The following is a 57,671-nucleotide window of genomic DNA, read 5'->3' as shown; positions in this document are numbered from 1 at the left end:
GCCCTCCGCCGGCTTATTCCCGGTCACGCTCACCGGATAGGCCGTGATGGTCACATTGGCGCTGTAGGCGTCATCCAGGCTAAAGGGCAGCACGCTGGAAAGATCGTTCGGCGTCAGCGGGCTGCTGCCGCTATCGGTAATCACAAAGCCGACGTCGGGATTATCGGATACGATGATATTGCCGGAGGTATTATCCGCCTGGACGCGCATAGTCAGACTGGCCTGAGCGTCAATACCGTTACAGGCAATGCCTATCGTCCGGCTTACCGGATTGACGCCGTCGGGTCTGGCGCCGGCCGTTTTGAACGACCCGGTGGAAATAGAGCCAAAATCGATGGCGATGACCTGCCCCGAGTTGAGCGTACAGCTTTGCGGCACCGTCATCGACCCGCTCATATATCCGACCACCAGCGGCGAGCCGGTTCCCTGCCCCGCTCCCCCCTGGTTGCCGTATAGATAGAAAACCGGCGTCAGCGGGATGGTGGTCACGCCGACGAATTTGCGCTTGATACGAAAATTCACCCGCACCCGGCTGCCCGTCGTCGCCTGTCCGCCGCATCTGCCGTTGCAATTGTTCGACAGGTCGACAAAGGGAACATTGTTATAGGTACTGCCGCCCGACGCGTTATACACATACATCTGCGAGGCGATCTGCAGGTAATCATTGCCGGTAATGTCATACCAGTTCAGACCGCTCTCCGACGAGGCCAGGCTTAGCGACGGGCCGGGCTGAGCGGTGTAATAGACCGTATCCTTGGTATTGCATCCCCCGCTAATGGTATACGAACCGCTGTCCCTTTTTTCATTCCATCCCGTGGTATAACCGACGGTGTTTTGCTGTGAAGCGAACTGAAAAGAAAAATCATAGGTCACGGGCGATCCGGCGGCGGTATTGCATTGCGTCGCGAAAACAGAGTGCGGGCAAAGAAGCAGCAATAGCGCCGGGCATAGCCACCGTGGTTTTCCACCCAACGCGCTGATTAACATTTTCATTTTATCGATCATAAACATTCCGCCTTAGCATAAGTCATCGGCTTGTTTTCACTCCCTGCCGGCAGGGTATAATTGATGGCGCACTGTTGCTGCGCAGAGGCCCCCCACGCCACTAGCAGCACGCCCTTGGGCGACAGTCCGGAGAGGAAAACCTGGCCGTTATCGCCCACAATCGCCGTGCCGTTACTGTCGGCACGACGCACTTCGGCGCCAAACGGCACGGGTTTACCGCCGCGTTGCCGTAGCGTGATCAAGGCACGAACCCCGACGCGCGCATCGAAGTTGGCGCGCACCAGCGCCCCGCGCGTCGGCACGACGTTCACTACCGCGTCGTCGACTTCCGTACGGTTGTTCAGCGTGTTGACATCCAACGCGATGCGATTGCGCCGGTAAGTGGTGGCATAGGGCACCACCGCGTATCCGCGCCAGTCGGTGCTGACGCCGGTGACGTCCTCCAGTTTTACGCCGCTGGCGCCGGGCGCGCTGACCAGCACGTTGGTATCGCTCAACGGCTGGCTCAGGGTGACGCCATTGGCATGCGCCACTACGCCGCCGCTCACGCCGTAATGTACCTGCCGGAACCCCTTGCTGTAGTTGTAGCCGACGTTGCTGTTGCCGTACTCGCCCTGATAATTGAGGCTGGCATTGCCGCTATAGCCGATCCCCTGGCTGCCGTAACCCTGCTGCACGCCGTAGCCTAAATTGTTGTCGTCCAGCAGCGTGCCGCTGACGCCGGCCTGCTGGATATTGCGTCCGTGGGTGTCGGTATTGGCGTTATAGGTCAGGTAGGATGAATTGGATGAATGGGTTATATCGGTTTTGCGGCCGCCGCCGCTAAGCCATTGGCCTAACGGCAACGAGAGATTAAACGCCACGAGGCGATCCGCCTCCACGCCCAGGTTCTTGTTATAGCTGTAGGTCAGACTATAGCTGATGCCGTCCCAGGAGCCGCTGTAGCCGGCCTGCCACAAATCGGCGGTCTTGTCCGTGTGCCAGTAATCCTGTCGGCTGCCGGTGAAAAAGAGCGTTCCGTTGTCCCCAATGTGCTGGGTGATATTCACCTGGACCTTACCCTTTTTCGTATGGTTGAGGTCGTAATAGTCCTGGTAAACCGGTCGGACACTTACCGTATCGATGCTATAGCCGCTCATCTGCTTATAGCTGGTTTCATCCAGGGTATAGAAACCCTGCGTGGAGTAGCGGTAGCCCAGTAGCTGAAAGTTGGTGCCTAAGGCGTTTAACGATCTGGCATACAAAAAGCGCAGCGACTGGCCCTGATGATCGCTGCCATCCGCCAGCGTACTGTAGGCTTGGGTGACGTCGGCCGAAAACGCGCCCCATTCCCCCAAGTTCTTACCGGCGCCAAGGGCCATGGACTGATAGTCATCCGCCAGCTGCGACCCGCCATACAGCGTGACGCCGGCGGGCAGCCCCCAGATCAACGTGCCCTGAGCAAATTCGGGTTTATCCTGCTGGCTGTAGTTGCTGCGGTACTGACCCGCGGTCAACGCATACTTAACGCGCCCCTCGCGCTGTAGCACCGGTACCGCCGAATAGGGGATGGTAAAGCTATTGGTGCTGTTATCGCTTTCGGTTACCGTCACCACCAGGTCGCCGCTTGAAGTGGTGGGGTAGAGATCGTCGATGGTAAAAGCGCCCGGCGGGACATAGGTTTGATAAATCACATAGCCGTTTTGCCGCACGGTGACGCGGGCATTACTTCTCGCCACGCCGCGGATGGTGGGGGCGAATCCCCGCAGGCTGTCCGGCAGCATATTATCGTCGGAAGCCAACCGTACGCCGCGAAAACCGAGGCTATCAAACACCTCGCTCGACGTGCTGCTGTCGCCCAGCGTCAGCTCGCTCTTTAGCGGAACAATCGTGCGTTGCAGATAGGTATTAACGTGCTGCCAATCGTGAGTACGGCGCCCCTGATAACTGTAGTAGTTCCAGGTGGAGTAGTCGCGCAGCCGCCAGCCGCCCCAGTTAAGCCCGCTGTTCAGATTGAGAAAATAGTTGTTGCTGCTGTCGTCGCCGGAGGTGTTGCTGCCGGTGAAATCGTAATTCAACAGCGCGGCGTTGATGCCGTCGTCCCACTGCTCCGGCGGAATATAGCCGCGGGCGCTGTTGTTCAGCGACGCCTGGGGAAGCGTAACATTCAAGCGCTGTAGTTCGAAATCAAAGGTCGTGTGCGCATCCGGAATGAGGCGCGTCAGCGCCACGCACTGATCCGCCGGCGCGTTGGCGATGGTCGGAAACGCCTTGGTATTGACATTGAACGTCTCCAGTTGGGAACGGGTAATGCAGGGATCGAGCCCCGAATCATCCTCCTGCGCCGCGTCGGCGGATACCGGCTGGCGCGCGTTAAATTTGATATCGCGCGTCGCCACATATTCGCCGTCAAGATAAATATCGACGTGATAGACGCCGGGCGGCTGCCCTTTCCCTTGCTCAAAGCGGGACAAATCCGCTACCGCGGCGGGATCGTTGGACAAAAACGCCGGGTTAAAAAACAGTTCGGCATAAGCGCTGGCCGCAGGTAATGCCACACATAAGGCGATAGCCCGGCATAACGGCGCCCGGCGCCATCTCGCCGTTACGCGTTGATGTCTGGGGCTGCGCTTCCAATAAAATGGCCGCATACGAAAAGCTCCTGAAGAAGTGACGGAACGTACCGCGTAACGCGGCCGACGTTTCCTTTATTCCATGCCCGGTTCGGGCCTCACCGGCGCCACCGTCCGCAACTACTGCATATTGCCGGTAGTCCGGGGGGTATTGGCGCCATAGTCGTTGACTGACTGGAAGACCACCTCGCCGCGGGCATCCGCGGGAAGTGCGACGGAGGCGTTTCCTTTTGGCGGCACCATGGTGTTGGGAAGTTTTCGTGTGCCTATATTGAAGTTAACCAGCGTGACGAAATAGGGCGTCGGGTTGATGATGGCGAGGGAATCAGCCTGGCGGTGGAAACGCAGTTGAGCCGGAGCATCGCTCGGACTCTGCGCCAGACCTGCAGGCCGGACGAACAGTTTGATGCGCGACTGAACGGCCAGTTGCAGCACGTTTTTATTCTGAATGGCGTTGCGGTCGACGGACGGAATCGCTTTTACGTTCATCCAGTATACCGACTCCCGGTCGGTCGGCAGTTCGCCCCCCACGTACATGATACGCAGCGTATTTTCGCCCAAGGGTTTGGTGACGAACAGCGGCGGCGTAACGACGAAGTCCGCGCTCTTTTTTTCGCTATTGTCCTCAACCCAGGACTGGATAAGAAAAGGGGTTTTATTATCGGTATTGATGATCGCCAGCGAGCTCTGAGCCGCCCCTGCGGGATAGATGACCCTTGTCGCGCCTAATTCCACGCCGCCGGCTTTGGCCGCCAGCGACAGCGTCGCCAGAGAAAGAAACGCCGCGCCAGCCAGAGCGAGGCGGTAAAAAGTTGTATTAAACACGCAAAACCTCATAGATGAAAAATAACTGATTGACGGCCATACGATGAATTCGTGCGGGCTATGCCAGGTTCGCAGCCGACGATGCAGCGTGCCCGATAACCATTCGCGGGGTCGGAACCACGGAAACGCTGGAAGCGGCGATTGTCTTTCCCATAACGCCGTCTCTTCTGATAATCGGAAATGACGCCGTCCCTGGCAGCCGTCCCTCGTCCCTGCATGTGTCGATAGTTATTCGTACTTCATGGTAAAAGTGACATCCGCATCCGCTTGGCCCGCGGTAACGGCATCCAGCGTGGATTTATAACGCGCGTTGAAATTCAGGGTATTACCGCTGCCGTTGGTCAGCGTTTGCGCGTTGGAGTAAACGGCGCCGTTCGGCGACAGTACGGTGCCTTTACTGTCGCTGATTTCGATACCCACGCCAGAAGCGGCGCCGGAGCTCCCGCCGCTAATGTTGCTGGTGGTCAGAACGGTGTTATCGCTGCTGTCGGACGATCCGCTAAAGGCAACGGAGGCCGTGGTGGATACTGTGGTATCGCAATCTTCAAGTTTGATCGTAAAAGGAACTTTACCGGAGTAAGCACCTGCCGCCGCAAAGTTGGAGGTACGATATTGTCCCAGGTTGACCGTCTGGTCGGCAGAATTGGTGCTAACCGCACAAGCCGCATTAACGATCTGTCCTTTGAAATGCACAGTGCCTCCGGCAACCGTAGTAGTAGCCGCCTCAGCCAGAGCAGCATAACCGGCTGACAAAACAGACACACCGATTAAAGCGCTGAGTAGAGTTTTACGCATAAGTTACGCTTCCTTATTGCCAATAAAAGGCTAGGTAAATAGTCAAAAAAATGAATGTGGCTTTCAACCACATGGGTATTTCTCACCTACCGGGATCTATCCGGCATCAATATAAAGGCACACCTGAACGGCTGACTTTATATAAAGCCAGAAGCGGTGGGATTGAGAAATTACTGCATGCATAGAATTTATCCTGCCCGCTAAGTATTTGCGAAAAAAACAAATTACGAGCGAAAATCAAAAAGCGGAACAATACGGATAAAAAACCAATCAACAACCAAGAAAACCTAAAAAACCAGATAAAAGAACCACACAGAAAGTATAAGAAGTACAAAAACCCAAACCATCAGTAGTTGAGGGGCGTAATTATCAGCATAAAAAAACAAATAAATAGTTCTCATATAAATACACATGTTTTTTTATTGTTTCGTCATATAAACATTACCACCAACCACTTAACATCTTTGAAAAATTAAAGTGAACTAATAAGGCTGCAATCAATTTAAATAATTAAAAAAACCAAAAAATCATCAATATAAAAATACTACGGCAGCCACTATTTCACGCAGCGTTACAATTAAGCAATGAATTTATTTTGGTAGGAAACCAATAGGAGGGAATAATTCGTGGGTTTACTTCGCATCAGGAAGAGAAAAACGCTGCCCGCAAGGGAGGGGGCAAGGAAAAGCCGAAAGCCGCCATTGACGACAGATTCAGCAGGCAATGGGTTGGCTAAAAGCTATTTTTTTTAACCGTCCGTGCTCTAATTCGATAAGCTTTTCCGCCTGCAACTTCTTTAACACCCTGAATATAGTGCTTTTAGAAAGCGAGGTTCTCTGGGAAATAAAGGTTAACGCGGTATAGCGCCGCCGGACATCCGGCGGCAGTTTGTTAAGCGAACGCAGCATATTTTTCACTACAGATTGCGAATCGCCGTCGTTATCAGCACAAAAATCAATCAAAAAATGAAACCAGAAATTAACGATAATCAGAACATCATCAAATCGCTGATAGGCGGTAACCACCCTTAGCGCGATATTAAATGGCAAACATCTTATTTTTCCGTAGTCGACTCTTTCAATATAGATGTCATCACTCTTCAATGCCGCCAAAGACCAGCCGACTATGGTCGGAGACAGGATCATCGAGATAACTTTGTTATCGCGGGTTCTTTTTATTAAAAATTCACCTTCATCGAGAAAATAGATAAATTGTTCACCAGAAGAATGAAGGTGATAACGTCTTTTCCCTCTTACAACTTCCGAGGGCATTGCGACATGCGCGTGCGGAGAAAGCATTTTTGTCAGACGAGAGATGGATTGCTCCGGATAAACCATGCCAGTGCCTTTGTCTAAATAAAAATAATCGTTATAAATTAAATGGGCGCAGACAAAAATAAATAACCTGCCCAGCCCTAAAGATTTTCACTTACCTTTTTATAAGACTATCCCGACTGACCAAAGTGAAATCAAGTCCCCATAAACATCTCGTGACACTTCATATTATTGGTAAGTTAATTTGCTGCCCGCTCTCTCCGGCCTCCCCCCATCATGCCGACGCGTGCACACTGGCAGATCGCATTTAAAGCGGGCAGGTCAGAAAGACAATCTCTATTCATTTTAGACAAATGAATGACATCGGCCTGACACTCGTCGCCGTGGGGAAAAATAAAATAAAAGGCTAAAAAAATAAAAACTAACGGAGTAAATAGACTTATCCACTAAATAAAACGAAAAATAAAAACAAAAAAACCACAAATAAGCGCCTAAGCGCAGCGCAAAAAAAGCAGGCCAAATAAAATTTTCATCGTCATATGAAAACCAATGTTAAAAAAATGTTATATCCAGCTAAGGGTTTAAACATTTTGTTACCCGCAGCGGCGGAAGCTCGCGTTTTAACGGGCATGATTTAACCAAGCACGGAAAGGCGCAGTTGAAGGAGGTTCAGCGGATTTCGCTGGATGCGCAACAGAGCGATTCCCCCTTTTAATCAGTAACCTATAGACTTTGATGGATGTCTATAGAAAAGAAATTGGAGCGACAAACGAGACAAGCGTTGAGTAGCTAAGCATTAGTTTATTAAAGCTAATTTGATACTTTCAGTATCAGTTAAGCCTTGAAAGCTAACGCTGTACGACTATCCGTATATTCCCGGTTGCTTTACTTATCACTCTGTCGCCGTATCTTTTGCAAAGGATCCGGCATATCGTGTTATGAGTATTAGCTCATTAATAGGAATAGAGTGATGCGTGACCTCCCCCCTACAGCCACATTGCGCGCCTTTGAAGTCGCCACTCGCCACGCCACGTTTACCTCAGCCGCAGAAGAGTTATTTATTACGCAAAGTGCGGTCAGCCATCAGCTTAAAAGTCTGGAGGAAATGTGGGGCCTGCAGCTTTTTCAGCGCGGTAAAACCTTGCGGCTAACGCCTGCTGGCGCCGCACTCGCTCCCCTGGTGCGCGAATTCTTTAGCAAATTGGAAACCACGCTTGCCGACCTGCGTGAACAAAAAGGCCGGGTGCGTTTGCGCGTCAACACCACCTATTCTTTCGCGCTAAAGTGGCTGTTACCTCGCCTGCCAGATCTGGCACGTGTACATCCGGAGATCCTGGTGACGATCGAAAGCACAGATAGCGCCATTAGATTCACGAGCGAAGATGCCGATGTGGCGATCCGTTTCGGTTACGGTAATTATCCTGCTTTGCATTCGGAGTTTATGTTCCGGGAACAGCTCTTTCCGGTTGCCAGCCCGGCCCTTTTACAACGTTTAGGCACCCCGAGTGACCCTGCCGAATTGCTGCGCTACCCGCTCCTGACGCGTGACGGTGCCGACCTGGTACCAAAATGGGACACATGGTTTAAGCAAGTCGGCGTAAATACCGATGTGCTCCACGAGAGCGTACGCTTCGCTGACACCAATATGACGATTGAAGCGGCGTTACTGGGTCAGGGCATTGCATTAGCGCGCAGCGGACACGTTGAAAAAGAAATCCGCGAAGGCAGCCTGACGCGTCTCTTTGACATAACGTTCCCCTCACCTGCCGCCTATTACTTTGTCTGCCCGGGAGGCACTGAAACGCAGCCGCACATCCTAAAATTCCGCAATTGGCTCCTCGCTCAATCACAACAGGCACAGCTTGGTTACGGTTAAAGCATGAGTCTTTGCTCATGCCATGATGGCAACATTTCACTTCAAATCCGGGCAGGGGCTGTTTAGCATCAGCACATGCCCACTCATATTATTTTACTGACGTTGTTCGCCGCCCTGCTGCATGCCAGTTGGAATGCCTTATTACGCGGCAGTGCTGACCGGTTGTGGTCGATGACTATCATGTGCGTGGCGATCGCGTTTAGCTGCGTCGTCATCGCACTGTTCCTACCGCTGCCTGCCTGGGCGAGCGTAAGGTATGCGGTGTTATCAGCGTTACTGCATGTAGGCTATAACCTGTGTCTGATACGCAGTTATCAAAGTGGGGATCTCGGGCAAACCTACCCGATTGCACGTGGTTCTTCGCCACTGATGGTGACCTGTGGGGCGGCCCTCTTTGCTGGGGAAAAGATCGCCTTACCTACGCTTGTCGGTATCGGGCTGATTTCTGGTGGAATTTTGGTGCTTGCCGTGAGAAACCTCAGGCTGTCGGTGTTAGGCCTCAAATATCCCCTCGCTACCGGGGCTTTTATCGCCGCCTATAGCGTCGTGGATGGTATGGGCGTGCGCCTCTCCGGCAATTCTTTTTCCTATACCGTGTGGATGAGCATGCTGTGGGGAGCGCTGATGCCTGCGCTCTATATCGCCTTACGCGACACGAAAAGTTTACTGTGCTGGCGGCCCGGTTTATTCAGTGCGGCGGCGGGGGGGCTGGTGTCGCTGATGGCTTACGGCATCATTATTTATGCGATGACGGCTGCACCGATGGGAGCCGTCTCAGCGCTGCGCGAAACCAGCGTGCTGTTTGCCGCTGTACTGGGTTATCTGTTTCTCGGCGAAACCTTAACGCTGAGAAAAATGCTGGCGTGTACGGTGATTGCCGCCGGCACACTGATGATGGGTTAATCAAATCAGGAGAATACAAAATGTCTGACCATCCCACGATTGCTCTTATTGGTCCGGGTGCTATCGGTACTACCATCGCCGCTGTACTGCATGAAGTTGACCGCACGCCAGTCCTTTGCGGGCGCACCGCGCATCCGCGGTTAATTCTGCGTCACGATGACGGTGAAGTTGTGGTGCCAGGTCCGGTATTGAGTAATCCGTCAACTGTCACCCATCCATTCGATCTGGTCTTTGTTGCGGTGAAAACCACCCAGGTGGCTGACAGCGCCGACTGGCTGGCCGCGTTGTGCAATGAAAACACCGTAATATGTGCCCTGCAAAACGGCGTCGAGCAGAAAACCCTGCTGGAGCCCTACGTCAACGGGGCAACTGTGCTGCCTTCAGTCGTGTGGTTTCCGGCACAGCGCGAGCCGGATGCTTCAGTCTGGCTGCGCGCCAAACCGCGTCTGACGCTGCCGGATGTGCCGCAGTCACAACAGGTCGCTGATGCGCTCAGCGGCACGCGCTGCACGGTTGAGCTGTCAGCCGATTTTCTCTCGATAGCCTGGCGCAAACTACTTCAGAATGCAGTTGCAGGTCTAATGGTGCTCGCAAATCGCCGTGCGGGGATGTTCTCACGCGAAGACATAACACAGCTGGCCCTGGCTTATCTGCGTGAATGTCTGACGGTAGCGCGTGCGCAAGGTGCGGTACTTCACGATAACGTTGCGCAGGAGATCGTTGACGGTTTTCAACATGCGCCTGCGGATTTAGGCACCTCTATTCTCGCCGACCGACAGGCCAACCGCCCACTGGAATGGGATATACGTAACGGCGTGGTACAGCGTTATGGTTGCTCACAGGGTATTCCTACGCCCATCAGTGACGTGCTGGTACCGCTGCTGGCGGCGGGAAGCGAGGGGCCGGGTTGAAGTCGTTGACTACAGGAGTGCTTGCAAGACAATGCCCCCCTGAATCGCCACAGGTTTGAGCGATATATCCAGACTATTAAGATGATTAAAATAGTGCCCGATACAAGATGCGACGACATGCCTGCTCCTCTGTAAGCACACCCGTTTTAGTTCCACGAACTTATAAGGAGGCACCTATAACATAACGCACCCGATTTTCATGTACTAATTTGTGTACTACTTCGGCGTGGTTGACGGTGGTTTTCAGCGGGTTTCGCTGGATGCTCAACAGAGCGATTACCCTGTTGAATCAGAGAGCTACAGACTTTGGTGGAAGTCTATAGAACAAGAATTGGAGCGGGAAACGAGATAAGCGCTGAGTTGCTAAGTCTGAGTTTATTAACGTTAATGTGATACCGTCAGTAACCGTTGAGCCTTGAAATTAGCCTTGTTTTGGGGTCTGGTCAAGCAAACGAATTAGCAGCGCCTTTAAACAGCAATCAAAGCTCAATCGTCCTTGCCGATTAATATTATCTCCTCGCCAAACACAATACCCCAACGTTTCATAACTATATGAAAATATGAGTTTTTATTCATATAATTTACACCTCATAGCTTATGGTCCTACGTTGTTTTTGTATTATTTTTTGCTTATATTCAATACGTGATTCATCAATGAGGTACACACCATGTCCCGAACCACGACAATGACCGTTCGCCTCAAAGGGCCGCTGAGCGACTTCGTGGCCGCCAACGTAGGCGAAAACGGCGCTTACGACAACGTCAGCGAGTATATCCGGGACCTGATCCGCCGGGACAAAGAGCGGGTAGAGGCGGAAGCATTCGCACGACTCAAGGCCGAACTGACTAATGCCTTTGCTGCACCAGAATCTTCATACGTCTCCCTGACTGCCGCAGATATCATCGCACGCAACAAGGCCTGACCCTATGGCTAATGTCCGCATACAGGAGGCCGCCTCTTATCGCCTTGACGAGATCTACCGCTACACGCGCGAGCGATGGGGTACAGAGCAAGCGGATAGCTACATTACCGGCATGTTTCAGGCATTTACCAGGATAGAAACCCACGAGGTCGTTTCACGGCCAGTGCCCGCCGAATTTGGGGTAGAAGGTTTCTTCTTTCGCTACGAGCGACATGTTGTCTACTGGCGCAGACTATCAAACGGCGACATCGGTATCGTGACGGTTCTGCACGAGCGGATGCATCAGATTGATCGGTTTCGAGAAGATTTTGGCATTTGATGACGGCTTAGGCGTGGTTATTCTTAAATGAGCTAAGTTGCGTTGATTCGTACTTAATCTGACATATTACTACTCTGGGTCTATCAGATCTGACTGTCGGCTTGGTACCCAAGCTGGGTGAAAACTTTTTTGGTCGCAGAGACTGCCCAAATAGGGCCGAAAACCGAGTCCCTACGTAAAATTTGACTCTTTGACCAGCCGATCTACTTCAGATTTTGATCAAGGTTTTCACACAACCTGTGCCAGAAGCTGACTTCAGGAGCATCACAGAAAGTTAATCAATTAAGAGCAGGTCATGTCGCCCCTCAACATAGGTAAGTACTCAGTTTGAGATACACCAAAAGATCCGCGTATGCTAAATGGCGTCTCTTTGAAGAGAGCATACTTTACGCTCTGGCATGGTTACAGAAGGACGAATATCATGTCCAAAACGTTTGGTGATGCTAATACATCTGGATGAGGAGGAAAGAATGCCCTCCGAAAGGGAATAATTTATGAGTATTGCAGGTATACGCTCCAACCGTGGCGATGGATACCAGACCCTGGTAGCGTTTGATTGGGCATTGAAGATATTGTCCGATCAGGACTTCCTATGGCTTGAAGTCGACTCGATAAGCTACCCCGTTGACGATGTCGTCGTTGGCAAAGTTGACGGCGTCTTGATCGCCTGTCAGTGCAAAAAAAATCAAACCGATTTTAAGGCCTGGACGATAGCTGACTTGGGCGATGAACTAGACAAAGCCTTCCGTCTGCTGGCTAATAATCCGAAAGTTAATGTCCGCTTCTATTCGCGAAATAACTTTGGCGATCTTGCAAAACTCAAAGAGCACAGCTCATCTCAACCAGACGAAAGCAGTTATCTACAAAGTTTAGGAAAAGCACAACGGGTGCTGAATGATACCTTGTCGCAACAACTAGCGAAAACTCCCCCCAGTATTTCAACGTTTGAATTCCTGCGTCGAACCAATTTTGTGACCAGCGATGATCTGGATCAGATGGAGCAGCAGCTACGGGGACGTTTACGATATATGGTGAGCAACCCTGACGCTGCTTTTAATGCGCTCTGGGTAAGCCTTGATAAACTTGGTGCGCGTATGGGGGATGGTGGTTTATCTACCGCTGTCCAATATCGTTTGACCAAAGATGATCTTAGGACCATTGTCCAGCAGGCTGGGTCAATACTGGTTCCACCAATGAATCTAGCAGAGATACTTCATTCTTTTTCCAGTACTTCTGCTATTGGCAGGTCATGGCGGCGAGATATTGCTGGGCAGCGTATTGCTATCCCAGTCGTGGATGAACTACTTGCAGCCATTGATGCCCGGAAGAGATCCATATTGCTTACAGGTCTTCCGGGCTCAGGAAAAACTTGTGTGATGCTTACATTGCTAGAGGCGTTGGAAGAACGGGTAAAAAACCATTCAGATATTGTGCCTCTCTTTATTCAATCACGTGAGTTCGCCGATTTGGTTACATCAGAAGATCGTCATGCTCAGGGCCTATCGCCGAAATGGGTAGAGGAAGCTGCAAGGATGGCTGAAGACGCCCATGTGATAGTAGTTATTGATTCTTTGGATGTGTTGTCCATCGCCCGTGAACATCGCATACTCAAGTATTTTCTTGCGCAGATCGACCGCCTGCTATTGCTCCCCAATATCACCGTTGTTACCGCCTGTCGCGACTTCGACAGACATTACGACAGACAGATTGCCGAACGACATTGGGATTGTGAATTAAAATGCCAGCCATGGGATTGGAAAGCTGAGATTACACCATTACTTGATACGCTGGGGATTGCGACTGCGGCTATCAATGCCGATACTCGCGAGCTGATTCGAAATCCACGTGAGTTGGCATTATTCGTTGAATTGGCCCAGAGAGACGGTAGTTTCAATGTGGTGACAAGTCAGGCACTGGCGCAACGCTATCTAAATACTGTTGTGCTTGCCGATAGCGAATTAGGGGATATTGCTATACAAGCGATTGAAGATATTGCCTCAGAAATGTTGCACTTGCGAAGTCTGGTGGTGCCACATCAGCGCTTTCCAGCCTCTCAGGACATTCAGCGGAAACTATGCAGCCTTAATGTACTACAGGAAACTCAGGATGGAAAACTGACGTTTGGTCATCAAACCTTACTGGATGTGCTTGTCATAAGCAGAGCCATGCGTAATGGCGTCACATTGAATGCGTTCATAAACAGCTTACCGGCTGTTCCATTTGTACGTCCGAGTATCCGTAGTTTTATAGCTCAGTTGGCACAAGGTGAGCGCCGAGAATTCAGAAAACAACTCAGAGCGGTGTTGGTGGGTAACGCTGCATTTCACATCAGACGTCTAGTAGCAGAATCATTTGCTGAACAAAAACCGCAGAATGAAGACTGGTCATTGGTACGCGATTTGCGCGAAAAACACCGTGATATTTTTCAGGTGATTTATGCCGTAGGCGGCTCAATTGAATGGCATCATTTCTGGGTCAACTTCCTGATTCCCTATTTAAAAATGACCCGGGATGCCGAAGGCGTGGGGATACATGTTCATCGTATTGCTCAATGGAGCAATGTTGATACTGCTGGCGTGGTGTCATTTTGGATGGAAGTGCTGGCGTTGGATTGGTTCGATGGCAATGGAATTGCAGACCAACTGGCGATGCGCCTGTCAGAAATTAAGTCAGGAAATATTGCCATTGTCGCTCCATTACTTGAACGGCTGATCACTATGCCGCGATCTGAGCACAGTTATCTTGGCAGGGCTATCGCTGGCTGTGTAACAGCAGGAGTAGTGGACGATGCTTTTCTCTGGCGTTATATAACGGACGACATCAGTGACGAAGATTTACTAGAATTTAGATTCAACTGCAAATTGCGTTGCCAAGTTAATGAATTTGGGAACAAAAATGAAAATTTTATCCGTCTGCGTATGGAACAATCCAGTGCGTTACTTGATTTAGCCTTAGGATCAATCGAGCGCTGGAGTATAGTGCAAACATCACGTTACGGTAAACCCCGTTTAGGTTACCGGCATGGGTTCCTGAGTGAGACCTCCTACAAAGCTACTCATAGCCAGCAGGATATGCACCATGTGGACTGTATGGATGTTCTGTTTGATGCAGTTGAATCTGGTATTCTTCACCATGCGAAAACACATTCATACTGGTGGAAAAAAAACTGTGAACGTCTTTGTTTTAATCACGAAGGCGCATTGCTCTACTTAGGTATACTTGCCTGTACCTCATCGCCTGAAGCCAATATTGACCTGATAGGCCGCATGCTGTGCGACCGAAATATGCTAGAGTTTGAACTTTCCTATGAATTAGGCAAATTGATACAATCAGCATTTAGGTTCCTCCCCGATCAAATACAAGATGCGGTGATGGAAAATATTTTGACTGTACGGAATGAATATCTTTCCTCCGAATCCAGCCTGTGGAAATTGAGGGCGCAAGCAGAATTTATTGTGCCGATTCCTTGTTATCGTCGTTCCGCCGAATTGCAGATGGTATTAGATGAGTATGAAAGAAGATCTGGGACATTGGTTTGTCAACCTTATATTCATTCGCGAGGTGGTTTAGTTGGAGCGCCATTTTCGTATGATGTTTTTCTAAGTATCAGCAATGGCGGAGTACTACAACTATTATTACATTATGATGGTCATACTCAGCGGGATTGGGATGAATTTCTTATCGGCGGAGAAGAAGAGGTTGGCTGGCAATTGCGTGAGGCCTCCTCTCGTCAGCCCTTACGGTTCCTAAATTTTTTGTCTAGTTATTGGATAGACATCCCCGCAAAATTTCGCGATGACATTATGAGTGGAATTGCTACTTACCTGGCGTATCGTTATGGCAATTTAAATACCAACGGAAAATGGGAACCGCTGGAGGAACCTAATGCATCACTTCTTGCAAACCAGATTTTAGATGAACTGGAAAGACATCCAATGCAGTGGCGATACAACAGCTCTTCAGCCAAAGCGCTTGAAGCCTGCGCCAATGTCATACAAGACCTACAAGCGGCAGAACGACTAATCTTTTTGGCTATAGGTTTTGCAGGGCTTGATGAGTCCGATCCAATTGAGGGGGAATCCGTCGATTTGATTACTACGGGAATCAATATGGCAAAAGGGGATGTGACCGATGCCTTGATGATTCTGGCTAATAATTTCCTAGAGCAAAGTAATAAATTACCAGCATTGTTAGTCCCCACATTGCGGCGATTTGCTAGTGATGAACATCAGGCTATTCGTGCTTTAATCTTGCAACGTTTACCATTTATGCAAAACAAGTCTTTTGATCTGGGTTGGGACTTATTCCATCTAGCCATGAAAGATGCTCATGGACTTTGGCAAATAGCCGAGAGATGTCTTTATTACGCCTATCACAATCATTTTGACACTGTGAAACCTTTATTAACAAGTATCTACAGTGAGGGAAGTGATAAAGATTTTGAAACATGGGGACGTATTTCAGCTTTATCTGCCATGACCAAACATATCGATTTTGATAAGTTTCTAAGGGACTTGAATACATTGGACAAAACAGAAGCCTGGCATGGTGCAACTACTGTTTGGGTAAATGATGAAAATATTCGACAACATAGGGAGCAGTGCCTAGAGGGAATTAAAGCGGGTTTAAATGCAGATGGCCAGCATGCCCTGGATGTTGCCAAGCAACTGGATCATATCTTTGACGATAGCGAAGATGTCATATTCATACCATTAGAAATTGTGGCTCGCTGTTTTTCGGTTTTTGAAAATGAGGGTAGCGGTGAGGGTAAACAACATCAATTCTTCAGATTTCATGAATGGCTGAACGCGATTTCACAGCTCGATCCAGAGCAAGCACTGGCAGTCACCGAAATATATCTAGCTTATGCCCGTCATAACAGACAATACCTGTATGATCACAATAACAGCCTTACTCAGTTGATGACTCGCCTTTTTGCAGAAGCAGAAGAACGCGAGGAATCAGATCAAAGTGCAATGTTACAACGTGTTGTGGCATTACAAGACATGCTACTTTCAATGGGTGTTAATGGTGTTTCAGACTGGCTGAAAGCAGCAGAGAGACCATGATTATCCAATAATATAATTATATACAGTATTATATGTTGATAACAAGGAGCAGTGGCGTGCTTTAATGATGATGGTGCGTCAGTTACGTATATCTGCATGATCGTATACATATCAAGTATTATTCAAAATAATAGAGCCCTTCGATTTGACCCGCCACGGTTAATCTAGATAGTTAGAATCATTGCTGCTTAGACATGAAGTCGGCTTTACGCTCAGGCTGTGTGAAAGCCTTGACCAAAAACTGAAGTCCTCTCATCTATGCAAAAGCTGAATTAGATCGGCTGGTCAAAGAGTCAAACTTTACGTAGGGACTCGGTTTTCGGCCCTATTATTGGCAGTCTCTGCGACCCAAAAGTTTTCACTCGGCCTATGCTCTTAGCCGACTGTCAGATTTAACCGCACCTTGCTACTGTTATGTCTGTCTGAGAAAGCATCATGCTCAAATCAAGATTCACACCAAATAATCACTGTTCTTTCTTCACCCTCGACGTTAGCAGATAACACTGTCTCCGCCCCTGCATTTAGCGTTTATTCGCTCTGCGCCAACATCAAGCCGTCACTGCCGCCGCAGTGACGGCTTGATGCAACGCTGCAACAATATGGGCTGGCGCAACACCCTATTCATTACTGCCTGCATGACGATGCTCCGGCATACTGCCCCTGCAACAACCTTCCGGTGGGTCTGAACACCGGAAACATGGCACAGCGTATATGCTGCGCTGGCCGTACCCATCCGGCCATCCCAAAGGCATTGGCTCCTGCGAGTGTCTGTCCGATCAGGATGGAGCCATCCAGACGCTTCCGGCTCATTCCCAGCGTCGCTCCTAAACAGAGTTGAGCCTTCGTTCTCTTAGGTATTACTGGCCCAATTTAATCAATGTTCCTCATCCGCAGCGGGCCACTGGCCCGCATTTTCTTTCCATCCATCTGCAACAAAGGAGGTTTTATCACGTTTTTCAGGCAATACCCTCCGCCCGGCTTTCCAGCAGGAAACAAGGCGGATGCCTCAATCTGAGGCAACAGACGTTCTGAGCGTCTGGCCCCTGCCCTTCGGGGATCTTGTCGCAGTAAATGCGGCGAGTTGGCAATTACACTAACCCGATTTCCTCTCAGAACAAGTGATTTTACTGTAGCAAAAAAGCGACAAAGAGGAGGCTGATTATGGATGACCTGACATGGACGCTGAACCAGCTTTGCCGACGCAACCGGGACGGCAGCCATACCACGCAGGCTGACAGAAAACGGTCTCTTACGCTGATGGCCCGACAGTTGCGCGAAGCCGGTTTCCGGCAAATGCGCGCTACTTCGCTTAAAGGTAAGCATATCAACACCCTGCTGACGCGCTGGCAATCAGAGGATTTATCCGCCGGCACACTAAAGAATCGGCTGGCGCATCTGCGCTGGTGGGCGGAGAAGATTGGCAAACCGGGCCTGCTGCCCGCCGACAACGACCAGTTGGGCATTCCCAAACGTCGCTATGTCACCAATCAGAATAAAGCCCAAACGCTGAACGACCGGCTCGACTGTATCCGCGACCCGCAGGTAAAAATGAGTTTGCGTTTGCAGGCTGCCTTTGGGCTACGCCGCAAAGAGTGCCTGCTGTTCCAGCCCCGCTATGCCGACCGGGGCGACCATATCGCATTGAAAGGCACATGGACCAAAGGCGGTAAAGCACGTACCGTCCCCATCACCACACCAGAACAACGGGCCGTGCTGGATGAAGCCCACGCGCTGGCGGGAGCCGGTTCGCTAATCCCGGCGCAGAAAACCTATATCCAGCAGCGGCATCTGTATGACGGCCAGTGTAAAAACGCCGGACTCAGCGGCATGCACGGTTTACGCCATCGTTACGCCCAGATGCGCTATGAAATCCTGACCGGCTGGCTGGCACCCGCCGCCGGTGGCCCCGGCTATAACCACCTGACGCAGGAACAACAAACCATCGACCGTGAAGCGCGGCAAATCATTAGTCGGGAACTGGGGCATGAAAGATTACAGATCGTGTCGCTCTATCTTGGACGATAAAAAGGGTCTTCTGGATCAAAAAGGCAGGAAATGGCCGAAGGGAATAGATATTAAGGGGCAACGGACCTGCTAGAAAAAGGGAAAAGGCACTCTGCCCTATTTCACGATATCCCAGTCGCGGCTGCCAGCAGACGACGTCATAAACAGCCATCAAGCCCCTTCAAGTTTTCAATCCTGCTCCCCTTCCCCACCCTGACCACGGCTGATGCCCTGATAGCGGGAAGGCCAGATCTCTTCCGGCCGTTTGTTCAACGCTTCGGCAATCAAGCGCTCGCCCTTCGGCCAGTGTCGCGTTAGCGCATTTGCCAATGTAGATGACGCTAATCCCGCCTCTCTGGAGATCGCCGCCAGCGTTGTGCCACGTTTTCTCAAACCAGCGATAATATCCGCCGGATGCCAGTCATTAACGTTCATTACCCTCTCCCCCATGATTTTATCCGCCATGTTCAGCATCTCTAAACAACTACGATGTTAAGTAATGCTAAACACTAAGTCAATAGCTTATCTAGGGTGTTGATCATGCTTCCCGGACGTCTTAAATCCGCACGGTTAAACGCGCATCTTACTCAGGAAAAACTGGGTACGCTGGCAGGTATTGAAGAGGAAACCGCGCGGTCACGCGTCTCGCAGTATGAAAATGGGATACATCGCCCGACATTCGAAATGATGTGCGCCTTTGCGAAGGTGCTACATGTGCCGGAGGGTTATTTCTACACCCTTGATGATAAATTTGCGGCCATGCTGCTCGACCTTTATCGCCAATATAAAGCGCATTCCCTATGACCTTTCTCTTATCTCAAGCTGACTCTGTTCAGGGACTCTAAGCAACTCGCCTGTAAAGCAATGCTAAACATGACATCAATATTGATTATTGATGGTGTCACTATGTTACCTGCTCGCCTTAAAGCTGCCCGCCTGCGTGCCCAAATGACGCAGGAAAAATTGGGGGTACTCGCTGGGATTGAAGAAGCCACCGCGCGGTCGCGTGTCTCCCAGTATGAAAGCGGCACACATCGCCCAACATTTGAAACGATGTGCGCCTTTGCCCGCGTTCTTAACGTCCCTGAAAGCTATTTTTATACCCTTGACGACGACTTTGCAGACATCATCCTGAAACTATATGACGGTGAAGTCGTTCAGTGGAAAAAGGGATAACCTGCTCATTGCAAAATAAACTCACGTAAAAACGGTATGCCATCACCGGGCAGCATCCGACCGTCTGCATGGCTTTCAGCGTGTTTTCAAGTACGCTGATTTTTGCAACGCCATAATTAACCTCACCGGCTCCGTTCGCCGCCCAGCGATCCAGCCTATCCGCCCACTCCTGCATCATGCGCCGCCGCTGTTCCACATACTGCGCATGATTGTAGGCCGCGCTGACTTTGTTGGGGTCGGCGTGGGAAAGCTGCGCCTCAATCCAGATTTTGGGATAGCCGATTTCATTAAGCGCCGTCGAGATGGTGGCGCGAATACCGTGGCCGGTAAGTTGTTCCGCATACCCCATACGGCGCAGTGCGCTATTAAGCGTATTTTCACTGATGCGTTTCTTTAAATCGCTACGGTGGGTCAGCAGATATGTTTGAGCCGGTTTCATCTGCGCCAGCAGATGATGCACAATGTCGAGCGCCTGAGCGGGTAACGGCACAACGTATGGCGGAATAGCCTGACCATTCTTGCCGTGCCTGCGCATAGCGTTCTGCAACTGCTTTATATTCTCCGGCGGGATGATCCATAGCTCACGCTTCAGATCGAACTGATCCGGCGTTGCCAGCCGCAGTTCTCCGGTGCGAACCCCGGTCAATAGCAACAACCGGATGCCAAGCTGCGTTTGCATATCGCCTGCGTAGTTGCTCAGCTTCCGGAGTAATAACGGCAGCTCGTGGATAGCGAGATAGGGATTATGCCTGACAGGTGGCTTAGGAGCCGCCACCACGTCCAAATCCGACGCCGGGTTAGTTTCCAGCCCTTCGATTTTCACCAGCGCAAAGCGAAACAGCTGGTTAAATCACGTACGCACCTTTTTCGCGATGGTCAGCGCCTTGCGCCGTTCAATACGGGCAATCACCTCCAGCAGGTCAGAGCGACGGATCTCAAAGATCGAACGCTCGCCCAGAATGGGCAGCACATCTTTAGAAAAAATACGCTGGATTTGCGACAGGGTACTTTGCCGCCCTTCTCTGAGTTCGAGTCTGCGATGGTCAAGCCAAAGGGAATAGACGGCTTTGAAGCTGTGTCCGGCGGCCAGACGCGCGGCCTGCCGCTTTTGTTTGCGAACAGTGCAGGGGTTGATGCCTTTAGCCAACAGCTCGCGAGCGTCATCTCGCAATGCGCGCGCTTTGCGTAAGCCGATTTCAGGATAACGGCCCAGAGAGAGGCGCTTCTGTTTACCCAGCCAGTAATAGCGGAAATGCCATGACTTACCTCCCACCGGCGAAACAACCAGACCGAGTCCATCACAATCAGGAAGATAACAGGTTTTACCGTTGGCTTTAGCCTGCCGGATAATCAAATCGGAAAGTGCCATGACAAGAGCTCCAAGTTGAGACTCAGGCTCTATGCTTGTCATTGCCTTTATTTGATCCCAGCAACAATCAGGAACGCGTTGCCACCCTGTTTTTTTGGCCTCAATTCTGGCCTTAAAAAGGCTGGCTGTGGGTGGTTTTCAATGGATTGCTTTGGAAACAAAAAAAGAGCTTTTCGCTCTTTTTTCATAGACCTACAGACGTTGGTGGCTGTCTATAGAACAAGAACTGGAGCGGGAAACGAGACTCGAACTCGCGACCCCGACCTTGGCAAGGTCGTGCTCTACCAACTGAGCTATTCCCGCCCGGGAAAGTGCCGAACCGGATACGAAATTCTGTACCGGTACGGGGTGCGCATTATACGAGAAATCCTTTCGACCGCAACCCCCGAAAATGAAAAAACATCTGACTGCCGATAAAAAGAGCAACACGGCGCGAATATGTTCATCCATCAGCATGGAGACCGCCGGGCTGATTCTCCTGTCGGTCATCACGCCGAGCGCCGCCTGATCATCGCCGCGCCGCGCTATAGCTGAATAAAATGCTCCCGATAATAAGCCAGCTCCGCCAGCGACTCTCGGATATCATCCATCGCCTGATGCGTGCCCTGCTTTTTAAAACCGGCCAGAATCTCTGGTTTCCAGCGGCGAGCCAGCTCTTTCAGCGTACTGACATCCAGATAGCGGTAATGGAAGTAGGCTTCCAGTTCAGGCATATAGCGGAACAGAAAACGCCGATCCTGCCCGATACTGTTACCGCAAATCGGCGATTTCCCCGCCGGCACCCAATGTTGCAGGAAAGCCAGCGTCTCTAACTCCGCCGTGCGTTCATCAACCGAGCTGGCTTTCACCCGGTCGATCAAACCGCTGGCCCCATGGGTACGCACGTTCCAGTCATCCATCAGCGCCAACTGGCTATCCGGCTGATGGACGGCCAAAACAGGGCCCTCAGCTAAGACATTGAGATTGGCGTCGGTCACCAGCGTTGCAATTTCAATGATGCGATCCCGTTCAGGATCCAACCCTGTCATTTCAAGATCGATCCAGATTAGGTTATTTTCATCTACCATCGTGGTATTCCTGTTTAGCCTTGTGCTGTTACCCGCCTGTTGACGACAACAGCACGTCAACGCTTAAGTGACCAGCATTAATCAAATAGGGTGTATTATAGTCGCTTCAATCGCCGCGGGCGATAATCAGTGCCGTGGCGATAATCATAGTATTAAGTGAGGCTCAGTGAGCAAAAAGAAACTGTCGAAAGGGCAAGAGCGTCGAGTCAGCGCCAATCATCAGCGCCGCCTTAAGCACGCGGATAGCAAGATCGAGTGGGAGGATAGCCAACTGGGCGAGGCTCAGGAAGGCATTATTATCAGCCGCTTTGGTATGCATGCCGATGTGGAAGCGGCCGATGGCGTGGTGCATCGTTGTAACATCCGCCGCACCATTAAGTCGCTGGTCACCGGCGACCGCGTCGTCTGGCGCGCCGGCAACGAGTCGCTGGCGGGCATCAGCGGGATCGTTGAAGCCGTCCATCCGCGTCACTCCGTGCTGACGCGCCCTGACTACTATGACGGTGTTAAACCGATCGCCGCCAACATTGATCAGATCGTGATCGTTTCCGCCATTCTTCCTGAACTGTCGCTCAATATTATCGATCGTTATCTGGTCGCCTGTGAAACGCTGGAGGTCGAACCGCTGATCGTGCTGAACAAGATCGATCTGCTGGATGATGAAGCCTATCAGTTCGTCAATGAGCTGATGGATATCTACCGGGCGCTCAAGTACCCGGTGATTATGGTGTCAAGCCATACGAATCAAGGGATCGAGGAACTGGAACAGGCGCTAACCGGCCGTATCAGTATTTTCGCCGGACAATCAGGGGTCGGCAAATCCAGCCTGCTCAATGCCCTGCTCGCGCTGGGCGAAGAACGTATTCTGGTTAATGAGGTTTCTGATAACTCAGGGCTGGGGCAGCACACCACCACGGCGGCGCGGCTTTATCACTTCCCGCACGGCGGAGATGTCATCGACTCGCCCGGCGTGCGCGAATTTGGTCTCTGGCATCTGGAGCCGGATCAGATTACCCGCGGTTTCATTGAGTTTCGGGACTACATCGGCAGTTGCAAATTCCGGGATTGCCGTCATGAAAACGACCCCGGCTGCGCGATTAACGCCGCGCTTGAACGTGGCGACATCGCCGCCGAGCGCTTTGATAACTATCACCGTATTCTGGAAAGCATGGCTCAGGTAAAAACACGTAAAACCTTTTCCGATACGGATAACTGACATTTATCGTATCCATCGCTACAATGCGCCGCCTTTATCCCCTATTTCATGGCGCATACTAATCCAAGAGGCTCACCGTGCTGGATAGCATAAAAATTAAATTACAGTATTGGCTTCCCAAAATCTGGCTGACCCGTTTGGCCGGCTGGGGAGCCGATAAACAGGCGGGTAAGCTTACCAAGCTGGTTATCGATCTGTTTGTCCGTTACTACAAGGTCAACATGCTGGAAGCACAGCAGGCTGATACCGCCGCCTATCGCTCTTTCAACGCGTTTTTCGTCCGTCCGTTGCGGCCGGAAGTCCGTCCGATCGATCCCCATGCCCATCGTCTGGTTCAACCCGCTGACGGCGTGCTGTCTCAGTTGGGCGCGATCACCGACGGTAAACTGATTCAGGCCAAAAATCACCACTACTCGCTGGAAGCGCTGCTGGCGGGAAATTATGTGATGGCGGAGTTGTTCCGCGGCGGGTTGTTCGCCACCACCTATCTGTCGCCGCGCGACTATCACCGCGTTCACATGCCCTGTGACGGCGTGCTGCGGGAAATGATCTATGTTCCCGGCGATTTGTTTTCCGTGAATCTTCTGACCGCGGAAAACGTCCCCAATCTGTTTGCCCGTAATGAGCGCGTGATTTGCCTGTTCGATACCGAGTTTGGCCCGCTGGCGCAGATTCTGGTTGGCGCAACCATTGTCGGTAGTATTGAAACCGTGTGGGCGGGAACGGTCACTCCGCCGCGGGAAGGCATTGTTAAACGCTGGACTTACCCATCGGCGGGAACAGAAGGCGCCATTGCGCTGACCAAAGGTGAGGAAATGGGCCGTTTTAAACTGGGGTCTACGGTGATTAATCTGTTTTCATCCCAGCGGCTGCAATTTTCCGCTCACCTCGGCAGCCTTAGTGTGACCCGCGTGGGTGAACCTTTTGCTGAAATAGCGAGTGATGAGCAGGCGTTCGATGTTTCACCCGCGGAAACGGCCGGGCAGCAGCATGTTGCTGTGAATGTTGATACCGACACGACGGCCAATCCGGGGTGAAGCCCCATGCGCCGTAAATAACCACCCGTCATTGTTGTAAGTTAAAGGTAGGCTAAGCGTGCGTCTGATCGTCACTTTTCTGCTGGGATGTTTGTTATCCACCGCCTCATTGGCCGCCACGGCGCCCAGCGAGGCACAGTTACGCCAGCAATTGCAGCAAGCGGAAGCGAACAAAGGCGCCGCCGATCAGCCTGAGATTGTCGAAGAACTTCAGTCCGCCCTGAACGCCATGCAGGAGCGCAAGGAGTCGATTGAGCGCGCGGCCCAATACCAGCGCGTCATTGATGATTTTCCCAAGCTGACACAGGAGCTGCGCCGCCTGATCGCGGCAGAGGACGATAAGCCGTCGACTGTCCCGGATAATCAGTCCGTTAACGATCTTGAGCAGCAGATCCTACAGATCAGCAGCCAACTGTTGGAACAGGCTCGCCAGCTTCAGCAGGAGCAGGATCGGTTGCGGGATATCGGCGATTCCCTCGGTCAGCTTCCCCAACAGCAAACCGAAGCCAGCCGCGCACTCAGCGATGCAGAACGGCGGATCCAGTCTCTGGGGTCGCCGGCCACCCCGCTGGGGCAGGCGCAATTAGCTGCGTTGCAAGCCGAATCCGCGCTACGTAAAAGTCGGGTTGACGAGTTAGAGCTGGCGCAGTTGTCCGCCAGCAATCGTCAGGAGTTATCCCGCTTGCGCGCCGAACTGTATAAGAAACGCCATGACCGGCTGGATATCCAGCTTCAGGCGTTACGCAGCAGCATCAATAGCCTGCGTCAGCGGGAAGCGGAACAGGCGCTGGAAAGAACAGAGTTACTGGCGGAACAAAGCGGCGAATTGCCTTCCGTCATCAGTTCGCTGCTGACCGTTAACCGCGAACTGTCCGTCGCTCTGAATCAGCAGGCGCAGCGTATGGATCTGATCGCTTCCCAGCAGCGTCAGGCCGCCACGCATACCCTTCAGGTTCGTCAGGCGCTGAGCACTATCCGCGAGCAGGCGCAGTGGCTGGGCGTTTCGCCTGTTTTAGGCGAAACCCTGCGGGCGCAGGTCGCCCGACTGCCGGAGATGCCCAAACCGCAGTTGCTGGACAGCGATATGGCGCAGTTGCGCGTACAGCGCCTGCATTTTGAAGATCTGATTAATAAACCCAGTGACGCCGAACAGGCCAAACAGGACGACGGCACGCCGCTCACCAGTACGCAGCAACGGATCCTGACCGACCAACTGCGTACCCAGCGCGATCTGCTGACGTCGCTGATATCCGGCTGTGATACGCAGATCCTGGAACTGACCAAGCTCAAAGTCGCCAACAATCAACTTGAGGACGCCCTGCGCGAAACCCGGGAAGCGGCGCACCGCTATCTCTTCTGGGTTGCGGATGTCGATCCGATTACCTTTTCCTATCCGCTGAAGCTGGTGCAGGATCTCACCCGACTGCTGTCGCTGGATACCTTGACCCAGCTCAGCAGCGCCATGGTGATGATGGTCACCAGCCGCGAAACCGTGATGCCGCTGCTGGGGGCGCTGTTGCTGGTCGGGTTCAGCATCAGTTCCCGCCGCCATTATCATGCGTTCCTCGAACGCGCCAGCGGCCGGGTGGGTAAAGTGACGCTTGACCATTTTATGCTGACGTTGCGTACCGTGTTCTGGTCAATCCTGACGGCGCTGCCGCTGCCGGTGCTCTGGGCGGCGTTGGGGTACGGGTTGCAAAACGCCTGGCCTTATCCGGTCGCCGTCGCTATCGGCGACAGCGTGACCGCTACCGTGCCGCTAATGTGGGTGGTGATGATCAGCGCATCATTCGCGCATCCTCAGGGGCTGTTTATCGTCCACTTCCGCTGGTCGCCCGATCGGGTTGCCCGGGCGATGCGCTACTATCGGTTGTCGATTGCGTTTATCGTGCCGTTAATCATGGCGCTGATCACCTTTGATAAACTCAACGATCGTGAATTCTCCAGTACGCTGGGACGTCTGTGCTTCATTTTACTGTGTATGGCGCTGGCGCTGGTCACCACAGGTCTGAAACGGGCCGGCATTCCGCTTTATCTGGATAAGGAAGGCTTAGGGGAAAACTCCGTTAACCGGGCGATGTGGAACCTGATGATCTGCGCGCCGCTGGCCGCCGCGCTGGCATCCTGTATTGGTTATCTGGCGACCGCGCAGGCTCTGCTGGCCCGGTTGGAAACCTCGGTTTCCATCTGGTTCTTCTTGTTGGTGGTGTATCATATCATCCGTCGCTGGATGCTTATTCAGCGCAGACGTATCGCCTTTGATCGGGCCAAACAGCGTCGGTCGGAGATTCTGGCCCAGCGCGCCCGCGGCGAAGATGACTCGCCACCCGGCGCCCAGCACGAAACCAGTTCGGAAGTCATTGAAGAGCCGGTGGTGGATTTGGACGCCATCAGCGCGAAATCATTGCAGTTGGTCCGTTCCATCCTGACGTTAATCGCGCTGGTTTCGGTGATTGTGCTGTGGTCTGAGATTCACTCCGCGTTTGCCTTTATGGAGAATATCAGCCTGTGGGACGTCAGCAGTACGGTCAGAGGCGTCGAAAGCGTACAGTCGATTACGCTGGGATCCGTGCTGATCGCCATACTTATTTTCATTATTACCGCTCAACTGGTGCGCAATCTCCCCGCTCTGCTTGAACTGGCTCTGTTGCAGCATTTGGATCTCTCCCCCGGCAGCGGTTACGCCATCACCACCATCAGCAAATATATTCTGATGCTGATCGGCTGCCTGATGGGATTCTCGCTTATCGGCATTGAGTGGTCGAAACTGCAATGGCTGGTCGCCGCGCTGGGTGTCGGACTGGGCTTTGGGTTGCAGGAAATTTTCGCCAACTTTATTTCCGGGCTGATTATCCTGTTTGAAAAACCGATTCGTATCGGCGATACCGTCACCATCCGCGAACTTACCGGCAACATCATGCGTATCAATACTCGCGCGACCACCATATCGGACTGGGATCGCAAAGAGATTATCGTGCCGAATAAAGCGTTTATTACCGAACAGTTTATTAACTGGTCGCTATCTGATTCGGTGACGCGTGTCGTGCTGACGATACCGGCGCCGGCCGACGCCGACAGCAAAGAAGTCACTGACTTGCTGATGGATGCGGTGAGCCGCTGTTCGCTGATATTGGACACCCCGGCGCCGGAAGCATTCCTGGTGGATCTGCAACAGGGGATCCAGATTTTCGAACTGCGTATTTTCGCGGCGGAAATGGGACACCGTATGCCGTTGCGTCATGAGCTTCACCAGTTGATTCTGGAAAATTACCGTAAACATAATATGGTGATGCCGTTTCCGCCCTTTCAGGTGCGCATGGACTCCTTATCGCGCAAGGGAAGAACCACGACGTCCGGTAACCGGACGGCCGGAAGCTTATAAAGGAAGGAATGAGGCGGGGAGCAGCCGATGCCCCGCCTTTTCACAGAGAAAGATCAGGAACGCTCGACCGGGAACGCAATCACATCACTCAGCCTGTCGGCATTCAGGGCCAGCATAATCAGGCGATCGACCCCCAGCGCCACGCCGGCGCATTCCGGCAGACCATGTTTTAACGCCGCCAGTAAATTCTCATCAATCGGTTGCTGCGGCAAACCGCGGGCGGCGCGTTTACGGTTATCCTGTTCGAAACGCTGGCGTTGCTCATCGCCGTCGGTTAACTCACGGAAGCCATTCGCCAGTTCAATGCCTTTAAAATAAACCTCAAAGCGCTCGGCAACCCGATGATCTTCAGTGCTGATTTCGGCCAACGAGGCTTGCGTCGCCGGAAAGTGATAAACAAACGCCGGCTTTTCGCGACCGATATGCGGTTCAACGCCAAAGGTGAACAGCATCTGCACCAGCGCATCCCGGTCTTCTTCGCGACAGGCGATATCGCCCAGGCCTAATTTTTCAGCCGCTTCGCGCAACTGGGTTTTATCAACGGAGAGGGGATCGATCTCCAGATGACGGAGAAAAGCCTGCTGGTACGAGAGCATCTCCGCGCTCTCGCACTCCAGCACCTGCTGCAATAAGTCGTCGACTTCATTCATCAGGCGGTACATATCGTAATGCGGACGATACCATTCCAGCATGGTGAATTCCGGGTTATGGTGCCTGCCGGACTCTTCATTGCGGAAACTGCGGCAGAGTTGAAAAATCGGACCGCTGCCTGCGGCCAGCAGGCGTTTCATGTGGTATTCCGGGCTGGTCATCAAATAGAGCGTCATGCCCTCGGCAGCGCCGGGGCCGACAAAGCGAGTCTGAAACGGGCAGAGATAGACGTCGGTTACCGTGGCCCGGCTCATGGCCGGCGTTTCAACCTCTAATACGCCGCGATCGGTGAAAAAACGCCGGATCGCGGTGACTATCGACGCGCGCTTCAACAAATTAGCGATAGGGGCGCTAGGTTGCCAACTTGTCGTTTCGCTCATGGTTACTACTCCAAAGTCAAACAGGTGGAGCAGTCTACCCGCATCATAGCGGGCAGACAAAAAAATTTATCTCCAGTGAAATCTTTTTCCATCTCGTCGCCAAAAGGGTTATTAAAGAAATAAAAGCATTATTTCTACGGAAATAAGCCTTTCGATCACGTTTTTATAAGTTATTTCAGTACACTGTGGAAAAAATACAAAATGCTGGATCACATCAAATTTCATCCGCCTTTAATTCGGTATAATCATTCCCACACAAAAAATAGAGGTTTATCTATTCTTAATATGTCCTAAAGTCATTTTTTTATGCGATTTAATGCACTAATAATTAAGCAGATATATAAAGACAGAAATGAATAGGCGTTATTTTTTTATTTTAACTTAATTAACTTAAGTAACTGGAGGAATGCAGTGCAAACCTTTAATGCCGATTTGGCCATTATCGGGGCCGGGGGCGCTGGCTTACGCGCAGCAATTGCTGCTGCCGAAGCAAATCCCCAACTGAAAATTGCGCTGATCTCAAAAGTCTACCCAATGCGTAGCCACACCGTGGCGGCAGAAGGCGGATCAGCAGCGGTCACTCAGGACCACGATAGCTTTGATTATCATTTCAACGACACCGTTTCCGGTGGTGACTGGCTGTGCGAACAAGACGTCGTCGAACACTTCGTCAAGCATTGCCCGGAAGAAATGATCCAGATGGAACAGTGGGGCTGCCCATGGAGCCGTAAACCTGATGGTTCTGTTAACGTCCGTCGTTTCGGCGGCATGAAAATAGAACGCACCTGGTTCGCCGCCGACAAAACCGGCTTCCATATGCTGCACACCCTGTTCCAGACCTCCCTTAAATATCCGCAAATCCAGCGTTTCGACGAACATTTCGTTCTGGATGTTCTGGTCGATGACGGTCAGGCCCGGGGCGTCGTCGCCATCAATATGATGGAAGGCGCACTGGTTCAGATCCGGGCGAACGCGGTGGTTATCGCCACCGGCGGGGCCGGCCGAGTCTACCGTTACAACACCAACGGCGGCATCGTGACCGGGGACGGTATGGGCATGGCGTTCCGCCACGGCGTCCCCTTGCGCGACATGGAATTCGTGCAATATCACCCGACCGGCCTGCCGGGCTCCGGCATTCTGATGACGGAGGGCTGCCGCGGCGAAGGCGGCATCATGGTCAACAAAGACGGCTACCGCTATCTACAGGATTACGGCATGGGGCCGGAAACGCCGTTGGGCGAACCGAAAAACAAATACATGGAACTGGGGCCGCGCGACAAGGTTTCCCAGGCTTTCTGGCATGAGTGGCGCGCCGGGCGCACCATTTCCACCCCGCTGGGCGACGTGGTCTATCTTGACCTGCGCCATCTCGGCGAGAAAAAGCTCAAAGAACGCCTGCCGTTCATCTGCGAACTGGCGAAAGCCTATGTCGACGTCGATCCGGTTAAAGAACCGATCCCGATTCGCCCTACCGCGCACTACACCATGGGCGGTATCGAGACCGATCAGCATTGTGAAACCCGCATCAAAGGTCTGTTTGCCGTCGGCGAATGTTCGTCTGTCGGTCTGCACGGCGCCAACCGCCTCGGTTCCAACTCGCTGGCGGAGCTGGTGGTGTTTGGGCGCATCGCCGGCGAGCAGGCCGCGCAGCGTTCTCAGGCAGCCGCTCCCGCCAACGGCAGCGCGCTCGACGCGCAAACCCGTGATGTCGAACAGCGTCTGAACGACCTGATGAACCAGGAAGGCACCGAAAGCTGGGCGAAAATCCGCGACGAAATGGGCATGTCGATGGAAGAAGGTTGTGGTATTTACCGCACCACGGAGCTGATGCAAAAAACCATTGATAAATTAGCCGAGCTGAAAGAGCGCTTCAAACGGGTAAAAATCACCGACCATTCCAGCGTATTCAATACCGATCTGCTCTATGCCATTGAGCTTGGTCACAGCCTGGATGTGGCGGAATGTATGGCGCACTCCGCCATCAACCGTAAAGAATCCCGCGGCGCCCACCAACGTCTGGATGAAGGGTGCACCGAGCGCGACGACGTGAATTTCCTGAAACATACGCTGGCTTTCTACAACCCTGAAGGGGCGCCACGTCTGGATTACAGCGACGTGAAAATCACCAAACTCCCTCCGGCCAAACGCGTTTACGGCGCCGAAGGCGATGCTCAGGATAAAAGCAAGAAGGAGCAGGCGAATGGCTGATATGCAAACCCTGAAAATGGAAGTCATGCGCTACAACCCCGAACGGGACAGCGCGCCGTATTTTGAAACGTTTGACGTCCCATTCAACAAGCAGACTTCCCTGCTGGACGCGCTGGGTTATATCAAAGATAACCTGGCGGCGGATCTCTCCTACCGCTGGTCCTGCCGGATGGCGATCTGCGGTTCATGCGGCATGATGGTGAACAACGTGCCCAAGCTGGCCTGTAAGACGTTCCTGCGCGATTATCAGGACGGCATGAAGGTTGAAGCGCTGGGCAACTTCCCCATCGAGCGCGACCTGGTGGTCGACATGACCCACTTTATTGAAAGTCTGGAAGCCATCAAGCCGTATATCATCGGCAACGATCGTAAACCGGCCGACGGCACCAATAAACAAACCCCGGCGCAGATGGCCAAATACCACCAGTTCTCCGGCTGTATCAACTGCGGTCTCTGCTACGCCGCCTGTCCGCAGTTTGGTCTCAACCCGGAGTTTATCGGGCCGGCGGCGATTACGCTGGCGCACCGTTACAACCTGGATAACCGCGATCGCGGGAAAAAACAGCGTATGGCGCAGTTGAACGGTGATAACGGCGTCTGGAGCTGTACCTTTGTGGGTTACTGCTCAGAGGTTTGTCCGAAGCATGTCGATCCTGCCGCTGCTATTCAGCAAGGCAAGGTGGAAAGTGCCAAAGACTTCATGATCGCCATGCTGAAACCACAATAAGGGAGGGGCAATAATGACATCCAAACGTAAAGCGTATGTCCGCGGCATGGCGCCGACCTGGTGGCAAAAGCTGGGGTTCTACCGTTTTTATATGTTGCGTGAAGGTACGGCCGTACCAGCCGTCTGGTTCAGCATCATATTGATGTGCGGCGTATTTTCTCTGAAGAATGGCCCGGAAGGATGGGAAAGCTTTGTCGGATTCTTACAGAATCCGCTGGTGTTGCTCATCAACATCATCGCACTGTTGGCGGCGGCGCTGCACACCAAAACCTGGTTTGAACTGGCGCCGAAAGCATCCATCATTATCGTGAAAGACGAAAAAATGGGGCCGGAGCCGATTATTAAAGGGCTTTGGGCGGTCACCATCGTCGTCACGCTGGCTGTTCTGGCTATTGCCTTACTATTCTGAGCAGGAGGAATAACGTGATTAATCAAACGCCAAAACGTTCCGATGAACCGCCATTCTGGGGATTGTTCGGCGCCGGTGGTATGTGGAGCGCCATCTTCGCCCCGGTCATCATCCTGCTGGTTGGTATTCTGCTGCCTTTGGGTTTGTTCCCGGATGCGCTGAGCTATGAACGTATCATGGCTTTCAGTCAGAGCTTTATCGGCCGCCTGTTCCTGCTGCTGATGATTATTTTGCCTCTGTGGTGTGGTTTACACCGAATGCACCACGCCATGCACGATCTGAAAATCCACGTTCCCGCCGGGAAATGGGTTTTTTACGGTCTGGCAGCCATTCTGAGCGTGGTTACCATTATTGGTGTCGTCACGCTGTAAGTCGGTTGGTTCACGCTAACGGCCCGCCTGTGAGGGCCGTTTTATTTTGTTCCTGCTTTCCGTCTCACCGATTACCCTAAAAACAAAGCAAGGCCCGCCCTAAGAAATAAATCAGAACCTGTCGGTTCTCATTACCCGATAATTTTATCCCGGAACATAAAGAATACCGCGCCCAATAGGCACAGCCCGGCCCAAATATAGTCCGTCCGAAAGGGTTCTTTTAAAATGATTATTGAAAAAGGAATAAACACGGAAAGGCTAATGACTTCCTGCAATATTTTTAGCTGCCCTGCTGAAGCCACCTGATAACCAATACGATTAGCGGGAACCTGTAATAAATACTCAAATAATGCGATCCCCCAACTGACCAATGCGGCGATTAACCAGGTTCGGCCGCTGAAATAACGCAAATGCCCATACCAGGCGAAAGTCATAAACACATTGCTGAGCGTCAGCATACACACGGTGATAACCAGCGGCGACATCATTTTTCTCCAATTCGTTCACCGCTGCATTATGTCGTCGCCGAGAGGAAAACGCCACGGTGGCGCTTTCGCCTACGAAAAACCTTTACAGCTTACTGTGCGCTACGCTGTATCGCTTCCCCACCTGCCTCAACATCCTGTCCAACACCACGCGTGGTATTGCACCCGACGACCGCAGATAGAATTAATACAGAGAAAATAGCGATAAGACTTTTCTTCAACATAGGTGATTCCTTCTAGTGATAAGAAAAAAGGTCTTTTTAAGCGTAGTCAATATTGGCCGCTTCGTGGCACTTTTCATGCTTAATGATGCGATCGGCGCTATTCAAGCGAAAAAAAACCGCCATTAAGGCGGCTTTTTAAAAAGAATGCATTATTTAACGCGAGAAACATACTCGCCAGAGCGGGTGTCGACTTTGATCACCTCGCCAATCTGCACAAACAACGGCACTTTTACAACCGCGCCAGTGGTCAGTGTCGCAGGCTTGCCGCCGGTTCCCGCGGTATCGCCTTTCAGCCCCGGGTCGGTATCGACAATTTCCAGTTCGACAAAGTTCGGCGGAGTCACCGTGATAGGTTGACCGTTCCACAGCGTTACGATGCATTCAGCCTGATCGAGCAACCATTTGGCGTTATCGCCAACCGCTTTCTCATCGGCAGCCAGTTGCTCGAACGTTTCATTATTCATGAAATGCCAGAACTCGCCATCGTTGTACAAGTAAGTCAGGTTCATATCCATAACGTCGGCGCCTTCGGCGGAGTCGGTGGATTTGAAGGTTTTTTCAATAAGCTTACCGGTTAACAGACGACGCATTTTCACACGTGCAAAAGCCTGGCCTTTACCCGGCTTAACAAACTCACTCGATTCGACAGCGTAAGGCTCGCCTTCGAACATGATTTTAAGACCGGAACGGAAATCGTTGCTAAAATAAGTCGCCATAAAGGCCCTCTACATTTGATACTGGTACTAAGCCAAAAAATGGCACACATTGTAACCCTAAATATACCTTCCAGAGAAGATTGGTTGCAGCAACTTGCGGACGTAATTACCGATCCGAACGAATTACTGCAACTTTTGGCGCTGAGCGACAACGCCAGACTCCGGCAAGGCAACGACGCGCGCAAACTATTCCCTTTGCGCGTACCGCGCGTTTTCGCCGCGCGTATGCAAAAGGGGAATGCCGGCGATCCGCTTTTGCTACAGGTTCTGACCGCGCGCGAGGAATTCATTTCCGCCCCAGGTTTCACTCATGACCCGCTTGATGAACAACACAGCGTCGTCCCGGGGTTGCTGCACAAATACCATAACCGCGCCTTGCTGCTGGTCAAAGGCGGCTGCGCGGTGAACTGCCGCTACTGCTTCCGCCGCCATTTCCCTTATCAGGACAACCAGGGAAACAAGGCGAACTGGCGTCAGGCATTGGACTATATCGGCCAGCATCCAGAACTGGATGAAATCATTTTTTCCGGCGGCGATCCGCTGATGGCCAAAGACGCGGAGCTTGACTGGCTGATAACCGAGTTGGAAAACATCCCGCACCTGAAACGCCTGCGCATTCACAGCCGCTTGCCGGTAGTGATTCCGGCGCGCGTTACCGACGCGTTATGCCAGCGGCTAGCGCAGACGTCGCTTCAGACCGTGCTGGTTACCCATATTAACCACGCGCAGGAAATCGATGGTGATCTCGTGCAAAGTATGGCGCGTTTACGTCGGGCCGGCGTCACATTGCTGAATCAAAGCGTTTTGCTGCGCGGGGTGAACGATAATGCGGATACGCTGGCAAACTTAAGTAACGCCCTGTTTGATGCCGGTATTCTTCCTTACTATCTCCATGTTCTGGATAAAGTACAGGGCGCCGCCCATTTTCTGGTCGGCGATGAGGAAGCGCGTACGCTGGTCAAGGCCCTGATGAAAAAGGTTTCTGGTTATCTGGTTCCCCGCCTTGCGCGGGAAATTGGCGGAGAAGCCAGTAAAACGCCGCTGGATCTGGGACTAAAACAAAGCCGGGAAGAGAACGCCACAGTTGATGATAAATAAACAAACCCGGCGAAACGATGCATTCGCCGAGCGGTGGCATTCATTCAACTCGCGTTTACGGGCATTTGTAAACGTTGCCGACCATCTCACTGTCCAGCGGGGCAAAACTTGACCAGAATGTTTCACTCGGGCTGGTCGCGCCATAGATCGTATTACCGCCCATGGCCGCCGCTTTATTGCGTAAATCATTAACCGCGCCGCGCATTGAGCTACTATCACTATGATTGCCGGATAGCCAGTTAGACTGTTTGCCGCTAACCTGACCGAGTAACCGGCACTCATTGCCCGGCTGCTTATCCGTAAACGTAACGGCCTGCCCTGCGGCACTGAGTTGATTGGTCGTACTGCACCCTGCCAGCAACATAACGGCAGAAATACCGAGTAAAAGGTGGATCCGCATTTTCCCCTCCATGATAGTGAAAAATAAAATACGCCTGGATGAATCATCCTGCGATGCAAAAAACCTGACGGTTACCGCTTCTCGCAGTCATGCATGCCACGACCACCTTAACATTCTATACCTTAAAAACCGGTGAGAATGATTCATCTGTCAATTAACTGATATCAAATAAAAAATTGCTAACCGGAACGGATATGCCTCTGTGTGTTAAGGCCTATCGCCTTAGGCTTTATCTGAAAAAAACCATAACTTAATTTATGTTCATTTCAATCACTGTATTTTATGTACTATCCTGATCACTGGTCATTTTTGGCTACACCCGCCTATATCTATACTCTAAATAATTCGAGTTGCAGGAAGGCGGCAAACGAACGAATCCCCAGGAGCTTACACCAGTAAGTGACTGGGGTGAGTGACAAATCTGCCTGGAGCAGATTTGAACGCTGTTTGCAGCAGCCCCAATGGGGAGAGGCCCAGGGAGGGGCCGAGTAATGCAGCCAACGCACATGCAACTTGAAGTATGACGAGTATATAATTAATAACTGCAAAATTATCGTGTTAGGGAACGCCCGGCTTCGTTTAATATTGGATAAAACGAAACATAGTCAGACAACGTAGTGTCATCAAGGAAACCAACAGTATGTTTACCAAGAAAATTTTACTGGCTGCCAGCGGCATGTTCTTATGCGTGTCGGCCAGTCAGGCGGCTGGCTTGATTGCCCCGGACAATACGCTGCGTAACGATCTCGCATGGCTTTCCGACCGTGGCGTAATTAATGTCAGTCTCTCCACCTGGCCGTTAAGTCAGGAAGAAATAGAATCCGTTCTTTCGCAGGCCAAGCCTGTTACCAACACGGAAAAAAACGTCATTAGCCGGGTTGAGCAACGCATCAGCAATCTGAAATCCAATGTTCGTATCACCGGCTATACCTCTACCGACAAACCCGGATTACCACAGGGCTTTGGCAACACCCACGCCAGCGATCATGCGCTTTCCATTGGCGCTGGAGCCAGCGATGAATTCTGGGACGTCAATCTTAAAGGCACCGTTGAAGGCGACCAGCGGATTAGCGATCAATCCCGCTGGAATATGGACGGTTCCTACGGCGCGGTTAAAATCTTTAATCAATGGCTATCATTCGGCAAAACCGCCCAATGGTGGGGCCCGGGCTATGACGGCAGCCTGATCCGTTCCGACGCGGCCCGTCCGGTAACTGGATTTAGCTTGCAGCGCGCCGATCAATCGCCGTTTGAAACGCCGTGGCTTTCCTGGATCGGCCGCTGGCAATATCAAATTTCCGCCGGTCAGCTCGAACAGTATTATGCCGTGCCTGAAACCAAACTCATCGGTGGGCGCCTGACATTCATGCCGACCAACTTCGTTGAGCTGGGCGCGTCACGTATTATGATGTGGGGAGGGGAAGGTCGTCCTCAGTCATGGGGATCGTTCTGGGACGGTGTGGCGGGAAGAGACAATACCGGAACGCAGAATGAACCCGGCAACCAGTTGGCCGGCTTTGATTTTAAACTGAAATTGCAACCGCTGACGGGTCTGCCGGTCAGCCTGTACGGTCAGTTGATCGGTGAAGATGAAGCCGGCATGCTGCCATCAAAAAACACCTACCTTGTCGGTCTTGAAGGCCATCCTGAATGGGGCACATCAACCATCAACTGGTATATTGAAGGGGCCAACACCCGCTCCAACGAATCCACAAACGGCGTCATTTACACCCACCACATCTATAGAGACGGCTACTACCAGCAAGGCTCGCCTTTGGGCCACGCCATGGGCGGCGATGGACGTATGCTATCCGGGAAAGTGGAGTTGGCGCTGGATGACGGACAGCGCTGGAGCACCCGCGTCACCTACGCCAGGGTCAATCCGAACGAGCAGAGTATTAATAAAGCCTTCCCGCGCTCTGATACGTTGAAAGGAATTGAACTGGGCTGGGGTTACGACTTCCAGTCAAAGGTGAAATTTGACACCAGCGTATGGTACACCGATAGCGATAACAGCCTCAGCGACGACTTCGGCGCCGGGTTGGGCGTGGAAATACCGATTAATCTCTAATCATTTTCATCGTTGCCAGAAACAAAAAAGGTGGGAATTCCCACCTTTTTTAATGGTTGCCAATCTCAAGCACGCCACTGCTTGAAGCGGTTGATCAGTCCGTTTGTCGAACTGTCATGGCTGGTGACGTCTTTCGCATCTTCCAGTTCGGGTAGAATGCGGTTAGCCAACTGTTTACCCAATTCCACGCCCCACTGATCAAAAGTGAAGATGTTCAGAATCGCTCCCTGGGTGAAGATTTTGTGCTCATACAGGGCGATCAGCGCCCCCAGGCTGTAAGGGGTAATTTCACGCAGCAGAATCGAGTTGGTCGGACGGTTGCCTTCAAAGACTTTGAAGGGCGCAACGTGCTCGACGTCCTTCGCCGTTTTACCCGCGGCGGCAAACTCTGCCTCAACCACGTCGCGGCTCTTGCCGAACGCCAGCGCTTCTGTCTGGGCAAAGAAGTTAGACAACAGCTTGCTGTGATGGTCGCTCAACGGGTTATGGCTCAACGCGGGCGCAATAAAGTCACACGGAACCAGCTTGGTTCCCTGATGAATCAGCTGATAAAACGCATGCTGACCGTTGGTTCCCGGTTCGCCCCAGATAATCGGCCCGGTTTGATAATCCACCGGATGACCGTTGCGATCGACGTACTTGCCGTTGGACTCCATATTCCCCTGTTGGAAATAGGCGGCGAACCGATGCATATATTGATCGTACGGCAGAATGGCTTCCGTTTCGGCGCCGAAGAAATTGTTGTACCAGATACCGATCAAGGCCAACAGCACCGGCAGGTTTTGCTCGGCCGGGGTAGACGCGAAGTGTTTGTCCATCGCATGAGCGCCGCTGAGCAGTTGCTCAAAATTGTCGAATCCCAGAGAGAGAATAATCGACAAACCAATCGCGGACCACAGAGAATAACGCCCGCCGACCCAGTCCCAGAATTCAAACATGTTATTGGTATCAATGCCAAAATCGCCGACGGCCTGGGCATTGGTAGACAGCGCGGCAAAGTGTTTCGCCACATGTTTTTCGTCTTGCGCGGTTTTCAGGAACCAGTCACGGGCGCTATGCGCGTTGGTCATGGTTTCCTGGGTTGTGAAGGTTTTGGACGCCACCAGAAACAGCGTGGTTTCGGGATTAAGCGGCTTCAGCGTTTCCGCAATGTGCGTACCGTCGACGTTGGAAACAAAATGCATATTAAGATGATTTTTATACGGCTTCAGCGCTTCCGTCACCATATACGGCCCCAGATCGGAGCCGCCGATGCCAATATTCACCACATCGGTAATCGCCTTGCCGGTGTACCCTTTCCACTCGCCGCCGATGACCCGTTCGCTGAAGTTTTTCATTTTCTCCAGTACCGCATTCACCTCAGGCATGACATCTTTGCCGTCGACGACAATCGGGGTGTTGCTGCGGTTACGCAGGGCAACGTGCAGTACTGCCCGGCCCTCGGTCCGGTTAATTTTTTCGCCGGCAAACATCGACTTAATCGCCCCGGCCAAATCAGTTTCCCGCGCCAGCGCCTGTAATTTTTCCAATGTCTCCGCTGTAATGCGGTTTTTGGAATAATCCACCAGCATCAAATCGTCAAAAGTGGCGGAAAAGCGTTCAAAACGCGAACGATCCTGAGCAAACAAGTCTTTGATCTGAATATCTTTCATCACATCAAAATGTTGTTGTAACGCTTGCCACGCGGCGGTTTGGCTTGGATTGATATTTTTCATAACAATGCTCTTCTCTCCGAGAGTGAAATCAAAAATTGCTGAATCGATTGTATCCCGTAAATCGTCAATTGAGATCCCTTTTCTTGAGAAATGCACATCGCCGCGTTTGTTTTATTGACAGTCACCGGATAACCCGTTATTTCTAACTCTGTACTTGCGCGTTCAGCGCAAGCCAGAAGAGGAGCGTCGCCCAGGTAAGGTATCGGAGGAACCGTAATCCGCTGATGATACCCCAGGGGGAGCGACGCCGAGATGGCGTGAACGACGGAATTCATGGACATCGACCACAGGGGCTGAATCCTCTGGGTTGTCACCCGGTTCGCCCTGATTAGGGCGTTCAGCAAGGTGGAGCGCTTCTGGGTGTATCGTAGTTTTTCTATTTCTACGCCTGCTCCCTGTTTACCGCTCTTCCCTTGTGCCAAGGCTGATTAATGGATCGCCGTTGTGAATAACGCAAACAATGGCTCCCCTGACACGAGGTTTTTTTAAATGTCCGCAAACACGCATCCTATCGTTATCGCCAAATTCGGCGGCACCAGCGTCGCCGATTTTGACGCCATGAATCACAGCGCCGATGTGGTTTTATCCAATCCCGATGTTCGGGTCGTAGTATTGTCGGCCTCCGCCGGCATCACCAATTTGCTGGTTTCCCTGGCCGAAGGGCAGAATCAGGAACAGCGAGCCCAACTACTGAGCAAAATCCGTCAAATCCAGTACGCCATCATCGACCGCCTGGCGACGCCGGCGGTGATCCGCGATGAAATCGACCGCATGCTTGAGAATATCACCACGCTGTCGGAAGCGGCGGCGCTGGCGACCTCCAATGCCCTGACGGATGAGCTGGTAAGCCACGGCGAGTTGATGTCCACCCTGCTGTTTGTTGAAATCCTGCGCCAGCGTGAGGTGATTGCCGAGTGGTTCGATGTTCGCAAAATCATGCGCACCGATGACCACTTCGGCCGCGCCGAACCCGATTGCCAGACATTGGGAGAATTGACCCGCAGCCAGTTGCAACCGCGTCTTGAGCAGGGATTAATCATCACGCAAGGTTTTATCGGCAGTGAGGCCCTGGGGCGCACCACAACCTTGGGACGCGGCGGCAGCGACTACACCGCCGCGCTGCTGGGCGAAGCCTTGAATGCCAGCCGCATTGATATCTGGACCGACGTGCCCGGCATCTACACTACCGATCCGCGCGTGGTGCCGGCGGCGAAACGTATTGACGAAATTATGTTTGAAGAAGCGGCGGAGATGGCCACATTCGGGGCGAAAGTGCTGCATCCGGCCACGTTATTGCCCGCCGTTCGCAGCGATATTCCGGTGTTCGTTGGTTCCAGTAAGGATCCCGCCGCAGGCGGTACGCTGGTTTGCAATAAAACCGAAAACCCGCCGTTGTTCCGTGCGCTGGCGCTGCGTCGCAAGCAAACCCTGCTGACCTTACACAGTTTGAACATGTTGCATGCGCGCGGCTTTCTGGCCGAGGTATTCAGCATTCTGGCCCGTCACAACATCTCGGTCGATTTGATCACCACCTCGGAAGTCAACGTGGCGCTGACGCTGGATACCACCGGTTCCACCTCAACCGGCGACAGCCTGCTGTCCAGCGGCTTGTTGACCGAGCTGTCCTCGCTGTGCCGGGTGGAAGTCGAAGAAAATCTGTCGCTGGTTGCGCTTATCGGCAACAAGCTGTCGCAGGCCTGCGGGGTGGGCAAAGAGGTCTTTGGCGTGCTGGACCCGTTTAATATCCGGTTGATTTGCTACGGCGCCAGCAGCAATAACCTGTGTTTCCTGGTGCCCGGCAATGATGCGGAGAAAGTGATCCAAACGCTGCACCGCAGCCTGTTTGAATAATCCGTTTTCGCCGAATTCAGCGTGGGAGAGTCGCTTCTCCCGCGCTCACAGCGTCAATGGCGACTCTTCCCGTTCTTCATCTTCATCCTGCGATACCGTCAGCACGTTATACGCCACCGCACAAAACAGCGAATTCAACCGGTTCATATCGCCCAACAACCCCAAATGCAGCGAGCTGGTTTCCAGGCTCTGCACGTTCTGCTGGTGCAACCGATCAACGTGGGCATGCGCATAACGACGATTCAGAATACGGAAACGGTGTTTGGCACGGCGTAAACGTTTAGCGCTGGTGATATCTTCCGAAAGAAATACCGACAGACCAAGACGTAAGTTCGCCAGTAACTGATCGTGCAAGGTGTTTAACTCCGTCAGCCCCTGAGCCGAAAAGGCCCGGCGAGCGGTCAGGGATGTATTGGCGACATCGTCGGCCATCCGTTCGATAATATCCCCCGCCTGCTCAAGATTCAGCGCAACCTCAATCACTTCCGCCCAACGCCGGGAGTCCCGCTCGTCGAGGCTGTCTTTTTGGATCTGCGCCAGATAGAGCTTAATCGCGGTATACAGCACATCGACATCATCATCCAGCCGGCGGATTTCCCGCCGCTGCATCGGGTCGCCTTGCAGTACCTCACGATACAGACGCAGCATCTGCTCCACCACATCGCCGATCCGCAGGGTTTCCCGCGCGGCGTTGGTCAGCGCCAGCGCGGGCGTATCCAGCGCGCTGGTGTCCAGATGCCGCGGCCTCATTTGAATATCCACTTCGGGCGAATCGGCGATCATCACGCAGGACAGGCGGGCGACCATCTCGGCGAACGGAATCAATATCAGACAACGAATAAGGTTGTAGAAAAGGTGGAAATAAATCACCAGTTCTTCCGGTTCGAGCGGTAAACGCGCCAGCCAGCGCGACAACGGCTCAACAAAGGGCAGTACGAACAGGCAGCCAATCAGTTTGAACAGCACGCTGCCCAACGCCACACGGCGACCGGCCGCATTCTGCGTCGTGGAACCGATCATGATCAGCAGCCCGCTGCCCAGATTGGCGCCAATCACCAGACACATCGCCACTTCCAGAGAAATCACTCCGCTGGCCGTCAACGTCGCGGTCAGCAGTACCGCCGCCAGACTGGAATAACTGACGACCGCAAACAACGCGCCGACCAATGCATCGAGCATGATGTCGCCGGTGAGCGAAGAGAACAGCACTTTCACACCCGCTGTTTGGGTGATCGGGGTGGCCGCCGCCACAATCATTTCCAGCGCCAGCAGAATCAGCCCCAGGCCAATAGCCACCCGGCCGATCTGCCCCACGCGCGTCTGCTTACGGCTGAGGAAGAAAATCACCCCCAGAAAAATCAATAACGGGGACAGCCAGGAAAAATCAAACGTCAGTATCCGCACCATCAGTGCGGTGCCGACATCCGCGCCGAGAATAATCACCAGCGCCGGGGCCAACGCCACCAGCCGCTGCGAAACAAAAGACGTGGTCAGCAACGCGGTGGCATTACTGCTCTGAACCAACGCCGTGACGCCGATCCCGGCCATAAAAGCCCAGGGCTTCTTCTCCACGCTTTCGCTAAGAACCCGCCGTAAACTGGCGCCATAGACCCGCATGATGCCGGTGCGAACAATATGCGTTCCCCACACCAGCAACGCAATCGCAGAAAGTAAGTGCAGCAGTGTTAACACAACGTTGATACTCCTGGCGTCTAGGTGATATTGATAATTCCCTCGTCAGTCATATTAACAGATGTTTCCTGTCTTCACTGGAAAGCGCTTTCCATATAAGAAAATTCGCCGGCATGATTCAATAACTCAATCGCCCCTTTTTAATGGCGTTGACGTCAGAGCGTGGCGGCGGCGGAAAGTGATTGGCGGGCGCTGAGGAAAAAAGCAGGCCGGGAACGTTCCCGACCCCAGACCGTTGATAAAGCCCGTTATTAGGGAGAGCGTGGCGAGGGGCCGTAGCGGCGTAAGCCGCCGACAAATTTGCCAGGAGCAAATTTGAACAGCATTTATGCTGGCCCGCAGGGTGGGACACAAGGATGTGTCCCATCATGGCCCCTCGGTACGGTAGGCCCGGGTATCTCGGGCTTACCGACGACTTTGTCAGCAACCTCAGTCCGGGAATGTTCCCGGCCTGCTTTATGTAACAACCGTATTAGAAAGAGTAAGACACGCTGCCCACGATGCTGCGCTCGGCGCCGAAATAGCAGAACTCCAGCGAGTTACAGGCCGCCACGTAACGTTTGTCCGTCAGGTTATTCACGTTCAACTGCGCGCTGAGGCCTTTCAACCCGACTTTGGATAAGTCATACCCCACCGCCATATCCACCAGCGTATAGGATGGCAGCGTATGGGTGTTGGCGCGATCGGACGTTACCCCGTTGACATAACGCACGCCGGCGCCGATGGTCAAACCATCCAGCGGGCCGCTTTTCACGTCATAGCTCGCCCAGGCGCTGGCCTGATTACGCGGCGCGTAAACAGCGCGGTTCCCCTGCTCGTCGGCGCTGCTTTTCTTATAACGGATATCCGTGTAGGTATAGGCAGCCTGCAAACGCAGGTTGTCGGTCAATTGGCTGACGGCCTCCAGTTCCACCCCTTCCGATTCGATTTCCCCCACTGAACGATAGGGGTCGGTCGGCTGTACTTTGGTCGCCACATTGCGCTGATTGATGCGGAACACCGACAGGCTGTACTGGCTCTGCGAACCTTCCGGCTGATATTTCAGCCCCGTTTCCCACTGCTTGCCTTTCATCGGCTCAAGCACGTTGCCATCCTCGCCGACAAAGCTGGTGGGCGTGAAGGCGGTGGAATAGCTGACGTAAGGGGCAAAACCGGAGTCAAACAGATAGAGCAGCGCCGCCCGGGAGCTAAGGTTATTTTCATCCAGTTCGCTGCGGGTGCCGGTGCTCTTATCGATATTGGTCACTTTCACCCGATCGTAACGCCCGCCCAGCGTGAAACGCCAGCGCTCCCAGCTCATTTGATCCTGGATATAGATCCCGGTCTGTTGCAGCTTATGTTTCTCAAGCGTTGAGCCGTACATGGCCGTCGGCGCGGCGCCATAGACCGGATTAAAGACATCAATGTCGGGAAACGCGCCTGAAGGCCAGTCCACGTCATTGTGCCGTTGCTGATAGTCCACGCCCACCAGCAGACGATGATTCACCGCGCCGGTGTCAAAGCTGCCGTCCAACTGGTTATCCAGCGTCACGGCGGAAAGTTTTTCCCGCGCGCCGGAATAGTAGCGATAAAGCGAGTCCCCGCTGCTCCAGCCATAGGCATACACCTGATCCAGATGAACTTTAGTCCGCAGATAGCGCGCTTTCTGACGTACCGACCAGCCGTTGTCGAAACCATGCTCGATGTTGTACCCGACCATATTCTGCTTACGATCGTACTTCTCGTAATTCTCTTCGCCTTCATAAAAGGTGTTCGGGATTTTCCGCCCGTTATGGGCAATCACCGTTCCTTCATAGGGTAATCCAGAATGGCTGCCGCCTTCCGGATCGCGGTGCAGGTAAGCCAGCAGATCCAGCCGGGTCTTATCGGAAATCCGCCAGGTCAGGCTGGGCGCAATGGCGTAACGCTGCTCTTTCAGCGGGCCGAACTGGGTATCCGCATAACGCGTCATGCCGCTGAGGCGAAACGCCAGACGGTCATCGTCATCCAACGGCCCGGTGACATCAAAAGCCGCGCCGCGCTGCGCGTTATTACCGGCAAACAGTTTGATCTGTCCGCTGCGATCAAACGACGGCTGACGGGAGCTCAGCGCCACAATCCCGCCCGGCGAAGCGCGGCCATACAGCACCGAGGCCGGCCCTCTGACCACTTCAATGCTATCCAGGAACCAGGGATCGACAACCAAAGAACTGTGGGAGCTGGTGTCTCCCATCATTTTCAGCCCGTCCCAATAGACGTTGTCCAGACTGCCGTCGGAAAAACCGCGCAGCACCATATAATCAAAGCGGTTGGATGCGCCGATTTGGTTGCTGAACACGCCGGGCGTATAGCTTACGGCCTGTCGTACGCTGATGGCACCTTGCTCTTGGATCTGATCGCGCGTGACGATGGAAACCGCCTGCGGGGTTTCAATATCCGGCGTCGCCAGCTTGGTTGCGCCGCTTTGCGTCTGAGAGGACACCACTATCGTATCGTTACCGGAGGAAGACGGCGATGCCGTCTCTTCCTCCGCCATTGCCGATAGGTTAAAGCCGCCCACGATACACCCAGCCACCCATGCCAGCCGCGATTTTCTGAACATGACACTCTCCACAACACGCTTTATTGTAAATAAGAATTATTACCGTTTTTACCGACGTTATAACTATGCGCAATGACAGATGCCATATGCGCAATGACAAAGGTGCTGTACGGTGGGAACTTTCAGATATTGGGTCGAACCACGCTCGGTGAAAAACCGTAGCGTCGTCGAAAGGCGGTAGAGAAATTGGTGGCGTGCTGATAACCGGACATCCAGGCCGCCTGCTGGACGCTATACCCCTGTTCCAGATAGCGACGAGCCAGTTCCAACCGGCAGTCGCGCAGGTAATCAAATACCGAATGCCCGTAGGCCTGGCGGAATTTGCTTCGCAGGCTACTGGCGCTCATGGCTGCCGTTTGCGCCAGATCATTGAGCCTGTACTCTTTTTCAGGCTGCTGCTGTAACAGTTGGCGAATAGTCTCCAGACGATGCCGTTCACCGGGAGAAGATAAATAGCTTTTTTCCTGTGGCTGAGATTCCATCGACAGGCCGTATCCCAGCAGTTGCAGCATGACGCCTTCCAGCATGAACTGGCGCGCCATACTTGGCTCGGCGTTTTCCAGCACATACTGCAACCCGGACAGCAAATAACCGGGTATCTGCCAGACAAACGCCGGGGCATCTGTGCGTTCCCATTCATGCAATAACGAGGTAATCAACGGCTGCGGCTGAAAACTGGCCGGATTGATGCCAAGCGTCAGGGTCTTGAGGTGACAATCGGCCTGATGACTGGCGTTCATTACCACATGCTCGCCCAGCCGGGTGCTGAACGCCATGCCCGGACGCACGGTAAACTCCCGGTTATTCAACCGGATCGCCACGCAGCCTTCCAGAACGATCAGGGTATAAAGAGGAGAACAGTGCAATGAAGTGGATTCATAAGGTTGCAAAACCCGCACGTTGGAGTGGGTCAGGCAGATGCCTGACGACAGCGCCAGCTCTTCGACACGGCCCTGGATGACCGCACCCTTTTCTTTGTAACGATCGCAACTCCCCGCCAGCGCAGGAAAATGGTAGCTAATCCCATAACGCTCGCCAAAATCAAAAAAATCTTCTATCGAAAAGTGGCGTTTTGCCATCGCAAGAGCGTGTGCATTCATCATGTTTTGTATCAAACATCAGGCCAGGCCGATCTGGAGAAACAAACGCCAGAGTAATAGTTATCAGCTTCACCATATCATCAGCCTCGCGGGGCATCAATAATAGTGATAACCATTCTCATAAAATCGTGTTATCAATTTCTGAAGAATGGAGCATGCTCAGCCTATCCCGCGATACATCGCCTAGTCCGCGTCGTAGCCTAAATTCGGCGCTAGCCAGCGTTCCACTTCACCGATATCCATCTGCTTACGTCTGGCGTAATCTTCGATCTGATCGCGCTGAAGCTGGGCGACGGCAAAATATTTGCTGTCAGGGTGGCTGAAGTACCAACCGGATACCGACGCGCCCGGCCACATGGCGTAAGAGTCGGTTAATTTCATCCCGACGTGCTTTTCCACATCCAGCAGTCGCCAGATTTCGGCCTTTTCGGTGTGATCCGGACATGCCGGATAGCCCGGCGCCGGACGAATGCCCTGATAGTTTTCACGAATCAATTCGTCATTGCTGAGGTTTTCATTGGCCGCATAGCCCCAGTAAACCTTGCGCACGCGCTCATGCAAATACTCGGCGAAAGCTTCAGCTAACCGATCCGACAAGGCTTTCACCATGATTTTATTGTAATCATCATGCTTCGCTTCCCATTGTTCGGCTAACGAGTCCTCCTCCAGCCCGCCGGTGACGGCAAACGCGCCAAGATAGTCCGGCTTACCGCTGGATTTAGGCGCGACGAAATCGGCCAGGCAATAGTTGGGGAAATCCGCTTTTTCCGTTTGCTGGCGTAGATGATGGCTGACCAACAGCACCTCATCCCGACGCTCATTGGTATAAACCTCCACATCGTCACCCACCCGGTTGGCGGGGAATAGCCCAACAACCCCGCGGGGATGAAGCGCGCCGCGCGCCGACAAATCATCCAGCATGGCGTTGGCATCGGCAAACAAGCGTTGCGCCTCTTCCCCCACTATCTCATCTTCCAGAATACGCGGGTATTTTCCGGCCAACGACCAGGTCATAAAGAATGGCGTCCAGTCGATGTAATTACGCAACGTTTCAATATTGGCGGTAACGTCCTGTACGCCCAGGCGATGCGCAACTGGCGGCGTATAGCTTTCCCAGTCCAGCGGCGTGGCGTTATCGCGGGCGGCTTGCAGCTTGATGGGCGGCGTTCTGGGCTTTTTGCGCCCATGTTGAATACGCACGGTTTCATATTCTTTGCGGATACGGGCGACAAAATCATCACGCTGACTGGCGGACAGCAATGCGGAAACCACCCCCACCGTGCGGGAAGCATTCTGTACATAGACGGTCGGGCCGCTATAGTTTTGCTCGATCTTCACCGCGGTATGCGCTTTTGAGGTTGTCGCGCCGCCGATCATTAACGGCAGGGTAAATCCCTGACGCTCCATCTCTTTCGCCACGTTGACCATCTCATCCAGCGACGGGGTGATCAGGCCGGACAGACCGATGATATCCACTTTCTCTTCACGCGCGGTCTTCAGAATTTTATCCATCGGCACCATCACGCCAAGATCGATGATTTCATAGTTATTGCACTGCAACACCACGCCGACAATATTCTTGCCGATATCGTGCACGTCCCCTTTTACCGTTGCCAGCAGGATCTTCCCGGCGGTGGTTCCCTTGGCTTTACTGGCTTCGATATAGGGCTCGAGGTAGGCCACCGCCTGCTTCATCACCCGGGCGGATTTCACCACCTGCGGCAAAAACATTTTCCCGGCGCCGAACAGATCGCCGACCACGTTCATACCATCCATCAGCGGCCCTTCAATCACTTCAATGGGCCGTTCCGACTGCTGACGCGCCTCCTCGGTGTCCAGCTCGATAAACTCGGTAATGCCTTTAACCAGCGAGTACTCCAGCCGCTTCTTAACCGGCCAGCCGCGCCATTCCGCCTGCGGCTTGTGGCTTTCATCGTCCGACTTGCTGCCGCGGTATTTTTCCGCCAGATCGAGCATACGCTCGGTGGCATCGTCACGACGGTTGAGGATCACATCTTCAACCGCCTCACGCAGCTCCGCCGGGAGATCGTCATAGATCGCCAACTGACCGGCGTTAACGATCCCCATATCCATCCCGTTGCGGATCGCATGGTAAAGAAACACGGCGTGGATCGCCTCGCGCACCATGTCATTGCCGCGAAAAGAGAAGGAAACGTTAGACACGCCGCCCGAGATCATCGCATGGGGTAACTGCGCTTTGATATCCGCACAGGCTTCAATAAAATCCACCGCGTAGTTGTTATGCTCTTCAATGCCTGTCGCCACCGCGAAAATATTCGGGTCGAAAATAATATCTTCCGGGGGGAACCCCACTTCTTCGGTGAGGATGCGGTAAGCGCGGCGGCAAATATCTATTTTACGGGCGCGGGTATCCGCCTGCCCCACTTCGTCAAACGCCATCACCACCACCGCAGCGCCATAGCGCCGCACCAGTTTGGCGTGATGAACAAAGGCTTCAACCCCTTCTTTCATGGAGATCGAGTTCACAATGCCTTTGCCCTGAATACATTTCAGGCCCTGCTCAATCACATCCCATTTTGAAGAGTCAATCATGATCGGCACGCGGGCAATATCCGGCTCGCCGGCAATCAGATTCAGAAAACGAACCATCGCCGCTTCCGCATCCAGCATGCCTTCATCCATGTTGATATCGATGATCTGCGCGCCGCTTTCAACCTGCTGGCGGGCCACATCCAGCGCTTCATTATATTTTTCTTCTTTGATCAGCCGCTTAAATCGCGCCGAACCGGTGACGTTAGTCCGTTCGCCGACGTTGACAAACAGCGTATTCGCGTCAATATTCAGCGGCTCCAGACCAGCCAAACGGCAGGCCACCGGGATCTCCGGCAATTTACGCGGAGCAACGCCGTCGACCGCCTTGGCAATGGCGGCAATATGTTCCGGTGTGGAACCACAGCAACCACCGACAATATTCAGAAAACCGGAGCGCGCCCATTCGCCGACGTGCCGCGCCATGTCGGCCGCATCCAGATCGTACTCGCCAAAGGCGTTCGGCAGCCCCGCATTCGGGTGCGCCGACACATAGCATTCCGCAATGCGCGCAAGCTCCGCCACATACTGGCGCAGCTCATCCGGCCCCAGCGCGCAGTTCAGACCAAATGACAGCGGCCGGGCATGACGTAACGCATTGTAGAACGCCTCCGTCGTCTGGCCGGACAGGGTGCGCCCGGAAGCGTCGGTGATGGTGCCGGAAATCATCACCGGCAGTTCGATCCCTAACGCTTCGAATTCGCTTTCAACGGCAAACACCGCCGCTTTGGCGTTCAGCGTGTCAAAGATGGTTTCGATCATAATCAGATCGACACCACCCTCGATCAACGCGCGGGTTGACTCACGGTAAGCGGTTACCAGTTGATCAAAACTGACGTTACGAAATGCCGGATCGTTAACATCAGGAGAAATCGAGGCCGTGCGGTTGGTTGGCCCGAGAACGCCGGCGACGTAGCGCGGTTTATCCGGCGTCAGCGCCGTCCACTTGTCGGCACAGGCGCGGGCAAGTCGTGCGGCGGTGGTGTTGATCTCCGCGGACAATGACTCCATCGCATAATCAGCCATCGCGATGGTGGTGGAATTGAAGGTATTGGTTTCGAGAATATCCGCTCCCGCCTGCAGATAAGCATCGTGGATCGCCGTAATAACCTGAGGCCGGGTCAGCACCAGCAGGTCGTTATTGCCTTTAACGTCGCTCGGCCAGTCGGCAAAGCGCTCCCCACGGTAATCCTCTTCCTGTAAGCGATAACTCTGGATCATGGTGCCCATACCACCATCCAACACCATAATGCGTTGCGCTAACTGACGGCGCAATTCGTCTACCCGATTAATCACAAAAACCTCATTCCAGCCAATGCCTGTCTTACCCATGCGAGGTTTTATCCTAGCATAAGTTGCGAATCAGCTAACGCCGTGTCACATGAGACTTTTTCAGGCAGCAAAGAGATTTCATCCGCCGGGAAAGAAGAGTTGCATTCTTGGGTAAAAAAACGAAAATCAATTCCATTATCTGAAAAAGGAATCAATGCCATGACGCCACCAGAACCCGCCAAAAGAGGGAAGAAACCCAGGGCCAATGCCGCGACGCCCGCCCAGCCAACCGGGCAGGTTCAATCGCTGACGCGCGGCTTGACGTTGCTGGAATACATCGCACAGGCTAACGGCAGCGTCGCGCTCACCGATCTGGCCCAGCAGGCGGGTTTGCCCAACTCCACGACCCATCGGTTACTGACCACCATGCAACAGCAGGGGTTTGTCCGTCAGGTCGGCGATCTCGGTCTGTGGACGATTGCTTCCCATGCCTTTATCGTCGGCAGCAGCTTTTTGCAAAGCCGTAATCTGCTAGCCACCGTGCACCCGATACTGCGCAAACTGATGGAAACATCCGGCGAGACGGTGAATTTAGCCGTGCTGGACCAGAGCGATTGTCAGGCGATTATTATCGATCAGGTGCAGTGCAACGCGCTGATGCGCATGTCCGCGCCGATCGGCGGCAAGCTGCCGATGCACGCGTCGGGCGCGGGGAAAGCGTTTCTGGCCGCTCTACCGGAGGAACAGGTAACGCGGTTGCTGCATAGAAAAGGGCTACATGGCTACACCCATCACACCCTCAACTCGCCGCAAAATCTTAAAGAAAATCTGTTGCAGATCCGCAAGCAAGGCTATTCCTTTGACGACGAAGAGCATGCGCTGGGACTGCGCTGCATCGCCGCCTGTATCCTTGATGAGCATCACGAAGCCTTTGCGGCGATCTCTATTTCCGGCCCGGTATCACGCATTACCGACGATCGCGTCACCGAACTGGGCGCGTTAGTGATCAAGGCGGCGAAAGAGATTACTCAGCAATACAGCGGCACGCGTTAAACGCGACGTCTAAAGCCGATAGGGATCGGTTGTTCATCCGCTTCAGCCCGACGCTGGCTGAAGCGCTGCTTATGCCGATAGGCGTAAACATCTTCAATATGGCCGTCACGAATGCGCTGCTGCAACCCTCGCCAGTAATCGGCACGGAACAAATCACCGTGCATTTCCTCAAACAGCGCCTGTAAATGGCGATCGCCGCACAGGAAATGGCGAAACTCTTCGGGAAATACATCATTCGGCGCCACGCTGTACCAGGGCTCCGCGGCCATTTCATCCTCGGGATAACGCGGCGGCGGGATCTCGCGGAAATTCACTTCCGTCATATAGCAGATCTCATCGTAGTCGTAGAAAACCACCCGGCCATGCCGGGTTACGCCAAAGTTTTTAAACAGCATATCCCCCGGAAAAATGTTGGCCGCGGCCAACTGCTTGATCGCATTGCCATACTCCTCAATCACATCATGGAGCTGTTGTTCCGTGGCCTGTTCAAGATAAAGGTTCAGCGGCGTCATGCGTCGTTCCATATACAGATGACGGATCACGATCCGATCGCCTGAATCCTCCAGCTTTTCCGGCACCTCACGCTGTAATTCCGCCATCAACGCCGGGCTGAGACGCTGCTTATCGATGACAAAATTTTCATACTCCTGCGTATCCGCCATTCTTCCGACGCGATCGTGCTCTTTGACTAACCGATAGCACGCCATAACTCGCTCGGCATTCACCTCTTTTGGCGGCGCAAAGCGATCTTTAATCACCTTAAACACCCGATCAAACGACGGCAGCGTAAATACCAGCATCACCATGCCTTTCACCCCGGGAGCAATAATAAATTGCTCCTCAGACGCGGCAATGTAATGCAGATACTCGCGGTAATACTCCGTTTTGCTGTGCTTTTGGCAGCCGATCGCCAGATACAGTTCAGCCGTGGTTTTACCCGGCAGAATATCGCGCAGCCAGGCCACCAGCGCGGAAGGCTGCGGGGCATACACCATGAAATAAGAGCGAGCGAAGCCAAACACAATGCTGGCTTCGGAATGGCTGGTCAGGCAGGTGTCGATAAACACCGCCCCCTGCTCGTTATGGTGAATAGGCAACAGGAAAGGGAAAATGCCCTCCGGCACGGACAGCTTCCCGACCAGCCAGCCCGCCTTATTGCGATAGAACACCTCATTCGCCACCTGTAGCGTCGCTTGGGATAGCTGCTCTGCGGAGAAAGTTTGCTGTAGATAAGCCACAATGTAGGAAATATCCCGCGACAGATCCTCCCATGGCAGCCGTAAAGGCAGGTCGCCCAGCAATTTTTCCAGCAGCGCGCGCCAACCGTCCGACGGGATAAACATGCGCGCAATGGGACGCGGGATCTCGCGAAAACGTCGCTCAGGCTGAGAGCTGAAGACAAAAAGTTTATCCGGCGCGAGTTCCCGGTGGTTGAACAGCCGGCAATAGACCGAGTTAAAAAAGCTTTCCGCGATCTCAAAGCGCGGGTAATCCGGCAGCAAAGCGGTATAACGCTGTTTTACCCGAGCCAGAAAGTCGGCATCGTCGCAGCGTGTCCCGGTGATACAGCGCAATTGCTCCACCACCAGACCGACATGGTGATCATACAGGTGAATGCGCTGCTTCATTGCCTGCTGCACCGCCGGCCAGTCCGCTTGCTCAAACCGCTGTTGCGCGCCGGCCGTCACCTCCAGAAAGCGACCGTATTGCGCATCGAATCCCTGCAAAATCGTCTGCGCCACCAGTTGTTCAAGATCGCGAACCATCATGCTCTCCAGATGAACACCGGCCAGCAGCACGCTGGCCGGGTAGGATCAAAATTGCTGTTCTTCTGTCGATCCCGTCAGAGCGGTGACGGAAGAAACGCCGCCCTGAATAATGTTCGTCACCTTATCAAAGTAGCCCGTGCCGACTTCCTGCTGATGGGATGAGAAAGAATAGCCGTCTTTTATCGCATCAAACTCCGGCTGCTGCACTTTCTCAACATAGTGTTTCATGCCTTCGCCGCGCGCGTAAGCGTGGGCCAGATCGAACATGTTGAACCACATACTGTGGATCCCGGCCAGCGTAATAAACTGATATTTGTAGCCCATTGACGACAGTTCATCCTGAAAGCGCGCAATGGTGCGGTCATCCAGATTCTTCTTCCAGTTGAAGGAAGGCGAACAGTTATAAGCCAATAACTTACCGGGATATCTTTCATTTATCGCCTCGGCGAAGCGGCGGGCCAGTTGCAAATCGGGCGTTGAGGTTTCGCACCATACCAGGTCGGCATAAGGCGCGTAGGCCAGCCCGCGGCTGATTGCCTGTTCGATGCCGGCACGGGTGCGATAGAAACCTTCCACCGTGCGCTCGCCGATAACGAAAGCACGATCGTACTCATCGCAGTCTGACGTCAACAAATCCGCCGCATCGGCATCGGTACGGGCAACCAGCAAGGTTGGCACCCCCAGCACATCAGCGGCCAGACGCGCGGCGACCAGTTTCTGAACCGCCTCCTGCGTCGGCACCAGCACCTTGCCGCCCATATGTCCGCATTTTTTGACAGAGGCCAACTGATCCTCAAAATGAACCGCCGCTGCCCCCGCTTCAATCATCGACTTCATCAGTTCAAAGGCGTTCAACACCCCGCCAAATCCCGCTTCCGCATCCGCGACAATCGGCAGGAAATAATCGGTATAGCCTTCATCACCCGGTTCAATCTGATTAGACCACTGGATCTGATCGGCGCGACGAAAGGTGTTGTTAATCCGCTCGACCACGGCAGGCACCGAGTTCGCCGGATATAATGACTGATCGGGATACATACTGGCCGCCAGATTCGCATCAGCGGCAACCTGCCAGCCGGACAGATAGATGGCTTCAATACCCGCTTTGGCCTGTTGTAAGGCCTGCCCGCCGGTGAGCGCGCCAAGACAGTTCACATAGCCTTTACGCGCATCGCCATGCAACAATTTCCATAATTTAGCGGCGCCCAATTGCGCCAATGTGCATTCCGGGTTCACCGAGCCACGCAGATTAACCACATCTTCGGCGCGATAAGGACGGGTGATGCCTTCCCAGCGAGCGGTTTTCCATTCTTGTTCGATTGCTTGAATCTGTTGGGTACGAGAGGTTGTCATAGCGGCGATTCCTTTTATCATCAGTCAGAATTAATCAAGTAATGCGTAACCGGGTAACGTCAGGAAGTCGATCAATTCATCCTGCGTGGTAATTTGCTCCATCAGGCGCGCAGCCTCATCAAACCGGCCGCCGCTGAACCGTGCCTCCCCCAATTCCTCCTGAATCACCCGCATCTCTTCCGCTAACATCTGGCGGAAGAGCGCTTTGGTGATAGCCTGTCCGTCGTTCAACGTCTTGCCGTGATGAATCCATTGCCAAATGGAGGTACGGGAAATTTCCGCGGTCGCCGCATCCTCCATCAGGCCGTAAATAGGCACACAGCCGTTACCCGAAATCCAGGCTTCGATGTACTGCACCGCCACGCGAATATTGGCGCGCATGCCGGCCTCCGTTCGTTCGCCTGGGCAAGGCTCCAGCAATTCCGCCGCACCGATCGGCGCATCTTCCGCGCGACTGATGTCAAGCTGATTGCTCCGACCCGTCAAGGCCCGATCGAAAACCGCCATCACCTCATCCGCCAATCCGGGATGTGCGATCCAAGTGCCGTCATGACCGTTTCTGGCTTCCAGTTCCTTATCTTTACGCACTTTATCCAGCACCCACTCGTTACGCGCGTGATCCTTGCTGGGAATAAAGGCCGCCATTCCCCCCATCGCAAACGCGCCGCGCCGATGGCAGGTTTTAATTAATAATCTTGAATAAGCGCTCAGAAAGGGTTTATCCATCGTCACCGACTGACGATCGGGCAAAACACGGTCGGGATGATTCTTCAATGTTTTGATATAGCTGAAAATATAATCCCAGCGGCCGCAGTTCAGCCCGACGATATGATCGCGCAGGTGATAGAGGATCTCATCCATCTGGAAAACAGCGGGTAATGTTTCGATCAGTACCGTCGCTTTGATGGTTCCGCGCGGGAGATCAAAACGATCCTCGGCATAACAAAACACCTCGCTCCACCAGGCCGCTTCCTGCCATGCCTGTGTTTTTGGCAGATAAAAGTACGGACCGCTGCCTTTTGCCAACAGTTGCTGATAGTTGTGGAAAAAATAGAGCGCGAAATCGAACAGGCTGCCGGGAATAGCCTCGCCTTGCCAGGTCACGTGTTTTTCAGGCAAATGCAAACCGCGAACGCGGCAGATCAATACGGCCGGATCGGGTTTTAACTGATAAATTTTTCCTGATTCATTGATATAAGAAATCGTGCCTCTTACCGCATCACGTAAATTAAGCTGACCGTCAATGACCTTGTCCCAACTCGGGGATAACGAGTCTTCAAAGTCAGCCATAAAAACTTTCACGTTGGCGTTCAGCGCGTTGATCACCATCTTGCGTTCAACAGGCCCGGTGATTTCAACACGACGATCGTTAAGATCATCAGGGACACCGCGGATTTTCCACTCTTCACGCCTAATGGAAGCGGTTTCCGAAATAAAATCGGGGAGTTGGCCATTATCGATTATGCGCTGCTGCACCTGACGCTGCGCCAATAACTGATTACGTCGCGGCGTAAAACGGCCGACTAATTCAGTTAAGAAATCAACCGCGTCTTCAGTAAGAATTTGTCTTTCAACGTCGCCAAAACGCTGACTGAATACTAACTCTCTGCTTATCGTCTGTTGCGTCATTTCATGGTTCCTTCTCAGATCCCGCTTCACTCATCAACATAGCTGGCCGGCAAACAAGGCATGAGCATTTATTAACCGACAGTTTTAAGCGTAATTCAATAAAGTTAAAAATCAAAAACTATTTCCATTTTTAAAAATAAAAGCATGTAATCATTTGATCTCTATAAGAATTAATTTTTGTTAGCAAAGGAAATGGATTTCACTTGATAAGTTTGGCAGAGATGACAAAAAGAAAGGCGCCTAAGGGCGCCCGCAGAGAAGGGAGAGATAAAGAAAAGATCGATTAGTCCAGCGTCGGATTCATGCGACGCAAATCAAACGGCGTAATCTGGTAAACGTAATAGTTAAGCCAGTTAACAAACAACAGATAGCCGTGGCTGCGCCAGGTCGCATGTGGCGATATATCAGGGTTGTTATCAGGGAAGTAATTGACAGGCATCATCGGATCCAGACCGGCTTCACAATCACGAAAATACTCACCAGCCAGCGTCAACGCATCATACTCGGGATGCCCGGTGACAAACGCCAGGCGTTTATCCTTACTGGCAAACAGATAAGCGCCCGCCTGCTCAGACTCCACCAGAATATCTAAATCCGTATGGTCACGAATAACATCAACGGGGAAATCCGCATAGCGTGAGTGAGGCGCTAAAAAGGTTTCATCAAAACCACGGGTCAATAAAGCATGGGGTTGCAGCGTATGATGCGAATAAACACCGGATAATTTCTCTGCCCGCGTCATTTTGGGAATGCCATAGAGAATATTCAAAGCGGCCTGTACCGCCCAACATACAAATAGCGTTGACGTGACATGCTCTTTCGCCCACTCAATCACTCTCGCAATCTGCGGCCAGTAAACCACATCACAAAAATCCACTAATCCTAACGGCGCGCCTGTGACGATTAAACCGTCAAAATTTTCATCCTGAATATCATCAAAATTACAGTAGAAATTATCCAGATGCTCTGCGGGCGTGTTCTTTGATTCACGGCTATCAATACGCAGCAGTTGAATATCAATCTGCAAAGGGGAGTTTGATAGCAGCCGAAGAAACTGGTTTTCCGTTTCGATCTTCTTAGGCATCAGGTTCAGTACCAGCACTTTCAACGGACGAATTTCCTGCGTTTTAGCGCGAGAAGAGGTCATCACAAAGACGTTCTCATTGCGCAGAAAACTTACGGCTGGTAACTCATCAGGAACCCGGATTGGCATAACCTTATATCCTCACTACATACGTTTATACGTTTAGACTTCTAGATGCCTGAAGATAGCGAGTTTTTATTCCAATGTCGAGCATCCACCGTCTAAGGTGAAAATGTTTCATCACGATTGAGATAAGCTTATCTGTTTTTCAGATAAAGAAGTGTAATTAGCAGAAATAGTAAAATAAGAGCGCTACAGTCAGCCTCTATATATCAGCCCTGCAACACAGATATTTCCGTTTTCTCCATGCAAAAAAGCCCCATGCTTTCGCATGAGGCTTTCCGCTTTGTTTGATGCCTGGCAGTTCCCTACTCTCACATGGGGAGACCCCACACTACCATCGGCGCTACGGCGTTTCACTGCTGAGTTCGGCATGGG

The 57,671-nt window shown here is 52.8% G+C and carries 42 protein-coding genes, 1 tRNA gene, 1 pseudogene and 1 riboswitch (1 of these 45 running past the window's edge); of the genes and pseudogenes, 20 read left to right on the top strand and 24 right to left on the bottom strand.

Annotation, left to right across the window (positions count from 1 at the left end; all coding sequences use genetic code 11):
- From HOY33_RS18220 to HOY33_RS18200, 5 genes are all read right to left on the bottom strand, one after another.
- Positions 1 to 1,005, bottom strand: the 5' portion of a protein-coding gene (locus tag HOY33_RS18220; RefSeq protein ID WP_172291555.1) for a fimbrial protein. Its footprint begins 42 nt before the window's first position; only the first 1,005 of its 1,047 coding nucleotides appear in the window; its start codon is at positions 1,003 to 1,005; the stop codon falls past the left edge of the window.
- Complete coding sequence (locus HOY33_RS18215; protein WP_172291554.1) at positions 1,002 to 3,635, bottom strand: fimbrial biogenesis usher protein; 2,634 nt, start codon at positions 3,633 to 3,635, stop codon at positions 1,002 to 1,004. The genes HOY33_RS18220 and HOY33_RS18215 overlap by 4 nt, the downstream gene beginning before the upstream one ends.
- Before the next feature lie 102 nt (positions 3,636 to 3,737).
- Entirely contained in the window at positions 3,738 to 4,454 is a 717-nt protein-coding gene (locus tag HOY33_RS18210; protein ID WP_172291553.1) for a fimbria/pilus periplasmic chaperone, read from the bottom strand.
- Positions 4,455 to 4,670: 216 nt separating this feature from the next.
- On the bottom strand, positions 4,671 to 5,237 hold the full coding sequence (fimA, locus tag HOY33_RS18205) for a type 1 fimbrial major subunit FimA (RefSeq protein ID WP_172291552.1): 567 nt from the start codon (positions 5,235 to 5,237) through the stop codon (positions 4,671 to 4,673).
- A 713-nt stretch (positions 5,238 to 5,950) separates the two neighbouring features.
- Positions 5,951 to 6,574: a helix-turn-helix domain-containing protein gene (locus HOY33_RS18200; RefSeq protein ID WP_172291551.1), complete on the bottom strand. Its 624-nt coding sequence runs from the start codon at positions 6,572 to 6,574 to the stop codon at positions 5,951 to 5,953.
- A gap of 907 nt (positions 6,575 to 7,481) precedes the next feature.
- On the opposite strand from HOY33_RS18200, the gene gcvA reads away from it, so the two are divergent.
- From gcvA to HOY33_RS18165, 7 genes are all read left to right on the top strand, one after another.
- Positions 7,482 to 8,387 carry a transcriptional regulator GcvA gene (gene gcvA, locus HOY33_RS18195; RefSeq protein ID WP_172291550.1) on the top strand — a complete coding sequence of 302 codons (906 nt, stop codon included), beginning with the start codon at positions 7,482 to 7,484 and terminating at the stop codon, positions 8,385 to 8,387.
- A 75-nt stretch (positions 8,388 to 8,462) separates the two neighbouring features.
- Positions 8,463 to 9,290: a DMT family transporter gene (locus HOY33_RS18190; RefSeq protein ID WP_172291549.1), complete on the top strand. Its 828-nt coding sequence runs from the start codon at positions 8,463 to 8,465 to the stop codon at positions 9,288 to 9,290.
- 20 nt (positions 9,291 to 9,310) lie between these two features.
- A complete protein-coding gene (locus HOY33_RS18185; protein ID WP_172291548.1) occupies positions 9,311 to 10,201 on the top strand; it encodes an oxidoreductase in 891 nt (296 codons plus the stop codon).
- 668 nt (positions 10,202 to 10,869) lie between these two features.
- Positions 10,870 to 11,124 (top strand): addiction module antitoxin, encoded by a 255-nt coding sequence (locus tag HOY33_RS18180; protein WP_048637314.1) that lies wholly within the window; start codon positions 10,870 to 10,872, stop codon positions 11,122 to 11,124.
- Positions 11,125 to 11,128: 4 nt separating this feature from the next.
- Positions 11,129 to 11,443 carry a type II toxin-antitoxin system RelE/ParE family toxin gene (locus HOY33_RS18175; protein ID WP_172291547.1) on the top strand — a complete coding sequence of 105 codons (315 nt, stop codon included), beginning with the start codon at positions 11,129 to 11,131 and terminating at the stop codon, positions 11,441 to 11,443.
- Between the two features lie 494 nt (positions 11,444 to 11,937).
- Positions 11,938 to 16,512 (top strand): NACHT domain-containing NTPase, encoded by a 4,575-nt coding sequence (locus tag HOY33_RS18170; protein ID WP_172291546.1) that lies wholly within the window; start codon positions 11,938 to 11,940, stop codon positions 16,510 to 16,512.
- Positions 16,513 to 17,673: 1,161 nt separating this feature from the next.
- A complete protein-coding gene (locus HOY33_RS18165; RefSeq protein ID WP_172291545.1) occupies positions 17,674 to 18,537 on the top strand; it encodes a phage integrase N-terminal domain-containing protein in 864 nt (287 codons plus the stop codon).
- A gap of 168 nt (positions 18,538 to 18,705) precedes the next feature.
- On the opposite strand, the gene HOY33_RS18160 is transcribed toward HOY33_RS18165, so the two are convergent.
- Positions 18,706 to 18,951, bottom strand: coding sequence for a helix-turn-helix transcriptional regulator (locus tag HOY33_RS18160; protein WP_121555905.1), 246 nt, complete (start codon positions 18,949 to 18,951; stop codon positions 18,706 to 18,708).
- Positions 18,952 to 19,056: 105 nt separating this feature from the next.
- On the opposite strand from HOY33_RS18160, the gene HOY33_RS18155 reads away from it, so the two are divergent.
- Positions 19,057 to 19,320 carry a helix-turn-helix transcriptional regulator gene (locus HOY33_RS18155; RefSeq protein WP_048637299.1) on the top strand — a complete coding sequence of 88 codons (264 nt, stop codon included), beginning with the start codon at positions 19,057 to 19,059 and terminating at the stop codon, positions 19,318 to 19,320.
- Between the two features lie 102 nt (positions 19,321 to 19,422).
- Complete coding sequence (locus HOY33_RS18150; protein ID WP_136157889.1) at positions 19,423 to 19,692, top strand: helix-turn-helix domain-containing protein; 270 nt, start codon at positions 19,423 to 19,425, stop codon at positions 19,690 to 19,692.
- 148 nt (positions 19,693 to 19,840) lie between these two features.
- Here the strand turns inward: HOY33_RS18150 and HOY33_RS18145 are convergent.
- The 3 genes and pseudogenes from HOY33_RS18145 to orn all read right to left on the bottom strand — a co-directional run.
- Positions 19,841 to 21,061: pseudogene (locus tag HOY33_RS18145) on the bottom strand (tyrosine-type recombinase/integrase); the annotation flags it as partial.
- A gap of 227 nt (positions 21,062 to 21,288) precedes the next feature.
- A tRNA-Gly gene (locus HOY33_RS18140) sits at positions 21,289 to 21,364 on the bottom strand.
- Between the two features lie 221 nt (positions 21,365 to 21,585).
- A complete protein-coding gene (orn, locus tag HOY33_RS18135; RefSeq protein ID WP_172291544.1) occupies positions 21,586 to 22,128 on the bottom strand; it encodes an oligoribonuclease in 543 nt (180 codons plus the stop codon).
- Between the two features lie 166 nt (positions 22,129 to 22,294).
- Here orn and rsgA point away from each other — a divergent pair, with 166 nt between their 5' ends.
- From rsgA to mscM, 3 genes are all read left to right on the top strand, one after another.
- Positions 22,295 to 23,344: a small ribosomal subunit biogenesis GTPase RsgA gene (gene rsgA / locus HOY33_RS18130; protein WP_172291543.1), complete on the top strand. Its 1,050-nt coding sequence runs from the start codon at positions 22,295 to 22,297 to the stop codon at positions 23,342 to 23,344.
- A 77-nt stretch (positions 23,345 to 23,421) separates the two neighbouring features.
- Positions 23,422 to 24,381 carry an archaetidylserine decarboxylase gene (gene asd, locus HOY33_RS18125; protein WP_172291542.1) on the top strand — a complete coding sequence of 320 codons (960 nt, stop codon included), beginning with the start codon at positions 23,422 to 23,424 and terminating at the stop codon, positions 24,379 to 24,381.
- Positions 24,382 to 24,439: 58 nt separating this feature from the next.
- On the top strand, positions 24,440 to 27,763 hold the full coding sequence (gene mscM / locus HOY33_RS18120; protein ID WP_172291541.1) for a miniconductance mechanosensitive channel MscM: 3,324 nt from the start codon (positions 24,440 to 24,442) through the stop codon (positions 27,761 to 27,763).
- Between the two features lie 53 nt (positions 27,764 to 27,816).
- Here mscM and epmA read toward each other — a convergent pair whose 3' ends face one another.
- On the bottom strand, positions 27,817 to 28,794 hold the full coding sequence (epmA, locus tag HOY33_RS18115) for an elongation factor P--(R)-beta-lysine ligase (protein ID WP_172291540.1): 978 nt from the start codon (positions 28,792 to 28,794) through the stop codon (positions 27,817 to 27,819).
- Positions 28,795 to 29,205: 411 nt separating this feature from the next.
- On the opposite strand from epmA, the gene frdA reads away from it, so the two are divergent.
- The 4 genes from frdA to frdD are packed head-to-tail and all read left to right on the top strand — an operon-like array spanning position 29,206 to position 32,509.
- Positions 29,206 to 31,002, top strand: coding sequence for a fumarate reductase (quinol) flavoprotein subunit (frdA, locus tag HOY33_RS18110; protein WP_172291539.1), 1,797 nt, complete (start codon positions 29,206 to 29,208; stop codon positions 31,000 to 31,002).
- Complete coding sequence (locus HOY33_RS18105) at positions 30,995 to 31,729, top strand: succinate dehydrogenase/fumarate reductase iron-sulfur subunit (protein WP_172291538.1); 735 nt, start codon at positions 30,995 to 30,997, stop codon at positions 31,727 to 31,729. The genes frdA and HOY33_RS18105 overlap by 8 nt, the downstream gene beginning before the upstream one ends.
- Positions 31,730 to 31,742: 13 nt before the next feature.
- A complete protein-coding gene (frdC, locus tag HOY33_RS18100) occupies positions 31,743 to 32,138 on the top strand; it encodes a fumarate reductase subunit FrdC (RefSeq protein WP_172291537.1) in 396 nt (131 codons plus the stop codon).
- 14 nt (positions 32,139 to 32,152) lie between these two features.
- On the top strand, positions 32,153 to 32,509 hold the full coding sequence (gene frdD / locus HOY33_RS18095) for a fumarate reductase subunit FrdD (protein WP_172291536.1): 357 nt from the start codon (positions 32,153 to 32,155) through the stop codon (positions 32,507 to 32,509).
- A gap of 131 nt (positions 32,510 to 32,640) precedes the next feature.
- Here frdD and HOY33_RS18090 read toward each other — a convergent pair whose 3' ends face one another.
- From HOY33_RS18090 to efp, 3 genes are all read right to left on the bottom strand, one after another.
- Entirely contained in the window at positions 32,641 to 32,994 is a 354-nt protein-coding gene (locus tag HOY33_RS18090) for a DMT family protein (RefSeq protein ID WP_172291535.1), read from the bottom strand.
- A 92-nt stretch (positions 32,995 to 33,086) separates the two neighbouring features.
- A complete protein-coding gene (locus HOY33_RS18085) occupies positions 33,087 to 33,218 on the bottom strand; it encodes an entericidin A/B family lipoprotein (RefSeq protein ID WP_172291534.1) in 132 nt (43 codons plus the stop codon).
- 149 nt (positions 33,219 to 33,367) lie between these two features.
- Positions 33,368 to 33,934, bottom strand: coding sequence for an elongation factor P (gene efp / locus HOY33_RS18080; RefSeq protein ID WP_172291533.1), 567 nt, complete (start codon positions 33,932 to 33,934; stop codon positions 33,368 to 33,370).
- Positions 33,935 to 33,973: 39 nt separating this feature from the next.
- Here efp and epmB point away from each other — a divergent pair, with 39 nt between their 5' ends.
- Positions 33,974 to 35,032, top strand: coding sequence for an EF-P beta-lysylation protein EpmB (epmB, locus tag HOY33_RS18075; protein WP_172291532.1), 1,059 nt, complete (start codon positions 33,974 to 33,976; stop codon positions 35,030 to 35,032).
- A gap of 55 nt (positions 35,033 to 35,087) precedes the next feature.
- On the opposite strand, the gene HOY33_RS18070 is transcribed toward epmB, so the two are convergent.
- Positions 35,088 to 35,432 (bottom strand): DUF4156 domain-containing protein, encoded by a 345-nt coding sequence (locus HOY33_RS18070; RefSeq protein ID WP_172291531.1) that lies wholly within the window; start codon positions 35,430 to 35,432, stop codon positions 35,088 to 35,090.
- A 640-nt stretch (positions 35,433 to 36,072) separates the two neighbouring features.
- On the opposite strand from HOY33_RS18070, the gene HOY33_RS18065 reads away from it, so the two are divergent.
- On the top strand, positions 36,073 to 37,503 hold the full coding sequence (locus HOY33_RS18065) for a capsule assembly Wzi family protein (protein ID WP_172291530.1): 1,431 nt from the start codon (positions 36,073 to 36,075) through the stop codon (positions 37,501 to 37,503).
- Between the two features lie 65 nt (positions 37,504 to 37,568).
- Here HOY33_RS18065 and pgi read toward each other — a convergent pair whose 3' ends face one another.
- The gene (gene pgi, locus HOY33_RS18060) at positions 37,569 to 39,218 is read right to left on the bottom strand and encodes a glucose-6-phosphate isomerase (RefSeq protein WP_172291529.1); all 1,650 of its coding nucleotides are present in this window, start codon (positions 39,216 to 39,218) and stop codon (positions 37,569 to 37,571) included.
- A 168-nt stretch (positions 39,219 to 39,386) separates the two neighbouring features.
- A riboswitch (Lysine riboswitch) is annotated at positions 39,387 to 39,582 on the top strand.
- Between the two features lie 125 nt (positions 39,583 to 39,707).
- Between pgi and lysC the strand changes: the two genes are divergently transcribed.
- Complete coding sequence (lysC, locus tag HOY33_RS18055; RefSeq protein WP_172291528.1) at positions 39,708 to 41,069, top strand: lysine-sensitive aspartokinase 3; 1,362 nt, start codon at positions 39,708 to 39,710, stop codon at positions 41,067 to 41,069.
- A gap of 45 nt (positions 41,070 to 41,114) precedes the next feature.
- Here lysC and HOY33_RS18050 read toward each other — a convergent pair whose 3' ends face one another.
- The 5 genes from HOY33_RS18050 to HOY33_RS18030 all read right to left on the bottom strand — a co-directional run bounded on the left by HOY33_RS18050 (position 41,115) and on the right by HOY33_RS18030 (position 50,506).
- Entirely contained in the window at positions 41,115 to 42,761 is a 1,647-nt protein-coding gene (locus HOY33_RS18050) for a Na/Pi cotransporter family protein (protein WP_172291527.1), read from the bottom strand.
- Between the two features lie 472 nt (positions 42,762 to 43,233).
- On the bottom strand, positions 43,234 to 45,342 hold the full coding sequence (locus HOY33_RS18045; protein WP_172291526.1) for a TonB-dependent siderophore receptor: 2,109 nt from the start codon (positions 45,340 to 45,342) through the stop codon (positions 43,234 to 43,236).
- 122 nt (positions 45,343 to 45,464) lie between these two features.
- Positions 45,465 to 46,421, bottom strand: a complete 957-nt coding sequence (locus HOY33_RS18040; RefSeq protein ID WP_172291570.1) for a helix-turn-helix transcriptional regulator — start codon at positions 46,419 to 46,421, stop codon at positions 45,465 to 45,467.
- Positions 46,422 to 46,625: 204 nt separating this feature from the next.
- Positions 46,626 to 50,309 (bottom strand): methionine synthase, encoded by a 3,684-nt coding sequence (gene metH, locus HOY33_RS18035; protein WP_172291569.1) that lies wholly within the window; start codon positions 50,307 to 50,309, stop codon positions 46,626 to 46,628.
- A 44-nt stretch (positions 50,310 to 50,353) separates the two neighbouring features.
- Positions 50,354 to 50,506: a hypothetical protein gene (locus tag HOY33_RS18030; protein WP_172291525.1), complete on the bottom strand. Its 153-nt coding sequence runs from the start codon at positions 50,504 to 50,506 to the stop codon at positions 50,354 to 50,356.
- On the opposite strand from HOY33_RS18030, the gene iclR reads away from it, so the two are divergent.
- Positions 50,505 to 51,338: a glyoxylate bypass operon transcriptional repressor IclR gene (gene iclR / locus HOY33_RS18025; RefSeq protein ID WP_172291524.1), complete on the top strand. Its 834-nt coding sequence runs from the start codon at positions 50,505 to 50,507 to the stop codon at positions 51,336 to 51,338. The genes HOY33_RS18030 and iclR overlap by 2 nt on opposite strands.
- On the opposite strand, the gene aceK is transcribed toward iclR, so the two are convergent.
- The 4 genes from aceK to metA form a co-directional block, all read right to left on the bottom strand.
- Positions 51,335 to 53,104 carry a bifunctional isocitrate dehydrogenase kinase/phosphatase gene (gene aceK, locus HOY33_RS18020; RefSeq protein WP_172291568.1) on the bottom strand — a complete coding sequence of 590 codons (1,770 nt, stop codon included), beginning with the start codon at positions 53,102 to 53,104 and terminating at the stop codon, positions 51,335 to 51,337. The two genes, iclR and aceK, sit on opposite strands and share 4 nt — an antisense overlap.
- 48 nt (positions 53,105 to 53,152) lie before the next feature.
- Entirely contained in the window at positions 53,153 to 54,460 is a 1,308-nt protein-coding gene (aceA, locus tag HOY33_RS18015; protein WP_172291523.1) for an isocitrate lyase, read from the bottom strand.
- 30 nt (positions 54,461 to 54,490) lie between these two features.
- Entirely contained in the window at positions 54,491 to 56,089 is a 1,599-nt protein-coding gene (aceB, locus tag HOY33_RS18010; RefSeq protein ID WP_172291522.1) for a malate synthase A, read from the bottom strand.
- Between the two features lie 283 nt (positions 56,090 to 56,372).
- Positions 56,373 to 57,302, bottom strand: coding sequence for a homoserine O-succinyltransferase (gene metA, locus HOY33_RS18005; protein ID WP_172291521.1), 930 nt, complete (start codon positions 57,300 to 57,302; stop codon positions 56,373 to 56,375).
- Positions 57,303 to 57,671 lie beyond the last annotated feature (369 nt).

The sequence above is a fragment of the Brenneria sp. hezel4-2-4 genome (assembly GCF_013155275.1).
Lineage (GTDB): Bacteria > Pseudomonadota > Gammaproteobacteria > Enterobacterales > Enterobacteriaceae > Brenneria.
Note: the sequence above shows the minus strand (reverse complement) of the source record. Positions and strands in the feature narration are given on the sequence as shown.

Excerpts from the sequence above, each read along its gene's own strand:
- HOY33_RS18215 (WP_172291554.1), bottom strand. The coding sequence starts at position 3,635 with ATGCGGCCATTTTATTGGAAGCGCAGCCCCAGACATCAACGCGTAACG.
- HOY33_RS18210 (WP_172291553.1), bottom strand. The coding sequence starts at position 4,454 with ATGAGGTTTTGCGTGTTTAATACAACTTTTTACCGCCTCGCTCTGGCT.
- fimA (WP_172291552.1), bottom strand. The coding sequence starts at position 5,237 with ATGCGTAAAACTCTACTCAGCGCTTTAATCGGTGTGTCTGTTTTGTCA.
- HOY33_RS18200 (WP_172291551.1), bottom strand. The coding sequence starts at position 6,574 with ATGGTTTATCCGGAGCAATCCATCTCTCGTCTGACAAAAATGCTTTCT.
- gcvA (WP_172291550.1), top strand. The coding sequence starts at position 7,482 with ATGCGTGACCTCCCCCCTACAGCCACATTGCGCGCCTTTGAAGTCGCC.
- HOY33_RS18190 (WP_172291549.1), top strand. The coding sequence starts at position 8,463 with ATGCCCACTCATATTATTTTACTGACGTTGTTCGCCGCCCTGCTGCAT.
- HOY33_RS18185 (WP_172291548.1), top strand. The coding sequence starts at position 9,311 with ATGTCTGACCATCCCACGATTGCTCTTATTGGTCCGGGTGCTATCGGT.
- HOY33_RS18180 (WP_048637314.1), top strand. The coding sequence starts at position 10,870 with ATGTCCCGAACCACGACAATGACCGTTCGCCTCAAAGGGCCGCTGAGC.
- HOY33_RS18175 (WP_172291547.1), top strand. The coding sequence starts at position 11,129 with ATGGCTAATGTCCGCATACAGGAGGCCGCCTCTTATCGCCTTGACGAG.
- HOY33_RS18170 (WP_172291546.1), top strand. The coding sequence starts at position 11,938 with ATGAGTATTGCAGGTATACGCTCCAACCGTGGCGATGGATACCAGACC.
- HOY33_RS18165 (WP_172291545.1), top strand. The coding sequence starts at position 17,674 with ATGGATGACCTGACATGGACGCTGAACCAGCTTTGCCGACGCAACCGG.
- HOY33_RS18160 (WP_121555905.1), bottom strand. The coding sequence starts at position 18,951 with ATGAACGTTAATGACTGGCATCCGGCGGATATTATCGCTGGTTTGAGA.
- HOY33_RS18155 (WP_048637299.1), top strand. The coding sequence starts at position 19,057 with ATGCTTCCCGGACGTCTTAAATCCGCACGGTTAAACGCGCATCTTACT.
- HOY33_RS18150 (WP_136157889.1), top strand. The coding sequence starts at position 19,423 with ATGTTACCTGCTCGCCTTAAAGCTGCCCGCCTGCGTGCCCAAATGACG.
- orn (WP_172291544.1), bottom strand. The coding sequence starts at position 22,128 with ATGGTAGATGAAAATAACCTAATCTGGATCGATCTTGAAATGACAGGG.
- epmA (WP_172291540.1), bottom strand. The coding sequence starts at position 28,794 with ATGAGCGAAACGACAAGTTGGCAACCTAGCGCCCCTATCGCTAATTTG.
- HOY33_RS18105 (WP_172291538.1), top strand. The coding sequence starts at position 30,995 with ATGGCTGATATGCAAACCCTGAAAATGGAAGTCATGCGCTACAACCCC.
- frdC (WP_172291537.1), top strand. The coding sequence starts at position 31,743 with ATGACATCCAAACGTAAAGCGTATGTCCGCGGCATGGCGCCGACCTGG.
- HOY33_RS18090 (WP_172291535.1), bottom strand. The coding sequence starts at position 32,994 with ATGTCGCCGCTGGTTATCACCGTGTGTATGCTGACGCTCAGCAATGTG.
- HOY33_RS18085 (WP_172291534.1), bottom strand. The coding sequence starts at position 33,218 with ATGTTGAAGAAAAGTCTTATCGCTATTTTCTCTGTATTAATTCTATCT.
- efp (WP_172291533.1), bottom strand. The coding sequence starts at position 33,934 with ATGGCGACTTATTTTAGCAACGATTTCCGTTCCGGTCTTAAAATCATG.
- epmB (WP_172291532.1), top strand. The coding sequence starts at position 33,974 with ATGGCACACATTGTAACCCTAAATATACCTTCCAGAGAAGATTGGTTG.
- HOY33_RS18070 (WP_172291531.1), bottom strand. The coding sequence starts at position 35,432 with ATGCGGATCCACCTTTTACTCGGTATTTCTGCCGTTATGTTGCTGGCA.
- HOY33_RS18065 (WP_172291530.1), top strand. The coding sequence starts at position 36,073 with ATGTTTACCAAGAAAATTTTACTGGCTGCCAGCGGCATGTTCTTATGC.
- pgi (WP_172291529.1), bottom strand. The coding sequence starts at position 39,218 with ATGAAAAATATCAATCCAAGCCAAACCGCCGCGTGGCAAGCGTTACAA.
- lysC (WP_172291528.1), top strand. The coding sequence starts at position 39,708 with ATGTCCGCAAACACGCATCCTATCGTTATCGCCAAATTCGGCGGCACC.
- HOY33_RS18045 (WP_172291526.1), bottom strand. The coding sequence starts at position 45,342 with ATGTTCAGAAAATCGCGGCTGGCATGGGTGGCTGGGTGTATCGTGGGC.
- HOY33_RS18040 (WP_172291570.1), bottom strand. The coding sequence starts at position 46,421 with ATGGCAAAACGCCACTTTTCGATAGAAGATTTTTTTGATTTTGGCGAG.
- iclR (WP_172291524.1), top strand. The coding sequence starts at position 50,505 with ATGACGCCACCAGAACCCGCCAAAAGAGGGAAGAAACCCAGGGCCAAT.
- HOY33_RS18030 (WP_172291525.1), bottom strand. The coding sequence starts at position 50,506 with ATGGCATTGATTCCTTTTTCAGATAATGGAATTGATTTTCGTTTTTTT.
- aceK (WP_172291568.1), bottom strand. The coding sequence starts at position 53,104 with ATGGTTCGCGATCTTGAACAACTGGTGGCGCAGACGATTTTGCAGGGA.
- aceA (WP_172291523.1), bottom strand. The coding sequence starts at position 54,460 with ATGACAACCTCTCGTACCCAACAGATTCAAGCAATCGAACAAGAATGG.
- aceB (WP_172291522.1), bottom strand. The coding sequence starts at position 56,089 with ATGACGCAACAGACGATAAGCAGAGAGTTAGTATTCAGTCAGCGTTTT.
- metA (WP_172291521.1), bottom strand. The coding sequence starts at position 57,302 with ATGCCAATCCGGGTTCCTGATGAGTTACCAGCCGTAAGTTTTCTGCGC.